53 protein-coding genes and 1 tRNA gene (2 of these 54 cut by a window edge) are annotated in these 57,671 nt (G+C 32.7%); 27 read left to right on the top strand and 27 right to left on the bottom strand.

Going from position 1 to position 57,671, the window contains the following annotated elements:
* Both LG649_RS13450 and LG649_RS13445 read left to right on the top strand, forming a co-directional pair.
* Positions 1–643: the 3' portion of an N-acetylmuramoyl-L-alanine amidase gene (locus LG649_RS13450; RefSeq protein WP_226544339.1), read on the top strand. 158 nt of this gene lie to the left of the window's left edge; the window shows 643 of its 801 coding nt (coding positions 159–801); the start codon falls outside the window, past its left edge; its stop codon occupies positions 641–643.
* Between the two features lie 83 nt (positions 644–726).
* A complete protein-coding gene (locus LG649_RS13445) occupies positions 727–1,680 on the top strand; it encodes a bile acid:sodium symporter family protein (protein ID WP_226544338.1) in 954 nt (317 codons plus the stop codon).
* Positions 1,681–1,730: 50 nt separating this feature from the next.
* Here the strand turns inward: LG649_RS13445 and LG649_RS13440 are convergent, their stop codons facing one another.
* Together LG649_RS13440 and LG649_RS13435 are read right to left on the bottom strand one after the other, a co-directional pair.
* A complete protein-coding gene (locus LG649_RS13440; protein ID WP_226544337.1) occupies positions 1,731–2,291 on the bottom strand; it encodes a type 1 glutamine amidotransferase domain-containing protein in 561 nt (186 codons plus the stop codon).
* 133 nt (positions 2,292–2,424) lie between these two features.
* The gene (locus LG649_RS13435; protein ID WP_226544336.1) at positions 2,425–4,377 is read right to left on the bottom strand and encodes a YgiQ family radical SAM protein; all 1,953 of its coding nucleotides are present in this window, start codon (positions 4,375–4,377) and stop codon (positions 2,425–2,427) included.
* Between the two features lie 226 nt (positions 4,378–4,603).
* On the opposite strand from LG649_RS13435, the gene rplM reads away from it, so the two are divergent.
* The 7 genes from rplM (at position 4,604) to LG649_RS13400 (ending at position 10,268) form a co-directional block, all read left to right on the top strand.
* Positions 4,604–5,059 (top strand): 50S ribosomal protein L13, encoded by a 456-nt coding sequence (rplM, locus tag LG649_RS13430; protein WP_226544335.1) that lies wholly within the window; start codon positions 4,604–4,606, stop codon positions 5,057–5,059.
* Positions 5,059–5,445 (top strand): 30S ribosomal protein S9, encoded by a 387-nt coding sequence (gene rpsI / locus LG649_RS13425; RefSeq protein WP_044632961.1) that lies wholly within the window; start codon positions 5,059–5,061, stop codon positions 5,443–5,445. The genes rplM and rpsI overlap by 1 nt, the downstream gene beginning before the upstream one ends.
* A gap of 226 nt (positions 5,446–5,671) precedes the next feature.
* Positions 5,672–6,448, top strand: coding sequence for a 30S ribosomal protein S2 (rpsB, locus tag LG649_RS13420; RefSeq protein ID WP_226544334.1), 777 nt, complete (start codon positions 5,672–5,674; stop codon positions 6,446–6,448).
* An 85-nt stretch (positions 6,449–6,533) separates the two neighbouring features.
* Positions 6,534–7,505 carry a translation elongation factor Ts gene (tsf, locus tag LG649_RS13415; RefSeq protein ID WP_226544333.1) on the top strand — a complete coding sequence of 324 codons (972 nt, stop codon included), beginning with the start codon at positions 6,534–6,536 and terminating at the stop codon, positions 7,503–7,505.
* A 129-nt stretch (positions 7,506–7,634) separates the two neighbouring features.
* A complete protein-coding gene (pyrH, locus tag LG649_RS13410) occupies positions 7,635–8,342 on the top strand; it encodes a UMP kinase (protein WP_226544332.1) in 708 nt (235 codons plus the stop codon).
* 55 nt (positions 8,343–8,397) lie between these two features.
* Positions 8,398–8,955, top strand: coding sequence for a ribosome recycling factor (frr, locus tag LG649_RS13405; protein WP_226544331.1), 558 nt, complete (start codon positions 8,398–8,400; stop codon positions 8,953–8,955).
* Positions 8,956–9,032: 77 nt separating this feature from the next.
* On the top strand, positions 9,033–10,268 hold the full coding sequence (locus LG649_RS13400; RefSeq protein ID WP_226544330.1) for a hypothetical protein: 1,236 nt from the start codon (positions 9,033–9,035) through the stop codon (positions 10,266–10,268).
* Positions 10,269–10,288: 20 nt separating this feature from the next.
* Here LG649_RS13400 and LG649_RS13395 read toward each other — a convergent pair whose 3' ends face one another.
* The gene (locus LG649_RS13395) at positions 10,289–10,732 is read right to left on the bottom strand and encodes a hypothetical protein (protein WP_226544329.1); all 444 of its coding nucleotides are present in this window, start codon (positions 10,730–10,732) and stop codon (positions 10,289–10,291) included.
* 220 nt (positions 10,733–10,952) lie between these two features.
* Here LG649_RS13395 and LG649_RS13390 point away from each other — a divergent pair, with 220 nt between their 5' ends.
* The 5 genes from LG649_RS13390 (at position 10,953) to LG649_RS13370 (ending at position 17,391) form a co-directional block, all read left to right on the top strand.
* On the top strand, positions 10,953–11,288 hold the full coding sequence (locus LG649_RS13390) for a hypothetical protein (RefSeq protein ID WP_226544328.1): 336 nt from the start codon (positions 10,953–10,955) through the stop codon (positions 11,286–11,288).
* 94 nt (positions 11,289–11,382) lie between these two features.
* Positions 11,383–13,770: an efflux RND transporter permease subunit gene (locus LG649_RS13385; RefSeq protein ID WP_226544327.1), complete on the top strand. Its 2,388-nt coding sequence runs from the start codon at positions 11,383–11,385 to the stop codon at positions 13,768–13,770.
* Positions 13,771–13,827: 57 nt separating this feature from the next.
* On the top strand, positions 13,828–15,261 hold the full coding sequence (asnS, locus tag LG649_RS13380) for an asparagine--tRNA ligase (protein WP_226544326.1): 1,434 nt from the start codon (positions 13,828–13,830) through the stop codon (positions 15,259–15,261).
* A gap of 67 nt (positions 15,262–15,328) precedes the next feature.
* Complete coding sequence (rpoN, locus tag LG649_RS13375) at positions 15,329–16,786, top strand: RNA polymerase factor sigma-54 (protein ID WP_226544325.1); 1,458 nt, start codon at positions 15,329–15,331, stop codon at positions 16,784–16,786.
* 209 nt (positions 16,787–16,995) lie between these two features.
* Positions 16,996–17,391: a hypothetical protein gene (locus tag LG649_RS13370; RefSeq protein WP_226544324.1), complete on the top strand. Its 396-nt coding sequence runs from the start codon at positions 16,996–16,998 to the stop codon at positions 17,389–17,391.
* Here LG649_RS13370 and LG649_RS13365 read toward each other — a convergent pair.
* From LG649_RS13365 to LG649_RS13330, 8 genes are all read right to left on the bottom strand, one after another.
* Positions 17,386–18,069 (bottom strand): porin family protein, encoded by a 684-nt coding sequence (locus tag LG649_RS13365; RefSeq protein WP_226544323.1) that lies wholly within the window; start codon positions 18,067–18,069, stop codon positions 17,386–17,388. The genes LG649_RS13370 and LG649_RS13365 overlap by 6 nt on opposite strands.
* A 322-nt stretch (positions 18,070–18,391) precedes the next feature.
* A complete protein-coding gene (locus tag LG649_RS13360) occupies positions 18,392–18,865 on the bottom strand; it encodes an ExbD/TolR family protein (protein WP_226544322.1) in 474 nt (157 codons plus the stop codon).
* 20 nt (positions 18,866–18,885) lie between these two features.
* The gene (locus LG649_RS13355; RefSeq protein ID WP_226544321.1) at positions 18,886–19,470 is read right to left on the bottom strand and encodes an ExbD/TolR family protein; all 585 of its coding nucleotides are present in this window, start codon (positions 19,468–19,470) and stop codon (positions 18,886–18,888) included.
* A 2-nt stretch (positions 19,471–19,472) separates the two neighbouring features.
* Positions 19,473–19,904, bottom strand: a complete 432-nt coding sequence (locus tag LG649_RS13350; protein WP_226544320.1) for a hypothetical protein — start codon at positions 19,902–19,904, stop codon at positions 19,473–19,475.
* Between the two features lie 26 nt (positions 19,905–19,930).
* The gene (locus LG649_RS13345) at positions 19,931–20,704 is read right to left on the bottom strand and encodes a MotA/TolQ/ExbB proton channel family protein (protein ID WP_226544319.1); all 774 of its coding nucleotides are present in this window, start codon (positions 20,702–20,704) and stop codon (positions 19,931–19,933) included.
* Between the two features lie 74 nt (positions 20,705–20,778).
* Positions 20,779–20,866: transfer RNA gene (locus tag LG649_RS13340), tRNA-Ser, on the bottom strand.
* A gap of 80 nt (positions 20,867–20,946) precedes the next feature.
* Positions 20,947–21,975: an asparaginase gene (locus LG649_RS13335; protein WP_226544318.1), complete on the bottom strand. Its 1,029-nt coding sequence runs from the start codon at positions 21,973–21,975 to the stop codon at positions 20,947–20,949.
* A 9-nt stretch (positions 21,976–21,984) separates the two neighbouring features.
* Positions 21,985–22,752 carry a TatD family hydrolase gene (locus tag LG649_RS13330; protein WP_226544317.1) on the bottom strand — a complete coding sequence of 256 codons (768 nt, stop codon included), beginning with the start codon at positions 22,750–22,752 and terminating at the stop codon, positions 21,985–21,987.
* Between the two features lie 78 nt (positions 22,753–22,830).
* Here LG649_RS13330 and LG649_RS13325 point away from each other — a divergent pair, with 78 nt between their 5' ends.
* Together LG649_RS13325 and LG649_RS13320 are read left to right on the top strand one after the other, a co-directional pair.
* Positions 22,831–23,271: a retropepsin-like aspartic protease gene (locus LG649_RS13325; protein WP_226544316.1), complete on the top strand. Its 441-nt coding sequence runs from the start codon at positions 22,831–22,833 to the stop codon at positions 23,269–23,271.
* A gap of 31 nt (positions 23,272–23,302) precedes the next feature.
* The gene (locus LG649_RS13320) at positions 23,303–23,932 is read left to right on the top strand and encodes a response regulator transcription factor (protein ID WP_226544315.1); all 630 of its coding nucleotides are present in this window, start codon (positions 23,303–23,305) and stop codon (positions 23,930–23,932) included.
* Between the two features lie 209 nt (positions 23,933–24,141).
* Here the strand turns inward: LG649_RS13320 and LG649_RS13315 are convergent, their stop codons facing one another.
* Both LG649_RS13315 and LG649_RS13310 read right to left on the bottom strand, forming a co-directional pair.
* Positions 24,142–25,002 (bottom strand): OmpA/MotB family protein, encoded by an 861-nt coding sequence (locus LG649_RS13315; protein ID WP_226544314.1) that lies wholly within the window; start codon positions 25,000–25,002, stop codon positions 24,142–24,144.
* Positions 25,003–25,090: 88 nt separating this feature from the next.
* On the bottom strand, positions 25,091–27,358 hold the full coding sequence (locus LG649_RS13310; RefSeq protein WP_226544313.1) for an inorganic phosphate transporter: 2,268 nt from the start codon (positions 27,356–27,358) through the stop codon (positions 25,091–25,093).
* A 279-nt stretch (positions 27,359–27,637) separates the two neighbouring features.
* Here LG649_RS13310 and LG649_RS13305 point away from each other — a divergent pair, with 279 nt between their 5' ends.
* Complete coding sequence (locus LG649_RS13305; protein WP_226544312.1) at positions 27,638–27,952, top strand: toxin-antitoxin system YwqK family antitoxin; 315 nt, start codon at positions 27,638–27,640, stop codon at positions 27,950–27,952.
* A 79-nt stretch (positions 27,953–28,031) separates the two neighbouring features.
* On the opposite strand, the gene LG649_RS13300 is transcribed toward LG649_RS13305, so the two are convergent.
* The 3 genes from LG649_RS13300 to LG649_RS13290 all read right to left on the bottom strand — a co-directional run bounded on the left by LG649_RS13300 (position 28,032) and on the right by LG649_RS13290 (position 32,900).
* The gene (locus tag LG649_RS13300; RefSeq protein WP_226544311.1) at positions 28,032–30,920 is read right to left on the bottom strand and encodes a TonB-dependent receptor; all 2,889 of its coding nucleotides are present in this window, start codon (positions 30,918–30,920) and stop codon (positions 28,032–28,034) included.
* Positions 30,921–30,990: 70 nt separating this feature from the next.
* Positions 30,991–32,283 carry an autotransporter outer membrane beta-barrel domain-containing protein gene (locus LG649_RS13295; RefSeq protein WP_226544310.1) on the bottom strand — a complete coding sequence of 431 codons (1,293 nt, stop codon included), beginning with the start codon at positions 32,281–32,283 and terminating at the stop codon, positions 30,991–30,993.
* Between the two features lie 257 nt (positions 32,284–32,540).
* Complete coding sequence (locus LG649_RS13290) at positions 32,541–32,900, bottom strand: carboxypeptidase-like regulatory domain-containing protein (RefSeq protein WP_226544309.1); 360 nt, start codon at positions 32,898–32,900, stop codon at positions 32,541–32,543.
* A gap of 160 nt (positions 32,901–33,060) precedes the next feature.
* On the opposite strand from LG649_RS13290, the gene LG649_RS13285 reads away from it, so the two are divergent.
* On the top strand, positions 33,061–34,401 hold the full coding sequence (locus LG649_RS13285; RefSeq protein ID WP_226544308.1) for a deoxyguanosinetriphosphate triphosphohydrolase: 1,341 nt from the start codon (positions 33,061–33,063) through the stop codon (positions 34,399–34,401).
* A gap of 108 nt (positions 34,402–34,509) precedes the next feature.
* Here LG649_RS13285 and LG649_RS13280 read toward each other — a convergent pair whose 3' ends face one another.
* Both LG649_RS13280 and dxs read right to left on the bottom strand, forming a co-directional pair.
* Positions 34,510–36,087, bottom strand: coding sequence for a glycoside hydrolase family 30 protein (locus tag LG649_RS13280; protein ID WP_226544307.1), 1,578 nt, complete (start codon positions 36,085–36,087; stop codon positions 34,510–34,512).
* Positions 36,088–36,211: 124 nt separating this feature from the next.
* Positions 36,212–37,963 carry a 1-deoxy-D-xylulose-5-phosphate synthase gene (gene dxs, locus LG649_RS13275; protein ID WP_226544306.1) on the bottom strand — a complete coding sequence of 584 codons (1,752 nt, stop codon included), beginning with the start codon at positions 37,961–37,963 and terminating at the stop codon, positions 36,212–36,214.
* Positions 37,964–38,002: 39 nt separating this feature from the next.
* Between dxs and LG649_RS13270 the strand changes: the two genes are divergently transcribed.
* Positions 38,003–38,452 carry a nucleoside deaminase gene (locus tag LG649_RS13270; protein ID WP_226544305.1) on the top strand — a complete coding sequence of 150 codons (450 nt, stop codon included), beginning with the start codon at positions 38,003–38,005 and terminating at the stop codon, positions 38,450–38,452.
* A 256-nt stretch (positions 38,453–38,708) separates the two neighbouring features.
* On the opposite strand, the gene LG649_RS13265 is transcribed toward LG649_RS13270, so the two are convergent.
* The 4 genes from LG649_RS13265 to aspS form a co-directional block, all read right to left on the bottom strand.
* Positions 38,709–38,948 (bottom strand): hypothetical protein, encoded by a 240-nt coding sequence (locus LG649_RS13265; RefSeq protein ID WP_226544304.1) that lies wholly within the window; start codon positions 38,946–38,948, stop codon positions 38,709–38,711.
* 8 nt (positions 38,949–38,956) lie between these two features.
* Entirely contained in the window at positions 38,957–40,741 is a 1,785-nt protein-coding gene (locus LG649_RS13260) for a chloride channel protein (protein WP_226544303.1), read from the bottom strand.
* 11 nt (positions 40,742–40,752) lie between these two features.
* Entirely contained in the window at positions 40,753–41,454 is a 702-nt protein-coding gene (locus tag LG649_RS13255; protein WP_226544302.1) for a DUF6503 family protein, read from the bottom strand.
* Between the two features lie 80 nt (positions 41,455–41,534).
* Entirely contained in the window at positions 41,535–43,289 is a 1,755-nt protein-coding gene (gene aspS / locus LG649_RS13250) for an aspartate--tRNA ligase (protein WP_226544301.1), read from the bottom strand.
* A gap of 284 nt (positions 43,290–43,573) precedes the next feature.
* Here aspS and LG649_RS13245 point away from each other — a divergent pair, with 284 nt between their 5' ends.
* Positions 43,574–46,459 (top strand): TonB-dependent receptor, encoded by a 2,886-nt coding sequence (locus LG649_RS13245; protein ID WP_226544300.1) that lies wholly within the window; start codon positions 43,574–43,576, stop codon positions 46,457–46,459.
* A 73-nt stretch (positions 46,460–46,532) separates the two neighbouring features.
* Here LG649_RS13245 and LG649_RS13240 read toward each other — a convergent pair whose 3' ends face one another.
* The 4 genes from LG649_RS13240 to LG649_RS13225 form a co-directional block, all read right to left on the bottom strand.
* Entirely contained in the window at positions 46,533–47,246 is a 714-nt protein-coding gene (locus tag LG649_RS13240) for a zinc metallopeptidase (RefSeq protein WP_226544299.1), read from the bottom strand.
* A gap of 146 nt (positions 47,247–47,392) precedes the next feature.
* Complete coding sequence (ald, locus tag LG649_RS13235) at positions 47,393–48,493, bottom strand: alanine dehydrogenase (protein WP_226544298.1); 1,101 nt, start codon at positions 48,491–48,493, stop codon at positions 47,393–47,395.
* A 170-nt stretch (positions 48,494–48,663) separates the two neighbouring features.
* Positions 48,664–48,915 (bottom strand): SemiSWEET family sugar transporter, encoded by a 252-nt coding sequence (locus tag LG649_RS13230; protein ID WP_226544297.1) that lies wholly within the window; start codon positions 48,913–48,915, stop codon positions 48,664–48,666.
* Positions 48,916–49,083: 168 nt separating this feature from the next.
* Complete coding sequence (locus tag LG649_RS13225) at positions 49,084–52,101, bottom strand: leucine--tRNA ligase (protein WP_226544296.1); 3,018 nt, start codon at positions 52,099–52,101, stop codon at positions 49,084–49,086.
* Positions 52,102–52,258: 157 nt separating this feature from the next.
* Here LG649_RS13225 and LG649_RS13220 point away from each other — a divergent pair, with 157 nt between their 5' ends.
* From LG649_RS13220 to LG649_RS13195, 6 genes are all read left to right on the top strand, one after another.
* Positions 52,259–53,185, top strand: a complete 927-nt coding sequence (locus tag LG649_RS13220; protein WP_226544295.1) for a DMT family transporter — start codon at positions 52,259–52,261, stop codon at positions 53,183–53,185.
* A gap of 88 nt (positions 53,186–53,273) precedes the next feature.
* The gene (locus LG649_RS13215; RefSeq protein WP_226544294.1) at positions 53,274–54,152 is read left to right on the top strand and encodes a cell division protein FtsX; all 879 of its coding nucleotides are present in this window, start codon (positions 53,274–53,276) and stop codon (positions 54,150–54,152) included.
* 36 nt (positions 54,153–54,188) lie between these two features.
* The gene (locus tag LG649_RS13210) at positions 54,189–54,443 is read left to right on the top strand and encodes a DUF3098 domain-containing protein (protein WP_226544293.1); all 255 of its coding nucleotides are present in this window, start codon (positions 54,189–54,191) and stop codon (positions 54,441–54,443) included.
* Positions 54,443–55,237, top strand: coding sequence for an undecaprenyl-diphosphate phosphatase (locus LG649_RS13205; protein WP_226544292.1), 795 nt, complete (start codon positions 54,443–54,445; stop codon positions 55,235–55,237). The genes LG649_RS13210 and LG649_RS13205 overlap by 1 nt, the downstream gene beginning before the upstream one ends.
* Position 55,238: 1 nt before the next feature.
* A complete protein-coding gene (truB, locus tag LG649_RS13200) occupies positions 55,239–55,931 on the top strand; it encodes a tRNA pseudouridine(55) synthase TruB (RefSeq protein WP_226544291.1) in 693 nt (230 codons plus the stop codon).
* Between the two features lie 63 nt (positions 55,932–55,994).
* Complete coding sequence (locus tag LG649_RS13195) at positions 55,995–56,711, top strand: hypothetical protein (RefSeq protein WP_226544290.1); 717 nt, start codon at positions 55,995–55,997, stop codon at positions 56,709–56,711.
* On the opposite strand, the gene LG649_RS13190 is transcribed toward LG649_RS13195, so the two are convergent.
* A complete protein-coding gene (locus LG649_RS13190; RefSeq protein WP_226544289.1) occupies positions 56,698–57,321 on the bottom strand; it encodes a thioredoxin family protein in 624 nt (207 codons plus the stop codon). The two genes, LG649_RS13195 and LG649_RS13190, sit on opposite strands and share 14 nt — an antisense overlap.
* A gap of 99 nt (positions 57,322–57,420) precedes the next feature.
* Here LG649_RS13190 and LG649_RS13185 point away from each other — a divergent pair, with 99 nt between their 5' ends.
* Positions 57,421–57,671 carry the 5' end (the start) of a DNA-3-methyladenine glycosylase I gene (locus LG649_RS13185; RefSeq protein ID WP_226544288.1) on the top strand. 316 nt of this gene lie beyond the right edge of the window, so 251 of the gene's 567 nt are visible here — the first part of the coding sequence; it begins with the start codon at positions 57,421–57,423; its stop codon lies beyond the right edge, outside the window.

Genomic DNA, 57,671 nt, shown 5'->3' with positions numbered 1-57,671 from the left:
CTTTAGTTTACGCAAGCCTAATTTTATTATAATTCATCACACCGACCAAGAAAGCTGCGAACAAACCTACCGAACCTTTGCTTTACAACGCACACAAGTTAGCTCGCACTATGTAATTTGTGATGATGGCACCATTACCCAAATGCTTAACGATTTACTTCGTGGTTGGCACGCTGGAAATTCTACCTGGGGAAATGTAACCGATTTAAACAGCGTTTCTATTGGTATTGAACTAGATAATGATGGCGAAGAACCGTTTTCGTACGCACAAATAAACAATTTAACTAGGCTACTAAAAAACCTAACCGAAAAGTATAAAATACCAAAACAAAACATAATTGGTCATGCCGATATTGCTCCAGGGCGTAAAGTAGACCCAAGCGCTTTATTCCCTTGGAAAACCCTTGCCGAAAGTGGTTATGGCATTTGGTACGACGAAACCAAACTAGACTCAGTAGTTATCGACAGTACCTTTAACCCAAAAAAAGCATTAAAATTTATTGGCTACAATATTAGTAATCTTGAAAATGCTATTTATTCGTTTAAGCTTCATTTTAACCCTAGTGATGTATCGAAAACGCTTTCCGAGAAGGATAAAAAAATATTGATTTTACTTGAAGATGAAATTTTAAAACTTAAATAAATATTAAATTAAAGCTGATTTAATTAAAATAATTATTGCTTTGTACTTACTTTAATTAAGAATATAACTGAAGCTTAATTTTTATGAATTTTAAGATTGATAAATTTGTTGTTGCCATAATAATTGTGGTTTTATTTGCTTATTTATTTCCCAATGCAGCAGGAGATTTGCCATTAAACACTATTGGAAGCATAGGTGTTTCGTTAATTTTCTTTTTTTACGGACTTAAATTGAGTCCAGAAAAAATAAAGGCAGGTTTAAAAAACTGGAAATTGCATGTTTTAGTTCAGGCTACAACATTTTTAATTTTCCCTTTAATTGTTTTGTGTTTTTACCCTTGGGTTAATGAAACCAACAAAACATTGTGGTTAGGCTTTTTATTTTTAGCTGCTTTACCATCAACCGTTTCTTCGTCTGTAGTTATGGTTTCTATAGCCAAAGGTAACATAACCGCTGCTATTTTTAACGCTAGTATTTCCGGTTTAATTGGGGTTTTAGTTACACCCATTTGGATGGGATTATTTTTAAACTCTAATACTGCTGATTACAGTTTAGTTGCTGTTTATAAAAACTTATTTTTAGAAATTTTAGCTCCGGTAATTTTAGGCTTATTACTACACAGGTTTTTAGGAAGCTTTGCCATAAAACACAAAAACTACTTAACACTGTTTGACAAAAGCGTTATACTAATTATTATCTATAAAAGTTTTTCAAAATCCTTTTCCGATGGTATTTTTAATGGTTTAGGCTTACCAATGTTGGCCGGTGTATTTATAGTAGCTGTTCTACTATTTTTTACAATTTACTTCTTAATTGGTTTTATTAGCAAGCAACTTCAATTTAATGAAGAAGATAAAATTACCGCCCAGTTTTGCGGAACAAAAAAATCTTTAGTTCACGGTACCGTGTTCTCTAAAATTCTGTTTCAAAACGCATCGTTTTTAGGCATTATTTTGCTTCCTGTAATGTTATTTCACGCTTTTCAAATTTTAACCATAAGCGTTATTGCCGCCAAAAAAGCAAAACATAAAATATAAAAAAAGCAGGAACTAAGTTCCTGCTTTTTTATTTGAGTGTTTAATTAGTATTATGCAGTTTGCATGTCGTGCTTACCTTCGTAAACCTCTTCTACTAATTTTTTATTAAATGCTGGTAAATCCTCTGGAGAACGACTTGTTACTAAACCTTCGTCTACAACTACTTCTTGATTTACCCATTGGGCACCTGCGTTTTCGATATCTGTTTTAATAGAACTAAACGAGGTTACTTTACGACCTTTTAAAACATCGGCTTCAGCCAACAACCATGGTGCATGACAAATTGCTGCAACTGGTTTTTTATTTTCAAAAAACGATTTTACAAAACCAATGGCTTTATCGTTTCGTCTTAATAAATCAGGATTAATAAGTCCGCCTGGTAACATTAACGCATTGTAGTTGCTCTGCGAAACTTCATCTAAAGTTTTATCTACTTTATAAGAATTACTCCAATTACCATTTTTCCAACCTTTAATTTCGCCAGATTCTAAAGACACGATATGCACTTCGGCACCGGCTTCTTCAAGGGCTTTTTTAGGTTCGCTTAATTCACTTTCTTCAAATCCGTTGGTTGCTAAAATTGCAACGGTTTTTTTCTCTAAATTTTCCATTTTCATTTGTGATTTTTTGGGTTAATATTTCTCCATTCAAACTAATGGATATATTCACCGAAACCAAATATAACGAACGGATTAACCTAGACTTAACAAGATTTGTTAAAGAATATTAAAGTTAAAAAAACAGTTAGCGCCTTTTTTTCTTGCTTTTATACTTCACCTTATTTTTTCGCTGATTAAATGGCACAGCATCATTAAAAGTATTTTTAGTTTTACCTGGCTTATTTTTACGCCATTTTTCTTCCTTTTTAGGTAGTAAAACATCAAGCAAATCTTGGCGTCCTAGTTTATTAAGCGTGTTTTTTATCCACGCCTTGTTTTCATCTTTATACCAAAAGAAAAAACGATGTTGCTCATCTTTTTCTTTTCTAGTTTTTGGGGTATTTACTTTTTTAAGCGTGTACGGATGATAACCACTGTAATAAATTACCGTAGCTACCGTCATCGGTGTTGGTGTAAACCCTTGTACTTGCTCAAGCTGAAAACCCATATCTTTAGTTTCGGCAGCAAGATTTGCCATATCTTCAGCTTCGCAAGCAGGATGGTTGGAAATAAAATATGGAATTAACTGAAGCTTTAAACCTTTCTTCATATTAATCTTATCGAAACGTTCTTTAAACTTATGGAAGTAACTAAACGATGGTTTTCGCATTAATTTTAAAACCGGATCGCTCGTATGTTCTGGCGCTACTTTTAGTCTACCAGAAACATGCTTTGTCATTACTTCTTCGGTATAATCATCTAACTCTTTTGGGTCTGCGTTTTTATTAAATTCAGGCACTAACATATCGTGACGAATACCAGAGCCTATAAACGATTTTTTTACCTTTGGATGACTATCAACCGCTTGATATAATTCGGTTAACGGTTTATGCGATGTATCTAAGTTGCTACAAATTACTGGTGAAATACAACTAGGGGCAACACATTTATCGCAGATAGATTGCACTTTACCTTTCATTTGGTACATGTTTGCACTTGGCCCACCAATGTCTGATAAATACCCTTTAAAATCGGGCATGTTAGCCACTTTATCAACTTCCTTTAAAATAGATTCTTTACTTCGACTCGCTATAAATTTTCCTTGATGTGCCGAAATAGTACAAAAACTACATCCACCAAAACAACCACGATGTATATTTATAGATGTTTTTATCATCTCGTAAGCAGGAATTGGCCCACGCTTATTGTATTTTGGGTGTGGTAAACGCGTGTATGGCAAATCGAAAGACGCATCAATTTCGGCTTCCGTCATTGTAGGATACGGCGGATTTATCATCAGTATCTTATCTCCTACCTTTTGAAAAATACGTCTTGCAGCTAATTTATTCGACTCTTGCTCGATAACCTTAAAGTTAGATGCGTAAGCCTTTTTATCTTTTAAACAAGTTTCGTGTGAAGCGATTTCAACATCTTCCCAATTTTTATTTTTAGGAATATCGTTATAATCATTAATAAGTATCGCGGTTTGGTTTACGGTATTTATATTACTAAACGGAACACCACGCTCTAATAATCGCACAATCTCGCGTAATGGTTGCTCACCCATACCATACACCAACATATCTGCTTTTGAAGTTTGTAAAATAGTTGGCATAAGTTGATCACTCCAATAATCGTAATGTGTAACTCTTCGCAAAGAGCCTTCAATTCCTCCAATTAAAACTGGAGTATCTGGCCATTTTTCTTTTAAAATTTTACTATAAACGGTTGATGCGTAATCTGGTCTGAACCCTATTTCGCCATTTGGCGTGTAGGCATCCTTATCACGCCGCTTTTTATTGGCATTATAATTACTAATCATAGGGTCCATACAACCGCCAGTTACACCAAAAAACAAACGAGGCTTTCCTAATTTTACAAAATCCTGAAGATTATCATTAACATTAGGCTGTGGTACAATGGCTACTTTTAGCCCAAAACTTTCTAATAAACGCCCAATTACTGCAGGCCCAAAGGTTGGATGGTCTACATAAGCATCACCACTAAATAGGATAACGTCGAGTTCTTCCCATCCGCGTATTTTTACCTCTTTATTTGTGGTAGGTAACCAACTAGAAAGTCTTAATTCTTCATGCATAACGCTGCAAAATTAATCAAAAATTAAATGCTTCAGCAGTTTATTACTGTTATAATTAAAGATTGTTGCAATTCAATCTTATTAAAACTTAAAGAAAATCAATCAATTAAAGAGAAATACAGACCTTAAAAATAACTTTACATACTATTTGGTAATCAAATAATTAATCGTAAATTTGCAAACTCTTTTTGAGAGAGGAATGTTTAATAATTAAAAATCAATTAGTGTGGATACATTAAGCTACAAAACGATTTCAGCCAACAAAGCTACTGTAAATAAAGAGTGGGTTTTAGTTGACGCTGAAGGACAGCCGCTTGGTCGTTTAGCTTCTAAAGTAGCGAAGCTACTAAGAGGTAAGCACAAGCCAAACTTCACACCTCATGTTGATTGCGGAGATAATGTTATTATTATCAATGCAGAAAAAATCACGTTATCTGGTAACAAATGGAACGACAAAACGTACATTCGTCACACTGGATATCCAGGAGGTCAAAGAAGTTTAACAGCTACAGAGTTGTATGGTAAAAACCCAACTCGTGTTGTTGAAAAATCAGTAAAAGGAATGTTACCTAAAAACAAATTAGGCGCAAATTTATTCCGTAATTTAACAGTTGTTGTTGGTACAGAGCACAAACACGAAGCTCAAAAGCCAAAAACAATTAACTTAAACGAATTTATTTAATGGAAGTAATTCACAAAATCGGCCGTAGAAAGACGGCTGTTGCTCGTGTATATGTTGCTGCTGGTAGCGGAAACATAACGATTAACAAAAAAGACTTAACTAATTACTTTACTACGGCTCCTTTGCAGTACAAAGTAAAGCAACCTTTAGTTTTGACTAACAATGATGGCAACTTTGATATTACAGTAAATGTATATGGAGGTGGTATTACTGGACAAGCAGAAGCTGTTCGTTTAGCAATTTCTCGCGCAATGTGCGAATTAGATGCTGAAAACAGATTAACGCTTAAACCAGAAGGATTATTAACTAGAGACCCAAGAATGGTTGAACGTAAGAAATTCGGTCAGAAGAAAGCACGTAAGAAATTCCAATTCTCTAAACGTTAATATTACCCTGAACTTGTTACAGTACCTGTTTACCAGTTACTCCAACATTTTCAAAACATTAAAACACATAAATTCTTAAGTTTTGAAGTTTATCTTCAAAACTTAAGATTAATTAAAAACAGTTATTGTTGTTACCTAGCTTGAAAAAGCAGGTTTAGTTTAGCATCTAAATGAAGCCAATAATATTGGAACATTGCTAATCAACAGAACGTAAACTATTACAAACATGGCAGTAGAAGTAAAAGAATTACTTGAAGCAGGTGTACATTTTGGACACCTTACACGTAAGTGGGACCCTAACATGGCACCTTACGTTTATATGGAGCGTAACGGCATCCATATTATAAACCTTTACAAAACAGCGGCTAAAATTGATGAAGCCGGAGCAGCTCTTGCTAAAATTGCAGCTTCTGGACGTAAAATTTTATTCGTTGCAACTAAAAAGCAAGCAAAAGATGTTGTTGCTGAAAAAGCTGGCGGAATTAACATGCCTTACATTACTGAGCGTTGGCCAGGTGGTATGTTAACTAACTTCGTTACTATTAGAAAAGCCGTTAAAAAAATGGCTTCTATTGATAGAATGAAGAAAGACGGTACTTTCATGACACTTTCTAAAAAAGAACGTTTACAAGTAGATCGTTTAAGAGCTAAGTTAGAGAAAAACTTAGGTTCTATTAGCGACATGACTCGTTTACCAGGTGCGCTTTTTGTTGTAGATATTAAACGTGAGCACATCGCGATTAAAGAAGCTCAAAAATTAAACATTCCAATCTTTGCAATGGTTGATACAAACTCAGATCCACGTCAAGTAGATTATGTTATCCCTGCAAACGATGATGCTTCTAAATCTATCGATAAAATTTTAACTTACGTTTCATCTGCAATTGCAGGAGGTTTAGCAGAACGTAAAGCTGAAAAAGAAGCAACTGCAGCTGCAAAAGCTGACGCTGCAAAACCTAAAGCTGAAGCTAAAAAAGCGGTAGCCGCTAACGAAGAAGAATAATATAACATTAACAAAACATAAATAAGTCGTTTAGTTCTTTTCTTTGTGAAATAAATTGAACGACTTTTTTAAATTATAAATTACTATGAGTACAGTAAAAGTTTCTGCAGCAGAGGTAAACAAGTTAAGAAAAGCTACCGGTGCTGGTATGATGGACTGCAAAAAAGCTTTGGTTGAAGCCGAAGGCGATTTCGATAAAGCTATAGAAGTATTACGTAAAAAAGGACAAAAAGTAGCAGAAAAAAGAGCCGACAGAGAATCTTCTGAAGGTGCTGCTGTTGCTAAAGTAAACAACGAACAAACTGCAGGTGTAGCAATTGTATTAGGTTGTGAAACTGACTTTGTTGGTAAAAACGAAAATTTCTTAGCATTAGCTAATCAATTAGGAGATATCGCTTTAAACACTTCAACTAAAGAAGAATTTTTAGCTGCAGATTTTGATGGTATGACTGTTGCCGACAAATTAGTTGAGCAAACTGGTGTAATTGGTGAAAAGCTAGACATCACTTCTTTCGAAAAGTTAGAAGCTGCTTACGTTGGTTCTTACGTTCACATTAACAAAATTGCTGCTTTAGTTGGCTTAACTGCAAAAGTTGATAACGCCGATGTTTTAGTAAAAGACGTAGCTATGCAAGTCGCTTCAATGGGAGCAACTTCTTTATCTTACAAAGATTTCGATCCTGCATATGTAGCTAGCGAAACGGAAGCTAGAATTGCGGTTATTGAAAAAGATAATGAAGAGTTAGCTAGATTAGGAAAAACTTTAAAAAATGTTCCTAAATACATCTCTATGGCTCAATTAACTCCAGAAGTTTTAGCTCAAGCTGAAGAAGATGCCAAAGCAGAATTACAAGCCGAAGGTAAACCAGAAAAAATCTGGGATAGAATTTTACCAGGTAAAATGGAGCGTTTTATTTCTGATAACACAACTTTAGACCAAGAACAATGTCTATTAGATCAAAAATTCATTAAAGACGAAAAGAAAACTGTAGCAGAGTATGTTTCATCTTATGGTGAAGTAGCTATTGCAGGGTTTAAACGTGCTTCAGTAGGTTAATACTTTTTGTTTCTAGAATTCTAGAAATTAAAATCATATATAAACCACTACTTATTTTTTAGGTAGTGGTTTTTTTGTACAAAAAATAAAAATTTTATGTAGTTTTGCTCAACTTTCAGAAAGCTACAAATGAAATACAAAAGAATCCTTTTAAAACTATCTGGCGAAGCCTTAATGGGAAACCGCCAATACGGAATTGATCCAGACCGCTTAGCCGAATATGCAAACGACATTAAAACAATAACCGACAAAGGTGTTGAAGTTGCCATAGTAATTGGTGGTGGTAATATTTTTAGAGGTGTTGCCGGGGCAAGTAATGGTATGGATCGTGTACAAGGCGATCATATGGGCATGCTAGCAACCGTAATTAATGGCTTAGCGTTACAAAGTGCTTTAGAAGATGCCGATATACCTACAAGACTACAAACAGCTATTAAAATAAATGAAGTAGCAGAACCTTTTATTCGCAGAAAAGCTATGCGCCACCTTGAGAAAGGCCGTGTTGTAATTTTTGGTGGAGGAACAGGAAACCCATACTTCACAACAGATTCCGCAGCTGTCTTAAGAGCAATAGAAATTGAAGCTGACGTAATTTTAAAAGGAACAAGAGTTGATGGTATATACAATGCCGATCCAGAAAAAGATAAAAAAGCCGTTAAATTTAACAACATTACCTTTGATGATGTTTTAAGAAAAGGCTTAAAAGTAATGGATACTACCGCTTTCACCTTAAGCCAGGAAAACAAACTACCAATTATTGTTTTTGATATGAATAAAAAAGGTAATTTACTAAAGGTTGTATCTGGTGAAAAAGTAGGAACTGAAGTTAATTTATAATTTTGGCTTAATTTTTGACAAAACATTTTTATTAAAATAACAGAATTTAATAGCTATGAACGAAGACATACAATTTATACTAGATAGCACAAAAGAATCCATGGATAATGCGATTAAACATCTAGAAAAACAATTTGTAAACATTAGGGCAGGAAAAGCTACACCAGCTATGTTAGGCAGTGTTATGGTAGAATATTATGGTTCACAAACACCGCTTAGTCAAGTAGCCAATGTTAACACCCCTGACGGTAGAACTATTACTGTACAACCTTGGGAAAAAGGCATGCTACAAGAAATCGAAAAGGGAATTATGTACGCTAATCTAGGTTTTAACCCAATGAACAATGGAGAAACTATTATAATTAACGTACCTCCTTTAACAGAAGAACGTCGTCGTGATTTAGCTAAACAAGCCAAAGCTGAAGCTGAAGACGCTAAAGTAAGTATACGTGCTGCTAGAAAAGATGCTAACAACGATATAAAGAAAACAGAAGATGTTTCTGAAGATGTTAAAAGCAACACCGAAATTGATGTACAACAAATGACGGATACTTTCGTTAAAAAAGTAGATGAACTTTTCGACAAAAAAGAAAAAGAAATTATGACTGTTTAAAAAAAGCGACCTTAAGTCGCTTTTTTTAACGACATCAATATAATTTAATGCTTAAACGTTGTATTTTTTTGTTTTTTATGCTTTTTGCTCTTTTTGCTCAAAGCCAATATGAAACTGATAATGTTGTAATAAAAAAAGATTCGTTAAAAAGAAAAGCATTTTTACAACACCTTGGTCAAGGTTACTTTCCTACTAAATACTTAAACTTAGACTTAAGATATCTTATAAAATACAATCAATACGAAGGGATTAGAACTGGCTTAGGCTTTTTAACAAACGATGATTTTTCTGAAAAATACCGCGTAAATAGCTACATTGTTTATGGTTTTAGAGATCACAGATTTAAATATAGCATTGGTGGAGGTTTTCGAGTTTTAGAAAGTACAAATACGTGGATTAATTTAGCTTACACAGACGATTTACAAGAAACTGGTAGTACTAAATTCATTACAGATGGAAGACATTTTCAATTTTTTGAACCCCGTTTATTAAATATTACTCTTTTTCACAAACACATAACAAAATCTGTTTCTTTAGAGCATGAATTACACAATAAACTATTATTGGAAACACAGTTTGCTGTTAGTAAAATTGAACCTACATACAATTATAACTTTAATGTAAATGGAAATAGCTATAGCAATTTTGATATAACTACTGCAAAAGCATCGCTAGCTTGGAGTCCTTTTGATATTTGGAAAACCACTAACGAAAATATAACACACAAACATGGTTACCCTAAATTTTCTTTGCAATACACTAAAAGTATAAAAAACGCTTTTGGAGGCGATTTTAACTTCTCGAAAATAGATTTTAAAACCAATATAAAAATTGGTGATGAGGATAATGCTTTTTCAGAAATCACTCTGGTTTCAGGATTAACAAATGGTAATGCTCCATTAACTCATTTATATCATGCCTATCCGAATAACATTAATAAAGAAACTATACTTCAACGGTTTTCTGTAGCTGGTTTAACTAGCTTTGAAACCATGTATTTCAATGAATTTTTCTCTGATAAGTTTGCTACTATACAATTTAAGCATTTTTTAAAACCTTTTTATATTTCGCAGCGCTTTAAACCACAACTAGTTTTAATAAGTAGATACGCTGTTGGAGATATAAGCAAACCTGAACAACATGAAAATATCAGTTTTAGTTCATTAAATAAGGGCTATACAGAATCTGGTATAGAATTAAACAAATTATTTTTTGGCTTCGGTTTAAGTTTAACATATCGATATGGAGGATATCATTTAGAAAATCTTGATGATAACATAGCATTAAAATTTACTTTTAATATTTCATTGTAATAACCTACTGCTAGGTATTATCAATTAAAATCTTCATAATTGTGAATAGATTTCATAACTTCTTCGTAAAAAAGAACTGCCGCCACAAGTCTATTAGTATCAGAATATGGTAAAATTTCTTTATGAAATTCCTTCGTGTCTTCTAAATACTCTGTTGTAGTTTCTCGTTGTTGGGTAAATTTTTTAACATTTGCACTACTAGTTGGTATACCTAGATTTCCCATATCAATACCAGGCTTTGAAGCAAAAGCTAAATAAGGAATAAGATGTGTAAGTGCTTCTACACGTTCGCTATATAGATTTAACAATTCTCCTTTTGGTAATGCATTTAGTTCCTTTTTGTTATGGTATTTTTTAATAATGGCATTTCTACTAATAATACTTTCTGATCCGTTTTTTTGTGCAAAAGCACTAAATGTAAGTACAAAAAAACAAAAACTTAAAAATGTAATTTTATTATTCATGGGATTGGGGTTTTAATTTGAGCCTACTCTATTTGCTTTTCGGCATACGCATTAAGTATTAAACAAAATGCTTGCCAAACTTTAAAATGCGAGAATAAAATTTATAGATTAACTGTTTTATAACCTTATTTTTAATTTTTGATAAACCCCATTTTTAGTGTTGATTTTATTGTGTTATTATTTTTGACAAACCAAAATAACTTAACCTAAAATCTTATTTATGCATAAATTATTTTTAATTATTTGTTTCCTTACAGTTACTTTACCTTCAAACAAAAACACTACAAATAATATAGATCCTGAATTTATATTACGGTCAAAAATTGCTTCACTATTAAGTGTTCCAGATATACATTTTAAAAAGGACACCAAGGTTACCATAAAGTTTGAACTAAATGAAAAAAATAAAATTAATGTACAATACGTTTTACCAAAAGATGAAAAAATAGTGAAATATGTTAATACTAGATTAAACAATAAAAAACTAAAAACAAGTTTAGACAGAAGAATATTTACTGTATCGATACTCCTCAAAAAAACAGAAGATAACTGGTAATTAGCTTTTGGTAAAAAAACCTTGTTAATTAGCTTCTTAATACTATTAGTAATACTTTGTTTTTTATACCTTTGCGCAGCTTTCAAAAAAAGGTATGTTAAAACTCTTTACAAACGATTTCTGGGATGTAACTGCTAGATTAATTTTACGCAATAAAATTGTTATTCTGGTAAGCATTGTTTTAGTAACAATTCTTTTCAGCCTCAATTGGAAAAACATGCGTTTTAGCAATACAGAAGCTAATTTATTACCAGACGATCATGCTGTAAATATTACATACAACAATTTCTTGAAAATTTTCGGAGAAGAAGGTAACCTAATTATTCTAGGTGTTAAAGACAGTACTTTATTCACTCCAGAAAAATTAAATGCTTGGAATACACTTGCTAATAGTTTTAAAAGCTATAATGAAGTTGAAACTGTTGTTTCTATTAAAGACTTAAAAAAACTTGTAAAAGATTCTGATGAACAAAAATTTAAACTTGAATCGTTTATCAAGGATTCTGTATTAACAGTTAACCAAATAAATAAATTACAAGAGGAGTTATTTAAAAAATACCCGTTTTACGATAATTTTTTATTTAATAGCAAAACAAAAACTGTTAGAACTGCTATTTACTTAAAAAAGGAAATAGTAAATACTTCAGCTAGAAAAAACTTTGTTTTAAATAACCTAGTTAAAAAAATTGAAACCTTTGAAAGTGAGAATAATTTAGATGTTCGTGTATCTGGTATGCCCTATATACGCTCTTTAAATGCTCAAAATATCGTTGACGAAATTGGTAAATTTGTAGGAGCTGCATTACTAGTTACCTCACTTATTTTCTTTTTCTTTTTCAGATCATTTAGAGCTACTTTTATTTCGCTAATAGTTGTGTCTATTGGCGTTATGTGGACATTAGGTATTATTGGCGCTTTAAATTATGAAATTACTGTTTTAACCGCTTTAATCCCACCACTAATTATCGTTATTGGTATACCTAATTGTATTTTCTTAATTAATAAATACCAACATGAAGTACAATTACATGGTAATAAAGTAAAATCATTACAACGTGTAATTACCAAAATTGGTAATGCCACATTAATGACAAACGTTACCACAGCATCTGGTTTTGCTACTTTTATTTTAACAGAAAGTAAACTTTTAAAAGAATTTGGTATTGTTGCATCGCTTAGTATTCTTGCTATTTTTATTCTTTGCTTACTTATTATTCCTATAATTTACACCTTTTTACCTTACCCAAAAGAACGCCATTTAGAACATTTAAACAAACGCTGGATTGGTGGTTTTGTTAACTGGATGGAATGTATGGTAAAACAACGCCGAATTACAATTTACATGATTGCAGTTATACTTTTAATTGTGAGCATGATAGGTATTTACCAAATAAAAATCTCAGGCAGTTTAATTGAAGATATGCCACAAGGATCGGAGTTTGTAAACGATATTCGATTTTTTGAACGAGAATTCAATGGTATTATGCCACTTGAGTTTGTTATTGATACTAAACGCAAAAAAGGTGTTTTAAAACTATCAACATTAAAACGAATGGATGAACTGGAAGATTTAATTAACGAAATTCCAGAACTTTCAAGACCGATATCTGTAGTTAGCTTAGTAAAATACTCTAAACAAGCTTATTACAATGGTAATCCTAAGTTTTACCAATTACCAACTTCGCAAGAAAATAGCTTTATTTTATCTTATGCAAAAAATTCTTCATCTAAAGTAAATTTACTTGAAAATTTTGTTGATAGTACTGGTCAATATGCTAGAATAACAACTTTCATGAAGGATATTGGAACCGACAAAATGGAACGTATTGAAGAAGATATACAAACTAAAATAAATAAAGTTTTCCCTAAAGAACGTTACAATGTTACCATAACAGGTAAAGCCCTTGTATTTCAAAAAGGCACCAAGTATCTAGTAAAAAACCTAGCAATTTCACTATCGTTAGCTATAATATTGATAGCCTTATTTATGGCCTACATGTTTCGTTCGTTTAGAATGATTGTGGTATCATTAATACCTAACTTGTTACCATTACTGGTAACTGCGGGTTTAATGGGTTACTTAGGCGTACCAATAAAACCATCTACTATTTTAGTTTTTAGCATTGCATTTGGTATTTCTGTAGATGATACTATACACTTTTTAGCAAAATACCGCCAAGAATTGCAAGCTAATCACTGGAAAATTAAACCATCGGTTTACGGTGCGTTACGCGAAACCGGAGTTAGCATGTTTTACACATCAATAGTTTTATTTTTTGGTTTTTCTGTGTTTACCATTTCAAATTTTGGAGGCACAGTGGCACTAGGCGCATTAGTTTCTGCAACTTTGCTTTTTGCAATGCTTTCCAACCTATTATTATTGCCATCACTTTTATTATCATTGGAACGAAGTATTGCAAATAAAGAAGTTTTACGCGAGCCTTCCTTAAAAATTATTCCAGAAGAAGACGAAGAAGCTTAAAAGCTATTGGTTTTAAATATATGCTTTTTTTATATTTACACTTTAAATTTAAAATATATGCAGTCAAAAACAGTTTCAGAATTACTAAACCAAGACATTTTATTTCAAGAAGTGGAAGTTAAAGGTTGGGTTAGAACCTTTAGAGCCAATAGGTTTATTGCATTAAACGATGGTTCCACAATAAATAATATTCAATGTGTTGTAGATTTTGAAAATTTTGACGAAGCATTATTAAAACGCATTACAACCGGAGCTGCCATTCAAATTAAAGGCGATTTAGTAGAAAGTCAAGGCAAAGGTCAGAATATAGAAATACAGGTTAAAGAACTTGAAGTTTTAGGAGATTCAGATCCAGAAACCTATCCTATTCAACCTAAAAAACATTCATTCGAGTTTTTACGTGAAAACGCACACTTACGAACAAGAACCAATACTTTTAGTGCTGTAATGCGCTTACGCTCCTCTCTATCGTTTGCTATTCATAAATACTTTAACGAAAACGGATTTTATTACATGCATGCACCAATAATTACAGGTAGCGATGCAGAAGGTGCAGGCGAAATGTTTCAAGTAACCAATTTAAATGTTGCCAATACACCTAAAACAGAAGATGGTAAGGTTGATTATTCTCAAGACTTTTTTGGTAAAGAAACTAACCTGACTGTTTCCGGACAATTAGAAGCCGAAACCTATGCTATGTCTCTTGGTAAGGTTTATACTTTTGGACCAACTTTTAGGGCTGAAAACTCAAATACCTCACGCCATTTAGCCGAATTTTGGATGATTGAACCCGAAGTAGCCTTTATGGATTTAGCAGGAAATATGGATTTAGCTGAAGACTTCATGAAATCCGTTATAAACTATGTACTAGAGCATAATAAAGAAGATTTAGATTTTTTAGATAAACGTTTAGCAGATGAAGACAAGAAAAAACCGCAAGCCGAACGTAGCCCAATGAGTTTAATTGAAAAGTTAAATTTTGTTACAGAAAACAACTTTAAGCGTGTAAGTTATACAGAAGCCATAGATATTCTTCGAAACTCAAAACCAAATAAAAAGAAAAAATTTAAATACATAATTGACGAATGGGGCGCAGATTTACAAAGTGAACACGAACGTTTTTTAGTTGAAAAACACTTTAAATGCCCTGTTATTTTATTTGATTACCCAGCAAATATAAAGGCATTTTACATGCGTTTAAATGATGACGGAAAAACAGTTCGAGCCATGGATATTTTATTTCCTGGAATTGGAGAAATAGTTGGTGGCGCACAACGTGAAGAACGTTTAGATATATTAAAAGAAAAAATGGCCGCTATAGATATTCCTGAAGAAGATCTTTGGTGGTATTTAGATTTACGTAAATTTGGTACAGCAGTGCATTCTGGCTTTGGTCTGGGCTTTGAGCGCTTGGTAATGTTCGCTACTGGAATGAGTAATATTCGCGATGTAATACCATTTCCTAGAACACCACAAAATGCCGAATTTTAAAGGTTCATCAATACTTTGTTAAGCTACCGCTTTTTTATATATTTGAGTAATTACCTTAAATCTAGTCATGCTTAAACAACATTTACAATTTAAATTATCGCAAAAGCTATCGCCGCAGCAAATTCAATTAATGAAATTGATTCAATTGCCTACACAAGCTTTTGAACAGCGTTTAAAGCAAGAGCTTGAAGAAAACCCAGCTCTAGAAGGAGGCAAAGACAAAAATGATGATTTAGATACAGATTTCGATAATTCTTCCGATGATTTTAACGATAGTGAAACTATTGGTAACGACGAAATAAATGTTGATGAATATTTAAGCGATGATGAAATTCCTGATTATCGCACCCAAGCTAATAATTACAGCAGCGACGACGAAGAAAAAACCATGCCATACGCAGCAGGAACATCGTTTACCCAACATTTAAAAAATCAATTAAATACCTATCGCCTTAACGAAGAAGAACGTGATATTGCTGAATTTTTAGTTGGTAGTGTAGATGAAAGTGGTTACATACGCCGTAATTTAAGCGACATTATGGACGATTTAGCCTTTACACAAAATGTTTATACCACCGAAGAAAACATTGAAAAGGTTTTAAAAATAGTACATCAATTAGATCCTGCAGGTGTAGGTGCACGTAATTTACAAGAATGCTTAAGCATACAACTACACCGAAAAAACAAAACTGCTCAAGTAGAATTAGCTATAAATATAATAGATAATGCCTTTGAGCAATTCACGAAGAAACATTACAAAAAATTACTTCAAAAATTTAGTATAACTGAAGAACAACTAAAGGACGCTATTTCGGAAATAGAACATTTAAACCCAAAACCAGGTGGTTCATATGCTGGAAACAATAAAATTGTTGAACACATAGTGCCCGATTTTGCCATTAAAATTGTTGATGGGGAATTAGAACTAACCCTTAATGGAAGAAATGCGCCAGAACTGCATGTATCACGTGAATACAACAACATGCTTAAGGGTTATAAAGACTCTAAAGACAAATCGAAATCGCAAAAAGATGCTATTGTTTTTATTAAACAAAAATTAGATGCTGCAAAATGGTTTATAGAAGCCATTAAACAACGTCAGCAAACACTTTTTGTAACTATGAGTGCAATTATGCACTACCAAAAAGATTATTTTCTAACAGGCGACGAACGTAATTTAAAACCTATGATTTTAAAAGATATTGCCGACGAAATTAATATGGATGTTTCAACGGTATCCAGAGTTGCCAATAGCAAATATGTTGATACTCCTTATGGTACGAAATTAATAAAAGAATTCTTTTCCGAATCCATGAAAAATGATCAAGGAGAGGATGTATCAACTCGAGAGATTAAAAAAATACTAGAAACAGTTATTGAAGAAGAAGATAAAAAGAAACCTTTAACAGATGAAACTTTAGCTTCAATACTAAAAGAAAAAGGTTATCCTATTGCCAGGAGAACTGTAGCTAAATATAGAGAGCAATTAGATATTCCTGTTGCCAGACTCCGAAAAAAAATATAATGGATAAGCTATTAAAAAGCATCTCATATATTTTCCACCCTTTATTTATGCCAATAGCTGGGGTAATTTTTTATTTTTCTAAGTCTCCAAGGTATTTTCAATATAACGTTGTAAAAGGTAAGCTAATAGCATTGTTTATATTAACAATATTATTACCAATTTTAATTTATTTTATTTTAAAAATTTTAAACAAAGTAAACACAATAAAATTGGAAACAGCCAGAGAGCGTGTTTATCCTTTAATAGCAAATGGTGTTATTATATTAATGATATTAAAGCATATTCTATCTCCTTCGCAAGATTTAGAGTTGTATTTCTTCTTTTTAGGCATACTTATATCAACAATGGTGTGTATAGTGCTTGCAATTGTTAACTTTAAGGCTAGCATACACATGTTAGCTATATCTGGGCTATGTATGTTTTTTATTGCTTTGAGTATACATTATAGCATAAATATAAATGCTACTATAGCTCTTATGTTTTTGTTAATAGGTGTTATTGCTACATCTAGACTTCATGAAAAAGCTCATAACTACATAGAGTTAATTATTGGTTTATTTATCGGTTTTATACCACAACTTATATTAATAAATTATTGGTTATAATATATAAAATATCAAACCGAGTTTAATATCACTCATATCAAGCTTATTTTCATCAATTGTAGCGTTTTTAAAAACAGATTTTAGACCATAATAAGCATAAAAATTCCAAGTACTATATCCAGTACTTAAATATAATCCATATCTAAATTTATTAAATTCTGATATATTAGAGTATTTAATTTCCCCTAAGTCTCCCTTGTATTTAGTGTTATTTAAAAGCATATAGCCAACTTTAAAACCTGCATATATACGCCAAAAATTGTAGTCTGTAGCTGTAGAGGTTCGCCACCTAAATTCAATAGGTAATTCAATTAAATGGTTAGAAAACTTATTTTTAATAAAATCATCTTCATCTATAATCTCATAAACAAAGTTATCCACTTCTTTATTTATCAATAAGTTTTGATTAAATGAATTAGTAGAATAACCCAAACCCAAACCTAAAGCCAGATTACGACGCTTATTTATTGGCATATCTTTTATAAAACCAATATGAAAACCAATAGAGAAACCAGATTGAGATAAATCATCCGGGACATTATTCAACACATTATATGTAATGGCAGCATAAAACTGATCTTCTTTATATAAAGAATCTATAACTTTATTTGAATTGTCTTCTTGAGACAATCCTTCAAAAAATAACAGAGAAGATATAAAGGCAAAAAAATACTTCATTTATAAACTAAAAGTATATCATTAAGTTGTTTTTTTATATGGAAATTTTAAACCGTTAAAAACAGCTGCCTGAAATTGGCTTTTCTATACAATTTCCGGCACCATAGCATACTGTTTCTGTTTCACATTCAACATTCTCTTCTTCGCAGCATAATAAATTCAAAAAAAGTATAACCACAAAAGTATATTTTAATGTAATAAGTAGTACTCTCATAATTTTACGTATAAATTAATACTTTAAATAAATAGATAGTTAATTAAAAAATTAAAAGGCGTTTTGAAACATACAAAACGCCTTTTAAATAAAATTAAGAATGTAAAATTATTGGTTAAGCACACTACCTTTTTTAGTAGTATAATTAATTTTTAAAGCATTAACTTTACGTAGTTCTTGTTTAATATCACCAACAATACCCATGTTGGTTTCGCCATCTACTTTTAACGCTGTGGTTAAAAATGGCACTAATTCTTCACGTTTTGATGCACGCTCTGCTGCTATAAATGATGCAATTTCACTAACGCTAGCAAAGTCATCATTTAATTGTATTCTTGCTTGTGAACCGTATTGCTTGTAGTTAGCACTTGGTTTACCTGCATAAATATACATTACCAAATCTTTTTTATCTAACTTTTCTACTTGATCTGCAAAAGGTAAATTATTTTCAATCTTTAAGGTATTTTGCCTCATTACAGTGGCAACCATAAAGAAGAATAAAAGCATGAATACAATATCGGGTAACGATGCTGTAGAAATTGCTGGCAAATCGCCTCCTTTTTTCTTTTTAAATTTAGACATATTTATGTTAAATTTTAATGTTATTGAACTTCAGAAAGTTTTTGTGGATACTCTTCCTTAATTTGGTCGATTTGATCCTTTAACTTCGCTTTATTACCAGGCCAATTTACATCGTTAGCATTTGCTTCCATTTCTGTAAATGACATACCATAAAGAGCTTCAGCTCTTTTATTTCTTAAAACATTATATGCCGCAACAAGCTCATTTTGTACAGAGATATACTGCTTATAAGAAGTCTCACGTTCGTTTTTTAAAGAAATAATAGCTTTTGTTGGATTATCAGAAGAATCAGGATTTCTTTTACCTTTACAGTAACTACAAGATCCATCTCCTCCATTATCTAAAAAATCTATGGCTGCTTGTCTTAAGTCTTTAATTTCCATTATTTCATCTTCAACAAGTAATTGATCATTACCATTTAATAAAACAGTAAAGATATTTTTTTGTTTGATGACTGGTGGTTCAGTTTCCTCTATTGGAGGTAATTTTCTGTTTAAACCAGAATCCACCTCAATAGTTGTTGTTACCAAGAAGAAAATTAATAATAAGAAAGCAATATCGGCCATAGAGCCTGCATTTACTTCTGGTGCTGCTCTTTTTGCCATAATTATTTATTTAATATTTTTTTTGCTCCACCTACTAACATTGATCCAATTGCTAAAACTGCTAAAATGTAAAAAGCAATTAAACCTGCTCCAACAGTTTTAGATGTAGATTCTGTTACATCTGATCCTTTTTGAATAAAAGGTTGTAGGTCTAAATCTGATCCTGATGACACTCCAAACGAGATAGCTATAATAACTAAAAATGCACCTACCGTTAGTAAAGTTTTTTTAATATCGCCAGAGAAAAGCCCTTTAATTACAAAGACTAACACAAGCGCAATAACTATTGCTAATACGGCATAAGCTACATATAGTATATTACCGCTAAGACCTTTCGCAGCATCCTCGTCTGAGCCAATTATCATTAGTGCAAAAATGGCACCAATAATGGCTAGAGCGAAAGCTACTATTTTTAATACTTTATGTAAATTCATAACTTGTTTTCGTTTTAATTATATTATTATTTTTTGTGTCTAATTAATAGATCCATTAACGTAATAGAAGCATCTTCCATATCGTTAACAATGCTATCAATTTTAGCAATAATATAATTGTAGAAAATTTGAAGAATAATAGCCACAACAAGACCAAATACAGTTGTTAAAAGTGCTACTTTAATACCACCAGCTACTAAAGATGGTTGCATATCACCTGCTGCTTCAATTTTATCGAATGCTTGAATCATACCAATTACCGTACCCATGAAACCTAACATTGGTGCAAGAGCGATAAATAATGAAATCCAAGACACGTTTTTCTCTAATTGCCCCATTTGAACGCCACCGTAAGCTACAACAGCTTTTTCTGCAGCTTCTATACCTTCGTCAGTTCTATCTAAACCTTGGTAATAAATTGATGCGATAGGTCCTTTTGTGTTTCTACAAACTTCCTTAGCTGCTTCAACTCCACCTGATGCTAAAGCATCTTCAACTTTTTGAGTTAATTTTTTTGTGTTTGTAGTAGAAAGATTTAAAAAGATAATTCTTTCAATTGCAATTGCTAACCCTAAGATTAAACATAACAATACAATTCCCATAAATTCTGGCCCACCTTCAATAAAACGCTTTTTTAATTCTTGGTGAAATGTTAAGCTTTCTTCGGCAGGAGCTTCATCTTCTTGTGTTGCCGTTACTACAGTGGTTGTAGCGGCTGTTGTGTTTGCAATTGTAGTTGCATTTGCAGTTCCGAATACCATCATTCCTGTAATGGCAAGGATAGAAAATAATCTTTTCATGTTCTAGTTTCTTAATTTTATTAGTTAAAGTGTTAAAGATAAAAAAAATAAAGTAATAAAAAATAAAAAATCAGCAGAGAGGAAGGGATTCGAACCCTCGATACCCTTTTGAGGTATACACACTTTCCAGGCGTGCGCCTTCGACCACTCGGCCACCTCTCTTTATTATTTTAAGTTACCTTAATTTTTGGAGGCTCAAATAACGAAAAAATCTTTTAACTCTAAAATTTTAAGAGTTAATTTTAAGTGATTTCTCCTCGTAAACTAGTTTCGTATATGGTTTTGAAGCTTTTACCTGAAATATTTTGTCCTAACAAGTACATTGTTTTTGCTATAGCTGCTTCGGTAGTAATATCTTTGCCAGAAATTACACCTGCTTTTATTAACTCTCTACTTGTTTCGTAATGCCCCATAATTACACTTCCACCACTACATTGCGTTATATTAATAATATGTATACCTTTTTTAATGGTTTGGGTAATTAAATTAATAAACCATGCTTCTGTTGTACAATTTCCTGCTCCGTAGGTTTCTATAATTACTGCTTTTAGGTTTTTAATATTAAAAATACTTTGAAAAACCTGAGGAGAAATGCCTGGGAAAATTTTAATTATGGCAATATTGCTATCTAGGTTTTTTCGAACTATAAGATTTTTGTTTAAACTAGACCGAAACAAATATTCTTTATTTATTTTTAAGTGCACACCAGACTCTGCCAAATCAGGATAATTTAATGAAGCAAAGGCCTGAAAATGTTCTGCATTAATTTTGGTAGTTCTATTACCTCGATACAATTTGTATTCAAAATATAAACAAACCTCTTTTATTAATGGTTTGTGGTTTTCTTGTTTTGATGCTATTTGAATAGATGTTATTAAATTTTCTTTAGCATCGGTTCTTAAATCTCCTATTGGTAATTGAGATCCTGTGAATATTACTGGTTTTGCTAAATTTTCTAGCATAAAACTTAATGCAGATGCAGAATAACTCATGGTGTCGCTACCGTGTAAAATAACAAAACCATCAAAAAGCGTGTAATTATCCTCGATAATTTCGGCCATTTGCACCCAATACTCTGGCTTCATGTTACTGGAGTCTATAGGCTCATTAAAGGATACTGTATCTATATTACAATCTAATAGTTGTAACTCAGGTATTTTTTCAAGTAGATTTTTAAAATCGAATGCTTTTAACGCTCCTGTTTTAAAATCTCGAATCATACCAATAGTCCCTCCGGTATATATAAGTAGTATGTTTGGTTTTTTATTCATTTAGAGTTATTAAATACCAAAAACAGTCTTAGAGTTTTGCGTGGTTATATTTGCCAATTCCTCTGTAGATATATTATATATAGAAGTCAATTTTTCTAAAACCTTTAGTATATATGCGCTTTCGTTTCGTTTACCACGATATGGTGTGGGGGCTAAATATGGTGAATCGGTTTCTAAAACAATGTGTTTTAGATTAATTTTATTTAAAAATTTATCAATTTTTCCATTTTTAAAAGTGGAAACTCCACCAATACCCAACTTCATGTTATAAGATATAGCTTGTTGTGCTTGCTCAAAATTACCAGTGAAACAATGAAAAATACCGAATAAATCTGTGTCTTTTTCTTTTTCTAAAATATCAAAAACTTCATTAAAAGCTTCTCTGCAATGTATAACAATTGGTAATTTATGCTTTTTTGCTAACCAAATTTGATATTGAAAAGCTTCCTGTTGAATACCTAAAGTACTTTTATCCCAATACAAATCAATACCAATTTCTCCAACAGCATAAAATTTATGAGATTTTAACATATGTTCTACATGCTGCAATTCTTTTTTGTAATTATCTTTTACATGTGTAGGGTGTAAACCCATCATTAAAAAAACATTTTCTGGAAAATCTTTTTCAAGCTGAAGCATACTTGAAGTATAACTAGAGTCTATAGCTGGAATAAAAAACCTAGAAACACCATTATTAATGGCACGATTAATCATTTCTATTCTATCTTCGTCAAATGCTTCACTGTACAAATGAGTGTGCGTGTCGGTAATAATCAAATTAATATTTTAATAGTTATAAATACGTTAGTACAAAAATAAATGTTTTCATGTTTATATTTGTTTAAATTTTATTTAATGGTTTCACTTCAAAATTATCTCCTAGAAAAAGGTTACTCTAAGGTAAAATTACACCTTACTAAAACCAATCATTTTGAAATTAAAGCTTCTATTAATAATAAATCGGGTTTATTTATTTTAGATACTGGCGCCTCTAACTCTTGTGTTGGCTTTGAAGCAATAGACACTTTTAAACTAAAAGCTGAAGATTCCATTATTAAAGCCGCAGGTGCTGGGGCTACAAACATGAGCGCTAAAATGTCTAAAAAAAATAAGGTTAAGATAGGTAAATGGAGTAATAGCAAAATCGCACTTGTTTTATTTGATTTAACTCATGTAAACACAGCATTGAAAGATCACAATTCTAAACCTGTAGATGGTATAATTGGGGCAGATATCTTAAAAAAAGGTAAAGCCATAATAGATTATGAAAAGAAATATCTATATTTAAAACTGTAAATAATAGCACAACATATTCCCTCACTAATTAATGGCAAACTCTATTGTAATTGCAGACGATCATCCTTTGATGCTACGTGGACTTACCGAATTTTTAAATTCGAAAGGATTTAATATTATTGGTAGTGCTACAGATGGCAAAAGCGCATATAATCTAATAATTAAAGAAAAACCTGATATAGCTGTTCTAGATATTAGCATGCCTTTCATGACGGGATTAGAAATCGCTGAAAACTGCAAAAAAAACGACTTAGAAACTAAAATAATATTAATAACTTTTGATAAGGAAGAAGAGCTATACGACAAAGCAAAATCTTTTAATGTTTATGGATACATTTTAAAAGAGTTTGCCATTGAAGAAATTGAAGCTTGTATAAATAGTGTAATTAACAATGTACCTTATTTTAGTGAAGAAATCGCTTCATACCTGCAAAACAACCATAAAGAACAACCTAAAGAAATTAAAAACCTTACTAAAACTGAATTAAAAATAGTTAAACTAATTGCTTTAAATAATACAAGCCAAGATATAGCCTGTGAACTTTCTATTTCTGTAAGAACAGTAGATAAACACCGAAGCAATATTGTTGCAAAACTTGGCTTGGATAATAAACCTACGTCGTTATCTATTTGGGCTAATTTAAACAAATCGTTTTTATAAAAATACGTATATGTACGTATTTTTATAACCAATTAAACAACATATCTTTACATTGCTATTAATTAGTTCTTAGGGAGAATTATAAAAAGGTTCTAAACGGTTTCGTTTAGGCCTTTTTTATTTAGATATTTAAGCAGATATTACTAAAAATAAAAAAACATCTTCAAAAAAATATTTGAAGATGCTTTTTAATTAATGGATGTAACTAATTAATCTAGAATATTTTCTGCTAAAGAGTTATTATTCTCTGCCATTAAAGCAAAAAACTTATCAATATTTGGTAAAATTATAATGCGAGTTCTTCTATTTTTGGCTCTATCTTCAGCGTTGTCGTTACTTGCAATTGGCTGATAGCTACTTCTACCTGAAGCTATCATTTTTTCTGGGGATACGTTGTATTTATCTTGAAGCTTTCTAACCACCGATGTTGCCCTTAATACACTTAAATCCCAGTTGTCTGAAACTTTTGCTGTACTTATTGTTCTTGCATCTGTGTGCCCTTCAATCATTACATCTAAACTAGGCTCAGAATTTATAACGTCTGCTAATTTTTTTAGTACACCATCTGCTTTAGTACTTAATTTATAGCTTCCAGTATTAAAAAGCATATTATCTGCAATAGAAATCATAACTACTGTTTCGTTAATATCTACCGCAAAATCATCATCTTCATTTATATTACTATCGTTTATAGCTTTTTCAAGGTTATAAGCAACAGCTAAATTCATAGAATCTTTTAAAGTTTTTGCTTTGCTTAATTTTTCGGAGTCTACATTTCTTAAAGTTGCACGCATTTGAGTTTTAGCATCATTTGAAATAACTGTACCGCTTTCAGCTACTTCTAATTTTGAGTTGCTTTCTTCCTTAAGAGACATTATTTTATCGTTGTAATCGGCAACACGAGCTTCTATTTTAGCAAATTTAGATTCTAAATCTTCTTTAGCTACTTTAGTTTTTAGTAGTTCGCTTTTTATTTCACCATTTTCCTGCTCAAGTGCTATATATTTTTTCTTTGAAACGCATGACAATGTAAATATGGTTACAAGTAATAAAACTAAAATGTTTTTCATAATAATTTGTTGTTAATTGTTTTTTATTAGTTACGCAGAAAAAACAATTACAGATGTTCAAATTATTATTTTATGATTTTTTTAATAATTACTCTTTTATAGTTGCAGGCTCAACTGTAGCGTCGTGTGCTTTGTAATACTCTTCTAAAAGAGTCATCGTAGCCTTAAGTAAATCTTTAGTTTCCAACAAAATACTAAAATACAAGGTTGTGTTTTTTGGACTAGACTCTTCGGTACGTGTTCGCTCTACTTGTTTTTGTATTTTATCGTTTAGTATTTTAAAAACTTGTTGTTTTTTACTTAAAACCAAACCAATTTCTTCAAAAGAATGTGAATTAAAAGATACTTTTGTTTTCTCTAAAACTTCATTTAATACAATATCTACTTCTTTTAATTCTTTTATTTGAGTGAATTTTAATTTTTTATGATTGTTATTTACGTGCTTGTAGCTAACATTAGATATGTATTCTAAAGATTGTGTGAAATCCTGAAGCAAGCTTAAAATGGTTATGTAAAAGTTACTAGCATTAGCACTAGGCTCATCTAACTTTTTAATAAAATAGAAAATGTTATCACGTAATTCTTCAATTTCGTTAGAGAGCTTGTTAATGTTACTTTTATTCTTTTTTAATGATTTTAAATTATGAGTTGCCAAACCATCTATAGCACTATTGTATATTTTGTTTCCTCGTTTAACAACATTCGCTATGTTATGAGCACTCTCTACTATTACACCTTGAGTTGAACTACTTTCGGCCTTTTTAAGACTATCTTCAGCCTTTTGTTCTTTAGCTTTTTTACTATGCGATATTGAGTTTCTAACCAATAATATTGCGGCTATAGTTAAAAGCGCTGTTAACGCATAACCTCTACCATAATATAATATTAAAGCCATAATTGCTGCCGCTACAAAAGCACTTAAAGCTGTAAAAAACCAGCCTCCAATAACATTTAAAACACCTGCTACCCTATAAACTGCACTTTCGCTACCCCATGCTCTATCGGCTAAAGATGTACCCATAGCAACCATAAAAGTTACATAAGTTGTGGATAATGGTAACTTCATTGAAGTTGCAATAGATATTAAAACACTAGCTACCATTAAGTTTACTGCTGCTCGAACTAAATCGAAAGCTGGTAAATCTTCTTTTTTAACTAGTGGAGAGATAACCGCTTTTTTAAATTGACTTTCTATTTTTTGTTTATATGAATTTGGAAGTATGTTATTGAAACCATCTGATATTGCAATACTGTACCTTACTATGCTTCTTGACAAGAAATTGGGCTCGAATCGCTCCTGCCCTTCGTCCTGCCTAGATAAATCTACAGAAGTTTTTACTACCGAGCGTGCTTTACTTGAAAACCAAAGTGTTAAAACCATAATTATACCTGCAATCAATAATAAATACGGTTTTGTTTGCACAGGCTCTGTTAATGCTAACATTGGAAAATGTTGTGGTAATATATTTGTTACAGACCAAGCCTCATAAGAATTAAAAGCAGCAATTGGCACTCCAATAAAGTTAACTAAATCGTTACCAGCAAAGGCTACAGCTAAAGCAAAAGTTCCTACTATAATTATTATTTTATAAATGTTTGTTTTTAAAGTAACCATTACCAAAAGCGACAAACAGGTAAAAACAAAAAATCCAATTCCAATTATAGCCCATGGATTATGAGAAATAAAGTCTTTAACCACATCACTCATAAACGTAGCGTTTTTTATACCTTTTATTAAAATAAAATACATAATAGAGGTTATAGCAAAGCCACTAAAAACCGCACCATAAACTTTAGGTTTTTTATTAAAATTAAAAGACAACAACAACCTTGAAACAAATTGAATAATAGCACCAACACTAAACGCAACTACCACAGAAAGCAAAATACCTAATATTATTTCTATAGCCTTTTCGTTATTTATATAGTTTCCTAAATCTAATATAGACTGATTTTTATCTGCTGTAATTTTTATTATAGCAACACTTACAGAAGCTCCTAATAATTCAAAAACTATTGATACCGTTGTAGAGGTAGGTAAACCAAGTGTATTAAAAAAGTCGAGCAACAAAATATCGGTGAGCATAACTGCCATGAAAATAATCATAATTTCATCGAACATAAACTCACCAGGGTTAAATATACCTTTTCTTGCCACTTCCATCATTCCGCTAGAAGACAAAGCCCCAAGTGCAACTCCTAAACTAGCCACTATCATTATAGTTTTAAAAGAAACCGCTTTTGAACCTATTGCAGAATTAAGAAAATTAACTGCATCGTTACTAACTCCAACAACTAAATCGGCAGCTGCTAATACAGCTAAAGCCACTAACATATAGATGTAAATATCTCCCATAAATCATTAAAAATTATAAAGCAAATGTCTCATTTTAAATTGAACTCTATGTTAACCAAATGTTATGTTCTGCTAATAAAATAAATAAAAAACAACTATATTTACGACAACTTACCACAAATTATAGACTAACAGCGTATTACAAATTTAAAAACATTAAAAACCTAAAAATCAGCTAATTAAAAGGTTAATGTAAATTTAATGTTAACTAAATGTGTTTTTATTGTAAAATTTATATATATTTGTAAAAAATTCGTACAACAATTAAACCCCAATATTATGAAAGCATTATTAACATTTGCAATGGCAATGTTCGTTTCATTGACTTTTGCACAAAAAGAAAAAAAATTAACACTAAACGAAGAGACTAACTTAATTGATGTTGTTTATTACCATAATAATGGAGAAGTTAGCCAGACAGGTTCGTTTACCTTAGATGGAAAACTAGAAGGTAACTGGATTAGTTATGACAAAGAAGGTAACAAACTAGTATCTGCTTACTACAGCAATGGAAAAAAAGTTGGTAAATGGATACATTGGGTTAATGGTAAAAAGAAGTTTGTTAACTACAATAACAACGTAGCATCTTTATAATATTAGCTTAAATATTAGTGTAAAGAAAAGGCCTAAAGCATATAAACTTTAGGCCTTTTTTAATTTAACACTTTATTATTTAGAATTTTAATGAATATCCTAAAGAAAATTCTGTTCCTGGTTGTCTTAAAGAAAATGTTTGATTCTGTGCGTTATACGATTCGTAAGCACTCTCTCTTTCATCTCCTAAAATATTATTTACTTTAAAAGATATTGAAGATCTTTTCTTTTCTCCTAAAGTAACATTAGATGTAAAATTTAAACTATGAAATGGTTGTGTATAAACATCTGGGAAAAATCCTGTACCTACAATTTCCAAAGTTTTACCTTGCACATTATAGAATAATCCTGCTCTAAGATCTGTTTCTACAAAATCATAATCTAAACCTACATTAATTAAGTAAGGCGACATACCTTGTAAATCACGAATTCTGTCAACACTTTCACCGGTTTTAAGCACACCTTCGGCAGTACGTAATTGATATTCAAACTCAGACATTTCTAGTTCAGACTTTGTATAGGATGCGTTAGCTGTAAGTTTTAAATTAGACAAAGATTCTGATAGAAAACCAAAATTTTGACGAAACTCTAACTCTGCACCATAAACTTTAGAATCACCTAAATTAGCTACAGTAAATTGTGGTGAAGCCGAACTTGTGTTAGGCATAAATACAATTTCTATAGGGTCTTTAAATGATTTATAAAATCCACTTATGGCAATCATTTGCCCTTCTTCTCTAAAAATTTCATATCTTAAATCAAAGTTACTAATGTAACTTGGACTAATAGGATCGTAAATAACTCCACCATCAGAATCAAATTTACCAAATCCATTACCTAAAAAGGTGTCATTAGTAACAGGATCGTATATTTGAGCACTAGATGCTTCTTTAAAAGATGGTCTTGCTGTTGTACGAGAATATGATGCTCTTAAATTAGATTCTTCTGTTAAAGCATAAATTAAATTAGCCGAAGGATAAAAATCTAATTCATCAATAATATTTTCTCGAGTATAAGACGTTCCATCATTTTCTTCACCTGTATAGTATTGAGAATAATATTCTGTACGAACTCCTAAAACACTTTTAAGTTTTTCTGAAAAGTTAAATTCTGCAGAAACATAAGTAGCACTTACTTGCGATTCTCCTTCGTAAGAGTTTGATGGCTCGTAAACATTCTCTAAGTTTAAGTATGTACCTTCACCAGTATCTGGAGTCCAGATATTCTCTTCTAATAGTAATAAATTACTATCCCCATTTGGAACAATTAAGTCTGTTGAAGTAAAAGAGTAATTATCAATAGTAAAATCTCTAAACTTATAAGTATGAGCACCACCAAACTTAACTTTAGCAGGTCTATTAAAAATGTTTACTTTTTTAGTAAAATCTGCTTTACCTGTCCAGTTCTCCTCCGATAAATTTCTCCATAATTGTAACGGATAACTAGAAGCACTTGGTGAAATAAAATAATCACCATCATCACTAATTTGTAATGGTGTAATTCTATGATCTTTATCGTAAACACCAGTAAAGGTAGGGGCAAATTTCCAATCGAAAGTCCAATCATTTTCTGCTCCCATATTGTGAGAACCTGCAATTAACAAATTACTAATAGAACGTTGTGTATATAATAGACCATCTTTTACAACAGGCTCGAAGGCACCAACACCACCACTGGTATTAATTTGTTGCTCTAAGAAGTTTGAGGTTGTCTCTCCATTTTGAATATGTAAAAAGTTAACCTTGTATTTAGATCGGTTAGTTTTATATGCAACCCCAACTAAACCACTTAAAAGTACAGTATTTATACTTTCAGAACCGTTACTTAATCTATTTCCATCTAATTCAAAAATGTCTTCAGATCCAGAAGTAACACGTCTAGTATAACGACCATCAATTCTTTCGTCGTAAAAAGTAACATCGTTTTTGTATGAAACGGCAACTTGATAACCTATTTTATCATCGTTTTTTAAAGCATATTGATTACCTAAAGTAAAGCCTAAATCAAAATTAGCTCCATTAGTAAAATTATCTGCTTTAAGTTGTTTCTCAAAACGATTTGTTAAGCTTGTTAATAAAGTTCTATTTTCAAAAGTACCTGGAATTGGCTGGTATCGGTTTATTGGTAAACTTCTAGTTCCATCATCGTAACCAAAAATATCTGTATCACTTCCTTCATACTTAAGCGCATCGCTATTAAAGTGCATACTAGGGTTGTAAGCAGCACCTAAAGAAATTGAATATTCGGCTTTTGTAGGAAAATCTTTTGTAATTACATCTACAATACCACCTGTAAAATCTGCTGGATGCTCTGCTGCTGCAGATTTTACTACTACAATATTATCAATAATATTTGTAGGGAATACATCCATTTGTACGGTGTTTCTATCTGGATCTAAACCAGGAATATCTACACCATTTAAAATAGACTTGGAGTATCTATCTCCAAGACCTCTTACATAAACATACTTACCGCCTTGCACAGAAACACCTGGAACACTTTTAACAGCACTAGCTACATCGCCAGCTCCAGTTTTCTTTATACTTTGTGCCGACATAGCATCTAATAAAGTAACTGATTTTTTTTGAAGCGCTAAAGCTGCAGATTCAGTATTTCGCTGTACACTTGTTGTTATTACAATTTCATCTAAAGCATTAGAAGCTAATGAAATATCTAAATTAGTAACCTGACCTGCGTTTATTACAACACCACTAATTTCTTTAGTTTCGTAACCTACAAAAGAAAAGATAATGTTATAAGTACCCGCATCTAAATCCATTTGGTATTTGCCATCAAAATCTGAAGTGGTACCTGTTGTAGTTCCTTTAACCAATATATTAGCAAATGCAAGGGGCTCATCGTTATAGTCGCCATCAATAACCTTACCAGCTAAGACACCAGTTTGTCCGTAGGCTACATTAAATAATCCTATTACAAATAGAATAAGAACTATTGAAATATTTTTCATAAATGAGTTTTATAAACAACTGCTCACCTTGTGAGCAGTTGTACTTATTTTGTTAAATAATGGTTTTTTATTAGAAGTCTACATTTTCAGCTGTATAAGTCCAGCCTAAAACTGTAGTAGTAGCTCCAACTGTTTGACTTCCTTGAGTAACAGCAGTAGCTTCAGAACCTAAACCTGTTACAGTTACAGTTTCTGCGTTGTTTTTAAATATGCTTGTAACATCTGTAACGCCTGAAGGTAAAACAATTTCCCAGTTACTCATAGTAACTAAACCAGCGTTATAGTTTGTTGCAACACCATCATTATCTAACTCAACATCAGATGAATCTTTAAATCCGTATGCATAAACATTGTTTACATGTCCTTGAGCATTACTTCTCCAATCTGCATACTCACCGTTAGCAGTTGTAGTATTACCAATCATTGTTAGGTCATTAATAGTGAATTCACCATCTAAAGAACCTTCAGGACCATCAATTTCTAAACCGTGATCTGAAGCATCACCTAAAATAACAACAGCATTTGTAATAGTACCAGAGTAAGCTTGGTCGATATCTAAAGCATCATCACCTTGTGCCCACACTAATAAGTTTGAAGCATTAACAGTACCACCGAAAAACTCGATACCATCATCTACGTTAGCTACAACTTCTACATTATCTATAGTAGTTCCTGAACCAACACCACCAAGAGTTAAACCGTTAATTTCGTTTCCTTCTCCTAATAAAGCACCACCGTGACGGATAGAAACATATTGTAAAGTACCTGAGCTATCAGCATCATCAAAAGATTCACCAGCTTCTAAGTCAACACCGTATAAACCAAAGGTATCGTCAGCAGCAATTCCTTCAATGTTTGCAAGACCTGTATCACCTGCTACCGAAATTGTTGCTTTTCCTAACATGATGATTCCTCCCCAAAGACCTCTGTGACTCTCGTCTAAGTTTGGCCCTGAAGTTTCACCTGGCTCAATTTCATCACTTTCAGAAGTAAAAATAATTGGAGCATCAGCAGTACCAACAGCATTAATTTGAGCACCTCTTGCAATAATTAATGCAGAAGATAAAGAACCTGTACCAGCCCTACCTTTTATAATAGTTCCTGGCTCAATAGTTAAAGTTACACCTTCTTGAACTACAACTTTTCTATCTAAAACGTAAACGTTGTCAGCTGTCCAAGTATCATCTAAAGCAATACCTCCAGAAACCACAATTGTTTCATAATCAGTATCACCATCAGTATCACCGTCATTGTAATAGTTATTAGTAACCTCCTCGATAACAATAGGAGTATCATCATCTTGTAAACATCCAGTAAATATTAAAGCAGATGCGGTTAAAAAAGTTAAAAATGATTTTTTCATGAGTATTAAATTTTTTAGATATTTTTTGATTTTGTTGATTTAAAATTCTGCTGCAAAGAAACTACCACACACTTAATAATGTGTTACGACAAGATTAAAGAACAGTAATAAAAAGGTTAGTTTAATGTTACCTAATTAATAATAGTTGTTTTTTAGTAACATTAAATTAACATATAACTTCTACTATATATATTTAAATAAAAAGAAGCATCATAAAAATGATGCTTCTCGGTATATATTAAATTGATTGTAATTATCTAATTTTCTGCTTTCACTAAAGCGTTTGCTAAATCTTCAAATGAAATAGTTTTAGTTTGAAGCGATACTTTTATTATTTGCTTATTAAATGCTTTTTTATCCACTATTACCTCTTTATCTTCATAACCAGTAAAAGAAAAAACTAGTGTATAGATCTCCTCTCCTAAAGTCTCTATACTAAAAACACCTTCAGAATCTGTAAATGTTTTCACTCCAGTTTCTTTAATAAAAACCTCAGCAAATGCTAAAGGCTCAGTTTCAAAATCAGCATCAACCAAAGTACCTGATAACAAACTAGTTGTTTGCGCTTGTAAAAATGCAGTTATTGCAAAAAATAAAACGAAAATATATTGCTTCATAAGTTGAATTAATAATTCAACAACAAAGAAAAAGTAAGTTTCAGAACTCAATGTTACTAAATCATGAATAAAAGTTAATCATATCTTTACCTTAATGTTAAGAAGTTTTTAGCCGTGTTTTTCACGAATATGTTATCTTGCTTTTATTAAACACCAAAACATGAACTGGGAACAATTATTATCGTTAAAACGCTTTGGCGATACCGCAGAACGTTTACGTATAACACAGGACGAAACCCGATTGGGTTTTGAAGTTGATTATGACCGTATTATATTTTCTTCTGCCTTTAGAAGCTTACAAGACAAAACACAAGTAATACCTTTATCTGAAACCGATTTTGTTCACACAAGACTCACGCACAGTTTAGAAGTTAGTGTTGTTGGGCGTTCTTTAGGACGTTTAGCCGGAAAAAAAATATTAGAAAAATACCCAGAACTACAATACGAACTAGGCTATAAAGCCAACGATTTTGGAGCTATCGTGGCTGCAGCAGCTCTAGCCCACGACATTGGTAATCCACCTTTTGGACATTCTGGAGAAAAAGCTATTGGCGAATTTTTTATAAATGGTGAAGGCCAAAAATATAAAAATGAATTAACACCAAAAGAGTATCAAGATTTATGCGAGTTTGAAGGCAATGCTAACGGATTTAAAATTTTAACTGAAAGTCGCAAAGGTCGCGAAGGTGGATTAAGACTAAGTTATGCAACCTTAGGCGCTTTTACAAAATACCCAAAAGAGTCGCTTCCAAAAAAACCAACAGCGCATATTGCCGATAAAAAATATGGTTTTTTTCAAAGTGAAAAAGAAGCCTTTATCGATGTGGCCAATAGTTTAGGCTTACAAAAACGAAGCGAAACAGACATTAGTTTTTCAAGACACCCATTAACTTTTTTAGTTGAAGCCGCCGACGATATTTGCTATACTATAATAGATTTTGAAGACGGCATAAACCTAGGACTAATACCCGAAGAATTTGCTTTGGAATATTTATCTAAAATCACCCGACACAACATTAAACCCGAAAACTACTACAGCCTAACAACACCCGAAGATAGAATTGGCTACCTGCGTGCTTTAGCTATTGGAAGCCTAATTGACGATGCTGTAAATGTATTTATGGACAATGAGGACGCCATTCTAAAAGGAGAATTCAATTGTGCACTCTTAGACAAAAGTAAATACGACGCACAAATAAAAGATATAATTAAAATTAGCGTAGACAAAATATACCAATCAAAGGATGTAATTGACAAAGAAATCGTGGGCTACGGTGTTATAAAAACCTTGTTAAACGCTTACACGCACGCCGTAAACAACACTTTTAAAAGCCAAGCTTCAAATTACGATAAGCTTATTTTAAAAAGTTTGCCCACTAGTTTGCAAACCAACCAAACCAGTTTGTACAAGCGTTTGTTAAGTGTTTGCCATTACGTCGCATCCTTGTCCGACAGTAAAGCCATTTTAGAATATAAAAAAATAAAAGGGATTGGATTTTAAAATTGTTGGGCGTTACCACAAGGGTCGCGCTTTCGCTAGTCGCTTCCTCCTCCGTCGGCGAGCTCCAACAATAGCTCAATCCCTAACGCAAAACACCGTGTCTTAAAATTAAGGCTTTATACAAATAGTCTGCATAGCTCTGGGGCTAATTTGAACAGTTTCGGTAATAGCCTTCAATTTCAATTCTAAATTTTGCATCACAGTAGTTTTATTATAAACCACAATACAAATAGTGCCATCTGTGTTTTTTGCTGCAGTGTAAATAACACCATCAACTTTATCACCTTTAACCTCAATTCTTTTAGCACCAGGACGAATAAATTTACTAAAATGACTTAATAAATAATATAACGGTGTATAAATAACCTCATCTGTAACCGGATTTATTAAAACTGGTGCACTATTAAAATTATCATAAGGGTTTGGCTGCCCCTTATTACTTAATATCATACACCATTCAACATAACCCTGTACACCATGATTTAAATCTGTAATAATGTCGTAAGCATAAGTATCAAAAGGAACAAAAACACCTGCGTAATCAGTGCTTTCTCTCCAATATTGCCCAATCGGATCGTTTGCATCAATATCAATACTCGATTCTGAATGAATAATACCTTTACTTGGCCATTTCTCTGCTAATTTATCTAATTCATCAGCGAAATAATTATTGTCCTCTAATTCGGAATTTGCATACCAGTGAAAAGCTGTTCCCCAAACATATTTTGCGGCTTCAGGATCATTATATATTGTATTAACATAATCATTCATTGTAGATTTATTATGATCGTATATCAAAATACGTAAACCTTCATTTAAGTTTTCGAGGTTTACATGTGTGTCTTCAACCAGTTGAGGCCCTAGATAATAACGCAAAAAATCACGCCCTTGTTCTGCGGTAAACCCATTACTATCCCATCGTGCATCATGCGAATGTAAAGGCTCGTTTTGAGGTGTTAAAGCCCAAATATTAATACCTTGCTTCTTGTATTCTGAAATATATTTAGAAAGATACTTTGCCCAAACACTATAATACTCTGGCTTTAAAAAACCATTTGTCATTTCTGAAGTTTCATTTGTTTTCATCCATGACGGCGGACTCCAAGGAGATGCTATAATTTTAAAATTCGCTCCAGAAATATCTTGCGCTTCCTTAATCATGGGAATTAAATCATATTCAGGCGTTACAAGCTCTACACCTCGAACTTGATCATTTTCTTCTCCAGAAAACCCTTTTAAATCTTCATTAATACTGAATGCAGAAAGTGTTTCATCGCCATCATCAATATAGGTATAGTGGTTATTAGAATAGTCACTACTATTAATATGCGTTCGTGTTAACGAAAATCCAGCACCATCAGTTGGACTAAAAAGTTTGCTCAATACTTCCTTACGAAGTTCCACAGGAATTGTTGCTAAATTCCAAGCAGAAGACTCTGTAAACGAGGCTCCAAAACCATAATATTCTTGGTGTAATTCGTTTGTGTTTAACTCTAAGTGTATAGTCTGAAAGTTATTAGATACTTTAGTATTATTATAATTACAAATTAACTTTAAGTTATCTCCAGCTTGCGAAGTTTGATAAACTTTTATTGTGTAATCCTTTTTGTTAGAGCATCCAGAAAAAACAATTACAAAAGAAAAAAATATTACTAATGGAAAATTAAATGAAAGTTTAAACGTCATGTTATTTAGTTATTTAAAAATTGGTGGTTAGTTGGTAATAAATGTATCAGCTAAAAGTAAGCTAAAAAATAAACAAATTCAAGTTAGCGGAATTAATAGTTCTTCAAATTAAAAACAGAAAAAATCATAAAAACTTTAAAAAGAATGCTTTTAAACTATTAACATCTAAACCAACTAATCGCTGTAAATCATCAACACTACCATGTTCAATAAAATTATCGGGAATACCTTTAACTTTAATGGTGTTTTTGTAATTGTATTTTGCAGCAAAATCTATAATTGCAGATCCAAATCCTCCTTTTACACTATTATCTTCAACCGTAATTATGGTACTATATTTTTTAAAGATGTCATGTAGTAACTCCTCATCAAGCGGTTTTACAAAACGCATATCGTAATGCGAAACTTCTAAATTTTCAATCGTATTAGCAATGTTGTTAGCAATGGTTCCAACACTTAAAACAGCTAGGTTTTTCCCTTGTTTTAGCTGTTCGCCTTTTCCAATTTCAATAGGTTTAAACGGTAATTTCCAATTAAGCATGTTTCCAGTTCCGCGAGGATAACGAATAGCGATGGGTTTATTTAAACCCAATTGGGCAGTGTACATGATGTTACGCAACTCAACCTCGTTTCTTGGTGCAAAAACAATAAGGTTTGGTATGCAATTTAAATAGCTTAAATCGAAAACACCATGATGCGTAGCACCATCTTCACCAACCAAACCGGCACGATCTAAACAAAAAATTACAGGCAATTTTTGCAAAGCAACATCATGAATTATTTGGTCGTAAGCCCGTTGTAAAAAGGTCGAATAAATATTACAAAACGGAATTAAACCTTGAGTTGCCATTCCTGCAGCCAGAGTAACGGCATGTTGTTCGGCAATACCAACATCGAAGGCGCGTTCCGGCAATTCTTCCATCATGTATTTTAAAGAACTTCCAGTTGGCATTGCAGGCGTAATTCCAACAATATTTTCATTTAGCTTAGCCAATTCAACTATGGTTTCGCCAAAAACGTCTTGAAATTTAGTGTAGCCGGATTTAGTTTTTGGTATAATTTCACCTGTTATGGCATCAAATTTACCAGGCGCATGATATTTTACTTGGTCCTTTTCTGCTTGTTTTAAACCTTTGCCTTTAGTGGTAATTACATGTAAAAATTTAGGGCCTTTTATGGTTTTTAATCGGTTTAATTCAGAAATAAGTGCTTCTAAATTATGCCCATCAACAGGTCCTGAATAGTTAAAATTTAAGGCTTCAAAAATATTATCTTGCTTTTGTGTGCCTTTTTTAACATTGGTTAAGTACTGTTTTAACGCTCCAACACTTGGGTCTATACCAATAGCATTATCGTTTAAAATTACGAGTAAATTCGCATTGGTAACTCCGGCATGATTTAAACCTTCAAAAGCCATTCCGCTAGCAATACTGGCATCGCCTATTACAGCAATATGATGTTTATTATCGCCTTTTAACTGTGATGCAATAGCTATACCTAAAGCTGCAGAAATGGAGGTTGACGAATGCCCAACACCAAAAGCATCGTATTCACTTTCTTCTCGTTTTGGAAAACCGCTAATACCATTTATTTGCCTGTTGGTATGAAAAACTGCTTTTCGGCCAGTTAAAATTTTATGGCCGTAAGCTTGATGGCCAACATCCCAAATAAGTTCGTCTGTTGGTGTGTTAAACACATAATGCAAAGCAATTGTAAGTTCTACAACACCTAAACTCGCTCCTAAATGGCCTTGTTTTGTTGCTACAATGTTTATAATAAACTCACGTAACTCTTGGGCAAGTTGAGGCAAGTCCTTTTGATTCAAAAGACGTAGTTCTGTAGGTGATTGTATTTGATTTAAAATTGAATTTTGCACAACGCAAAAGTACAAGTTTGAATTTGTATTTTTGCTATCATGATAAAACCTTTTGACGACACCTATTTTATGAAAAAAGCTTTGCAGGAAGCCGAAGCTGCTTTTGATAAAGGTGAAATTCCTGTTGGTGCTGTTATTGTAATAGAAGATAGAATAATTGCCCGCTGCCATAATTTAACAGAAACCTTAAACGATGTTACGGCCCATGCCGAAATGCAAGCTATTACGGCTGCAGCAAATTTTTTAGGCGGAAAGTATCTTAAAAAATGTACACTTTATGTTACTTTAGAGCCTTGCCAAATGTGCGCTGGAGCTTTGTATTGGAGTCAAATTGGGAAAATTGTTTATGGCGCTCGCGATGAAGAACGCGGCTGTATAAATTTAAACACTAAATTACACCCAAAAACTAAAATGACTGGTGGCATTTTGGCCGAAGAAGCATCGAGATTATTAAAACGTTTTTTTGTAGAAAAGCGTAACCTTAATTAATATATTTTGTCAGATTGAGCTCAGTCGGGACCTAATTGATATTTTTGTTGCGAACCTTTCGACTGCGCTCAAGGTGACAATTACCTGTTTCATTGAGTTTTTAGCTGTTTTTTATGAGTTTTATATCGAACTTAGGTAATTAGTCTATTATAATGTTGGTGGCTGCGTTAGCGATGGAATGGCCTGTTTGAGCTCACCGACGTAGGAGGTAGCGAGTAATGACAGCGCGACCCTTGGGTAACGCCCAAAAAAATAATTAAAGTTTACGTTTGTCGCCTTCACGTTTTCGCATGGCTTCTAGATTTTCTTTGGTGAGCATATAATCTTTTACATCTTTATCTTTCCAGTGGCGATAAGAAAACATTGGGATGACTACAAAAAATAAGGCAACTACACCAAAACCTATGAGCTTTTCGGAGTAAGGGACTTGTAAAACGAAGCCACAAATAATGCTTGCTAATGCTGCAAAAAAGATGATGCCTATTAAATACTTCATGCTATTAATTAAGATTTTGTAAAATTAATTAATTCTCGGCGATATACCGTAAGTAGTTTGGATTTTGACACAAAGCCCATGTATTTATTGTCTTTTATTACGGGTAAATTCCAAGCGTTTGAGTCTTGAAATTTCGCCATAATTTTTTTCATGGAATCGTTATTGTAATCGATTATATCTGGCGGGTTGTGCATTAAATCGTCTACGAAAGTGGTATTATAAAGTGATTGATTAAACATGATGTCTCGAACATCGTCCAATAAAATAATACCGACTAAAGCATTATCATCGTCGACCACCGGAAATAAATTTCTAGTAGATTTTGAAACGCCTTGGTGAAGCATATCGCCTAAACTCATTTCTGGTTTTAAGGGTATAAAATTGGTTTCTATAACTTTATTTATATCTAAAACCATAAGCACGTTTTGGTCTTTATCGTGAGTCATTAACTCGCCACGCTGTGCTAGTTTTAAGGTGTAAATAGAATGTGAAATATAGTATTTTGTTATAGCAAACGATATGGCTGACACTAACATAAGCGGCACGAAAAGTTCGTAGCCACCGGTAATTTCAGCAATTAAAAATATAGCAGTAAGTGGCGCATGTAAAACCCCTGCCATTAACCCTGTCATACCAATTAATGTGAAATTAGATTCTGAAACATGAAAACCTAAACCTATATTATTTACAATTTTAGCAAAGGCATTACCTAAAGCGCTTCCCATAACTAGTGTAGGAATAAAAACTCCACCAACACCGCCAGCACCAAAAGTAGTTGTCATGGCTATAGCTTTAAAAATTGAAATACCTAAAAGCAGCGCTATAACTATCCAGATATTATTTAAATCTAACTCGAAAGGAGTTGTACCAATAGCAGCAAGATGATCGCCTTTAAGTAAGTTGTTCATTATACCATAACCTTCACCGTAAAGAGGTGGAATAAAATATAAGATGGTTCCGATAGCTAAACCGCCAATAAGTAATCGTTTTGCTCTGCTTTCAAATTGTTTGAAAAAATTGGTAATGGCGAAAAATACTTTTGAAAAATAAACCGATGCAAAAGCGGTTACTAAACCTAAAATGATATAGAAAGCAATATCGTTTATTTGAAATTTATCGGTTAACTCGAAACGCAATAAAAAATCGGTGCCTAAGAAAAAATATGAGGTTATTACCGCTGAAACCGATGCTAACAGCAACGGAATTAAAGATGCAAAAGCAACATCTAAACTAAATACTTCAACCGCAAAAATAATGGCGGCAATTGGTGCTTTAAACATACTTGCCATAGCTCCGGCGGCGGCGCAACTAATAAGCAACATGCGGGTATTCGCATTTACGTGTAATAAACGCCCTAAGTTAGAACCTAAAGCTGATCCTACACTTACGGCAGGACCTTGCAACCCTACCGAACCACCAAATCCTGCAGTTAGTGGTGCTGTAATTAATGAAGCATAAATATTATACCTAGGAATGATGCCTTTTAACTTTGAAATAGCATGTAATGTTGAAGAAATACCATGACCAATATGCTTTTTTAACCAAGTTTGTTTTATAATATAAACCAATAAAAGACCTATAATTGGAAAAATAAAATAGAGCGAGTTTTGGTAGTTTTTAAATAAATCGATTTCGAAAAGCAACCTAATGTAATGGGTGATGTTTCTTAAGGTTACAGTGCCTAATCCTGCTAAAAACCCAACGATTACACTAAGAATATATACAAAATTTCGTTCGGAAATATGTTTGTATTTCCAAATTAAAAAATTTCGTAATAGTTGGTTAAATTTCATGAAGCCTCAAACTAATTTAAAATATCGGTTCCTAAATGTTTGTCGTCTTTATTCATGTACCAAGCTCTTATTTTTGGCATTTTTATACTACTGATTACTTTCTCGTCAGATAACAAAATGTATTCACCATCATTTTTACTTTCATCATGATAAAACTGATACACTTCCATAGCATAAGTAACCTTATTAAAATAAAAATACCAAGTGTCCTTACCAACATTTTTATCGTAAGTGGCTTTTAAAACTAAGTATGATTTTCCTTTAAAGATTTTGTCTTCAACTTTTTCATGAATAATAGTGCCCTCATCTTTAAGCTTCATTGGTAAACCGTATAGGTAGCTGTAATAGTTTTTATAAAGCAATGCGCGCTTTTTACTTAATTTGTTTGCTTTTAAAATGGCTTCGGAAGGATTTTTTTCTCCATTAAATCCAATAATAACACTATCCTTATCAACTATATATTCTACAACCTTACCTTGTGCTTCAGCTTTTACTGAAAAATATTCGTTAGGTAAATCAATATAAATTTTACTTTCTCGATTAGGTTTTTCAGGAATGTCCATCGTTATTTTTAAGGAATCGGAAAAGGTTTCCCAGTTTCCTTCTGGATCGTGATACGCAATGGCTTTATCTAACAACTCGGTTCCTGTTATATCTTGAGAAAAAACAACTAATGAAAATAAAAGTGTAGCACAAAGTAAAAGTTGTTTCATGGTTTTAATTTTTTTCAGTTTGTTTTTTCTGTACCAATTAAAAGTAATAAAAAATCCTGCATTTGCAGGATTTTTTAAAATTATGATTTTAAATTAAGTTTTAAGCTTAATTCTGTGAGTTGCTCATCGTCAATTGGTGCAGGTGCATCAATCATAACATCGCGACCTGCGTTATTTTTAGGGAATGCAATATAATCGCGAATGGTTTCTTGGCCGCCAAGAATTGCTACCAATCTATCTAACCCAAAAGCTAAACCACCATGCGGAGGAGCGCCATATTGAAAAGCATCCATTAAAAAGCCAAATTGTGCTTTAGCTTCATCTTCTGTAAATCCTAAATAATCGAACATTAAGGCTTGCGTTTCTTTATCGTGAATACGAATAGAACCGCCACCAATTTCGTTACCATTTAAAACTAAATCGTAAGCATTTGCTTTAACCGCACCCGGATCTGTTTTTAATAATTCAATTTGGCCTGGCTTTGGCGATGTAAATGGGTGGTGCATGGCGTGGTAACGCTCGGTGTCTTCGTCCCATTCTAAAAGCGGGAAATCAATAACCCAAAGTGGCGCAAATTCGTTTGGTTTACGCAAACCTAAACGCTCTGCAAGTTCCATGCGTAAGGCACTTAATTGTGCACGTACTTTGTTTGTGTCGCCAGAAAGCACACAAATTAAATCGCCTGGTTTTGCACCTGTAACTTCGGCCCATTTAGCTAAATCGTCTTGATCGTAGAATTTATCTACAGACGATTTAAAGCTTCCATCATCATTATATCTACAATAAACCATACCTAAAGCTCCAACTTGCGGACGCTTTACCCAGCTTATTAATTTATCAATTTCTTTTCTGGTATAACTATTTCCACCAGGAACTGCAATACCAACAACTAATTCGGCATTATTAAAAACCCCAAAATCTTTATGCTGAGCTACTTGGTTTAACTCACCAAACTGCATACCAAAGCGAATGTCTGGTTTGTCGTTTCCGTATAAACGCATGGCATCATCGTAAAGCATTCTTGGAAATTTATCGACTTCAACACCATTAATTTCTTTAAGTAAATGGCGTGTTAAACCTTCAAAGGTATTTAAAATATCTTCTTGCTCAATAAAAGCCATTTCACAATCAATTTGTGTAAATTCTGGCTGTCTATCGGCTCGTAAATCTTCATCTCTAAAACATTTTACAATCTGGAAATATTTATCCATACCACCAACCATAAGCAATTGCTTAAATGTTTGTGGCGATTGTGGTAAGGCGTAAAATTGCCCTTCATTCATACGACTTGGTACTACGAAATCGCGAGCACCTTCTGGCGTAGATTTTATTAAATATGGCGTTTCAACCTCAATAAAACTGGCATTAGACAGGTAATTACGAACTTCTTGAGTTACTTTATGCCTAAAAATTAAGCTGTTTTTTACTGGATTTCTTCTAATATCTAAATAACGATATTTCATACGAATATCTTCGCCACCATCTGTTTTATCTTCAATAGTAAACGGTGGAAGTTTAGCTTTGTTTAAGATAGTAAGGTCCGAAACAAGCACCTCAATATCACCCGTTGGAATATTTGGATTTTTAGAAGCACGCTCTTGTACTTTTCCCTTAACTTGAATTACAAATTCACGTCCAAGCTTTTGGGCGGTTTCCAAAACTTTTTTATCGGTTTGCTCTTCATCAAAATATAATTGAGTTATCCCGTAACGGTCTCGCAAATCTACGTAAACCATAAACCCCTTATCTCTAACACCTTGCACCCAACCTGCTAAGGTTATTTCTGTATTTGTATGTGATGCTCTTAATTCACCACAGTTATGACTTCTGTACATATCGAAATTTTAATCGTGCAAATTTAATAAATACTAAATAGTATTAGTTTTATTAATTGTCTTTTTTGATAAAACATAAAAATTGCTTTAAGTTATTTTTATTAAACGTATAAAATACGTTTAATTTTTATATGAATATTTAAAATCACACCCATAAACCAATTAAAAAATTATGTATTTATCAATTAAAACTTAATAAGACTAAAAATTCAATTGTTGTATTTTCTTATTATATTTTTATAAATCATTATCTTAGAAGAAATTAACTTAAAATAAAACTAAACATGAAACAATTTTTACAATTAAAACCCATTATGGCGTTTCTATTTTTTCTAAGCACAAGTGCCATTATTGCTCAAGAGGTAACCGGAACTGTTAAGGATGAAACCGGACCATTACCTGGTGTATCGGTAGTTGTTAAAGGAACAACCACAGGAACAACTACAGATTTTGATGGAAATTATACTGTTACAGCCAATAATGGCGATGTACTTATATTTTCGTATGTTGGATACGATACTCTAGAAATTACAGTTACAGGAACAACATTAAATGTCTCTTTAAAATCTGGTGTTGCATTAGATGAAGTTATTCTAGTAGGTTCTAGAAACCCAGCAAGAACAGCAACAGACACACCTGTTCCTGTTGATGTTATTGACATTTCTGAATTAACTTCTGCTGGACCTCAAGTAAATTTAAATCAAATTTTAAACTTTGTAGCCCCTTCTTTCACATCAAATACACAAACCATTTCAGATGGCACAGACCACATTGACCCTGCTTCGCTAAGAGGCTTAGGTCCAGACCAAGTTTTAGTTTTAATTAATGGTAAAAGAAGACACAACTCATCACTTGTTAATGTTAATGGTACTTTTGGTAGAGGTAGTGTTGGTACCGATTTAAATGCTATTCCTTCTGGAGCAATAAAACGCTTAGAGGTTTTACGTGATGGTGCCGCAGCACAATACGGATCGGATGCTATTGCTGGTGTAATCAATATTGTATTAGATAGTAGTGTTAGCGAACTTACTTTAAACATGACTACCGGAGCCAACTTTTCAAAAAACGCCAACGGGCAAACTGGTGGTGTTGATGGCGAAACCATTAATATAAGCGCTAACTATGGTATTCCTCTTGGTAAAAATGGGGGTTTTATTAATCTAACTGGAGATTTCGATTTTAGAGATTCATACAACCGAATGAAAGAATGGGAAGGCGATGTGTTTAATTTATATAATACTGTGGAGCGTTTTGCAAATGCAGACGGATATGATATCGCAAATTTATTAGACGATGATGTTGATGATGTTATACAATACGGAAACGAAGCAGGATTAGGCTTAAGCCAAACCGCAACAAAAGAAGAATTACAAGCTATTTTAAGCGCAGATAATACCGAAGCAGAGTTAGCTGCTAGAGGTTTACAACGAAGTGATTTTAATATGCGTGTTGGACAAAGCGAAGTGAGGGGTGGCCGCTTTTTTGGTAACTTCTCTTTACCTGTAGACGACCAAGGTACAGAATTATACTCTTTTGCTGGTATTAGCTCAAGAAAAGGAAACTCAGCAGGATTCTATAGATTACCAAACCAAAGTAGAACCTACACCCCTGCATATATGAATGGTTTTTTGCCTGAAATAAACTCAACCATTACAGATCAGTCTTTTGCTTTTGGTATAAAGGGAAAAATAAATGATTGGAATGTAGATTTAAGTAATACTTGGGGTAAAAACGAATTTTTGTACGTTATTGGAAACACCTACAACGCTTCCATGCAAAACGCGTCGCCATTTACTTTTGATGCTGGCGGATTTAGTTTTGCACAAAACACCGTTAATTTAGATATTAATAAATTTCACGATGATGTATTAAACGGATTAAACATAGCTTTTGGTGCGGAATATAGATTAGAAACCTATGAAATTTATGCTGGTGAAGAAGCTTCTTATGGACAATATACTGCAGACGGCGAATTAATAACTACATCAACACAAGTGGCTGCTCAAGATTTCTTTGGTGAATCTAGACCTGGAGGCTCACAAGTATTTCCTGGATTTAGGCCTACTAACGAATTATCTAGAGACAGAAATAGTGTTGCCGGTTATTTTGATTTAGAAGCCGATTTTTCTGAAGCATTTTTAGCAAGTTTTGCTACACGCTACGAAAATTATTCAGATTTTGGATCGACTATCAACTTTAAGCTAGCTACTAGATATAAAGCAAGTGATAATGTAAACATTAGAGCCGCAGTAAACACTGGCTTTAGAGCACCTTCACTTCATCAATTAAACTACAACTCGGTTTCTACTATTTTTGTTGATGGTATTGCACAAGAAGTAGGCACCTTTTCAAACGACAGTAAAGTAGCAACATTATTAGGCATTCCTGCACTTAAAGAAGAAACCTCAAAAAGTGCTAGTGTAGGTATTACTGCAAAAATTCCAGATGCTAACTTAAGCATTACTGCAGATGCTTATTTTGTTGCTATAGATGATCGTGTTGTTTACACAGGAACTTTTGAACCACAAACTGATGATAACGGCGATTATATAGACGATGCTAACGAAGAATTAGCCAGCTTATTAACACAAGCTAACGCATCGGGAGCTGCGTTTTTTGCGAATGCCATCGATACAGAATCTAAAGGTTTAGATATCGTAATTACTCACAAAGCTAATATTGGCACAAACGGAAGATTGGTAACCGATTTATCTGGTACTTTTTCTAAAACCATACGTGTTGGTGACATAAAAGCTTCTGATGTATTAGAAGAGGCTGGTTTGGTAGAAACTTATTTTGACGAGTCTAGTAGAATTTATTTAGAAGAAGCTGTACCTAGAACAAAAGTAAATTTAACTAACAATTACACCGTTAATAAATTTAATATGTTTTTACGCAATGTGTATTTTGGCCCTGTTTCTGAAGCCACTAATACAGTAGCCAATCAGCAAGAGTTTTCATCTAAAATAGTAACCGATTTATCTTTTGGTTACCAAGCTACAGATGCCCTAACACTTACCATTGGAGCTAATAATTTATTTGACATCTATCCAGATAGAGCTATTGAAGCTAATAGAAGTAGTGGGCGTTTCGACTGGTCCAGAAGGTCTCAACAATTTGGCATTGGTGGACGTTTCTTATTTGCCAGACTAAGTTTTAAACTAAAATAAACACATTCAAAATACTATAAACAAAGCCAGAGCTATGCTCTGGCTTTGTTATTTTTTTATTGATATTTAATTACTAATCGCGACCTCCAAAAACTTGAAGCGCCCAGTATAATAACGAAGCAATAGCACCAATTGCAGCAACTAAATAAGTTCTTGCAGCCCATTTTAAAGCATCAGCAGAACCTACATACTCATCTGGTGTTACCATATTTTTATTTTTTAACCAAGCCAAAGCACGGTTACTTGCATCGTACTCTACAGGTAAAGTAATAACACTAAATAATGTTGCAAAAGCCATCATTACCAATCCAGCTATAGCTACCCACTGCCCTAATCCACCAATAGCGTTTGATGCCATTAAAGCAATACCACCAAAAACAACCCATTGCGACATGCTTGATGTAACCTGAACAACGGGCACTAATTTAGAACGCATTGTTAACCACTGATAAGCTTGCGCATGCTGAACAGCATGACCAACTTCGTGAGCTGCAACAGCAGCAGCAGCAGCATTTCGTTGATTATAAACAACCTCACTTAAATTAACCGTTTTATTTTTAGGGTTATAATGGTCTGTTAATTGCCCTCGTGTTGATATAACCTCAACATCTCTTATACCATGATCTGACAACATTTTTGTTGCAATTTCGGCACCACTCATACCGTTACGTAAATGAACCTGAGAGTATTTTTTAAATTTTCTTTTTAATTGATTACTAACCAACCAACTCACAAGAGAGATAGCCCCCATTAAAATGTAGTAACCCATATATCCTGTACCAATCATTATTTTAATATTTTTAGTTTAACGATTTAAATATAACAAAAATAAAGCCAATGTTGTTAAAATGATATTCTGTCAGTATATAAATAAAAAAAACGGAAAATAGCATTGTGTATTTTCCGTTTTTACATATCACTCTTAAGTAAAACCTAAGCTTTTTCAAACTCTAAGTCAAAAGCTTCAGCTATTTCTTTATAAACAATTTTTCCGTTTACAATATTTAATCCTTTTTGTAAGGCTTTATTATTTTCGCATGCCTTTTCCCAACCATCATTTGCCAATTTAATAACATAAGGTAATGTTACGTTAGTTAAAGCCATTGTAGAGGTATAAGGTACTGCTCCTGGCATATTGGCTACACTGTAATGTACAACCTCATCTATTACGTAAGTAGGATCTTGGTGAGTTGTAGGCTTGGTAGTTTCAAAACAACCACCTTGATCTACGGCCACATCAACCATTACAGCTCCTGGTTTCATTTCTTTAAGCATATCTCTAGTAATAAGCTTAGGTGCTTTTGCTCCTTTAATTAAAACCCCACCAATAATTAAATCGGCATCTTTAATATGCTTTCTTATATTGTATTCGCTAGAAAACTCACTAATAACATTATTTGGCATAGAATCACTTACATACCTAAGTGCTTTCATGTTAATATCCATAATAGTTACTTGCGCTCCTAAACCGGAAGCCATTTTAGCCGCTTGATACCCTACTATACCAGCTCCTAAAACTAGAACTTTTGCTGGCGGAACACCTGGTACGCCTCCCAACAAGATGCCACGACCTTTAATTGGTTTTTCTAAATATTTAGCCCCTTGTTGCACAGACATTCTTCCTGCAACTTCAGACATTGGAATTAACAACGGTAACGAGCCATCTTCCGCCTCAACAGTTTCGTAAGCAATACAAACTGCTTTACTTTCTATCATTGCATTTGTTAAAGGTTCGCTAGATGCGAAATGGAAATAAGTAAACACAGTGTGGTGTTCTTTTATTAAACCATATTCTTCGGCTATAGGTTCTTTAACCTTAACAATCATTTCTGCTGTAGCGTAAACATCTTCTATGGTATCTAGAATAGTTGCTCCGGCATCAATGTAATCTTCATCTAAAAAACCACTATTAAATCCTGCATTTTTTTGCACATAAACCGTATGGTTTCTTTTAGTTAGTTCAAAAACCCCAGAAGGCGTCATACCTACACGGTTTTCGTTGTTTTTAATTTCTATTGGAACACCAATTTTCATCAATAATTAATTTAGATTATTTTATTAAAGCAATTTACAACGAATTAATTATATATTGTAATGTAAAAAATGGAAAACCTCATTTTTATTAAAATAAAAAAAATAAAAACAGAATTTTAGTAACTTTAAAAATTACAATAATTAATACTAGAAAAATTTAAAAAAACAGGCTATTTTTTTGCGTATTTAATTTTGAAGTAAACTAACATAAACGCCGAAATTACCGTTATGCTATTAGCCACAATCATTGATGGGCTGTTTATACTAATACCATAAATTAGCCACAATATAATACCCACAAAAAACATGGTTAACATGGGCATAGATAAACTTGTAACATCTTTAGTTTTCCAAGTTTGATACACTTGTGGCAAAAAGGCAGCAGTAGTTAAAAATGCGGCAACAAAACCTACAATTTCCATAATAAAAATGGTATAATTTAAATAAAAATTTGGGCGTTACACCTCCTAAGGTCGGCGTCGGGCTTTACGCTATATCTTTTTTCTCATACTTCAAAAAAAGGATGCCGCTTCAATCCCTAACGCAACGTGCAACTCCCAAATAACATATAGTTTAAAAGAAAACTAAATTTAACCTACAATATTTACAATTTTTCCTGGCACTACAATCACTTTTTTAGGCGTTCTGCCTGCTAATTGTTCTTGTGTTTTTTCGTGCGCCATTACGGTTTTTTCAATGTCATCTTTACTCATATCCATTGGTAATTCTAGCGTAAAACGCATTTTACCGTTAAACGAAATAGGGTAATTTTTACTGCTTTCAATTAAATGACTTTCATCGAACACAGGAAACAGTACTGTAGAAATAGACTCGCTATTTCCTAACTGGCTCCAAAGCTCTTCGGCAATGTGTGGCGCATAAGGCGAAATTAAAACCAATAAAGGCTCTAAAATAGCTTTGCTTGTACATTTTTGTTGGGTTAACTCGTTAACAGCAATCATAAATGTAGACACCGAAGTATTAAAAGAGAAATTCTCAATATCTTCCTGTACCTTTTTTATGGTTTTATGTAACGTTTTTAAGTTGTCTTTGGTTGGTTCTGCGTCGGTAACTTTTAGTCCGTTATCGTCTGCATACAACTTCCAAAGTTTCTTTAAGAAATTGTGCACACCCGTAATACCAGCAGTATTCCAAGGTTTGTATTGCTCTAAAGGCCCTAAAAACATTTCGTATAAACGTAAACTATCGGCGCCGTAATCTTTTACAATATCGTCTGGGTTTACAACGTTGTATTTTGATTTCGACATTTTTTCGACTTCACGACCAACTTTGTAAATGCCATCTTCTAAAATAAATTCGGCATCTTTATATTCTGCGCGCCAGTTTTTAAAAGCTTCAACATCTAACTCATCAGAAGCATTTACAAAAGACACATCAGCATGTAACTTTTGCCATTCAATAACTAATGCTTCTAAATCTAGATTATCTGTATTATATTTTTCATATAAAGCCTTTAATTCTAAAAATTTATCATTAGAAAAATTAGATTTTTTTTCAATCGTAAAATATTTTTCAATTAAATCTTTTGAATGAAACGTACTTGGTAATCTGTTAATTAATTCTTCGTATTTTTCTTTGTTACTTTCTTGCTCCTCATTTGAAATAATAAAATGAGGAACTGCTCTATAAACAAAAGCACTAGTTCCCAAAATCATACCTTGGTTAATCAGTTTTTTTGCAAATTCAGCAACCGGCACAAATCCTTTATCAAATAAAAATTTCTGCCAAAAACGAGCGTATAATAAGTGGCCAGTGGCATGCTCGCTTCCGCCAATGTATAAATCAACTTCTTTCCAATAATTTAAGGCTTCTTTACTTGCAAAGGCTTCTATATTACCAGCATCCATGTATCGGTTAAAATACCATGAACTTCCTGCCCAACCTGGCATGGTATTAAGCTCTAAAGGAAACACCGTTGTATTATTTATTTTGCTATTTTCTACAACCGAATTGGTTTCTGTACACCAAGCCCAAACGTTGGCATTTCCTAATGGTGGCTCGCCTGTTTCGGTTGGTAAATATTTTTCAACTTCTGGTAATTGTATTGGTAAATGTTTGGCATCAATCATTTGCGGCATACCGTCTACATAATACACAGGGAATGGCTCACCCCAATAACGCTGACGACTAAATACAGCATCACGTAAACGGTAATTGGTTTTGCCTTGACCATGCCCAATTTGCTCTAATTCGTAAATGGCATGTTTTGTGGCTTTTTTATAGTTCATTCCGTTAAGGAAATCGCTATTGGCAATTTTTACATTGTCTTTTGATGCGTAAGCTTCTTCGCTAATATCTACACCATCAAAAATATTTATAATGTCAATATTAAAATGCTTTGCAAAATCGTAATCGCGTTGGTCGCCACAAGGCACTGCCATAACAGCTCCTGTACCGTAACCGGCAAGCACATAATCGCCAATCCAGATTGGAATAGGGGCTTTGGTAAACGGATGCTCTGCATAAGCACCAGTAAATGCACCCGAAATGGTTTTAACATCTGCCATACGTTCGCGCTCGCTACGTTTTGCGGTGGCTTCAATATAGGCTTCAACCTCAGCTTTTTGTTCTGGTGTTGTAATTTGTAATACTAAATCGTGTTCTGGTGCCAATGTCATGAAACTTACACCAAAAATGGTATCGGGACGCGTGGTGAATACTTCAATTTGAGGCTTCTCGACTACGCTCGAAATGACAGCATCATTAGGAATAACATTAAAAGTTACCGATGCACCAACCGATTTACCAATCCAGTTACGTTGGCTTTCTTTAAGCGAATCTGTCCAATCGATAGTTTCTAGACCTTGTAATAAACGTTCGGCATAAGCAGAAATACGCATGCTCCATTGGGTCATTTTTTTACGCACCACAGGATGCCCACCACGTTCTGAAACGCCATTTACAATTTCGTCGTTGGCTAAAACAGTTCCTAAAGCCGGACACCAGTTTACTTCGGTTTCGGCTAAATAGGTTAAACGATACCCAAGTAAAATTTCTTGTTGTTTTTTGCTTGAAAAAGCATTCCACTCTTCAGCAGAAAAAACAGTTATATCTTCATCGGCAACAGCGTTTACATTGGCGTTACCTTCGTTTTCAAAAACTTTAATTAATTCTGAAATGTCTTCAGCTTTATTAGCATCTACATTATACCATGAATTAAATAATTGTATAAAAATCCATTGTGTCCATTTGTAATATTCTGGATTACTCGTACGTACTTCTCTGCTCCAATCAAAAGAAAATCCTATTTGATCTAATTGACGGCGATATGTTTTTATGTTGGCTTCGGTAGTTAATGCCGGATGTTGGCCTGTTTGAATAGCATACTGTTCTGCTGGCAAACCAAACGAATCGTAACCTTGCGGATGTAAAACATTAAACCCTTGGTGACGTTTGTAACGTGCATAAATATCGGATGCAATATAACCCAACGGATGCCCAACATGTAAACCTGCACCACTTGGGTAAGGAAACATATCTAAAACATAATATTTTGGTTTATCGCTATTATTTTCAGCTTTAAACGTTTGGTTTTCGGCCCAATATTTTTGCCATTTGGCATCAATGTCGTTGAAATTGTATTTCATCCTGTTTATTTCTACATTTTTTGAAAGCGCAAATTTACGTTTTAAAACGAAAAAGAGCCAATTAATACGAACACATTTACATAAAGCAAATTTTAATGCTATAAAAACAAGGCTTTATTATAGCAATTTGTAATTTCGCTGCATAAAACGTAATATATTGTTTAATAAAAATACTCAAGCTCATTTAGCTGTTTTTGGTGCAAATGCCATTTATGGAGCTAATTACATTATTGCCAAAGGTGTTATGCCTGATAAAATTATGCCAACTGCATTTGTTTTTATTAGGCTAGCTAGTTGCACCTTTTTATTTTGGCTACTCAAACTATTATTTGTTAAAGAACGTGTTGAAAAAAAAGATTTTATAAAACTTTTTTTATGCAGTCTTTTTGGTGGTGCTTTAAACCAAATGCTGTTTTTTCATGGGATTAATTTAACATCTCCTATTGATGCTTCTATTATACAAACTGCAACCCCTGTTTTAGTTTTAGTTTTCAGTTTATTCATTTTAAAAGAAAAAATTACATTAAACAAAATATTAGGCATTACAATTGCCGGAATTGGAGCTGTTACCTTAATTCTTTATGGTAATAATGCACAAGGGAATAGTTCGTTTTTAGGTAATTTACTAATTTTTGGTAACGCGTGTAGTTATGGCTTATACTTGGTTATAGCAAAAACTGTGATGAAAAAATATCATGCCATTACCGTTTCAAGTTGGATATTTTTAATAGGCTTTATTATTTCGCTGCCATTTAATGTTAATGCTTTTTTAGAAACAAACTTTAGTGGTTTTACTACACATACCGTTTTAACCATTGGTTATGTCGTTTTATTTACTACGTTTTTTGCTTATTTATTTAACATATTTGCTTTAAAACATTTAGCACCTTCGGTTACAAGCAGCTATGTATATTTACAACCTGTAGTTAGCTTTATTATTGTTAGCATTTTGGCTTACGTTTTTATGCAAAGCGAATATGCGAAAGATATAAACCCTATTAAAATTTTTAGTTGTTTGTTAGTTGCTGCCGGAGTTTATATAGTTAGCAAACCTAAAAAAATAAAACAGGCTAAAACAAAATAACCGCATTATCGTTTTTATTGAAAAGCGTAATTTTAAACACTTTGTGTTGTTTAGTTTTATATTTTTACGTGATTAATTTATTCATTATATGAGTTCATCGTTTGAAAAACATCAAAAACGTCGTTTAATTTCATCTTACTTTTCGGTAGTATTAAGTATTGCCTTAGTTTTATTTTTAGTAGGATTGTTGGGCTTATTGGTGTTGAATGCTAAAAAAGTTTCCGACCATTTTAAGGAACAAGTGGTTGTTACTATTTATCTAAAAGACAATGCTAAAGAAGTTGAAACCAAACAACTTGAAAAAAGTTTGGCTATGGCCGAGTATGTTAAACACACAGAATACGTATCGAAAGAACAAGCGGCAGAATTTATGAAAGCCCAAAACGGCGAAGATTTTATGGATTTTGTTGGCTACAACCCATTACAAAACTCTATTGATGTTTATCTGAAAGCAGATTTTGTTACTACCGAACATCTTGAAAAAATATCAAACGAAGCCTTGACCAAAGATTTTGTTGATGAAGTAAGCTACGACAACGATTTGGTGAAACTTATGAATAACAACGTTAAAAAAATAAGCTTTTGGGTGCTTTTAATTAGTGGTATTTTTACTGTTATAGCGGTACTATTAATTAATAGTTCCATTCGCCTTTCTGTTTACTCAAAACGTTTCACCATAAAAACCATGCAAATGGTTGGTGCTACAAAACAATTTATTCGCAAACCTTTTGTTTGGAAAAGCATTCGTTTGGGAATGATTGGTGCTTTAATAGCATTAATAGGAATGGCTATAGTATTGTATTACCTTAACAAAACCTTTGCTGAGTTACAACTTTTAAGTAACTCCATTTTAATAGGTTTACTATTTCTATTTATTTTTGCCCTAGGTGTTGTTATTACTTGGATAAGCACCCATTTTGCAACACAACGTTTTTTAAACTTAAAAACCGACCAACTATACTACTAAAAAATAATTGCTTTTATTTGTAAAAAATTAAAAATTATGGGAGAACAAAAACGAAAAGAAAGCAAAAAACCAGCTTTTGTTTTTGGCAAAAAAAACTATAAATTTATGTTTATTGGTTTAGCTGTTATAGCTTTAGGTTTTATTTTAATGTCTGGCGGCGGCAGTGACGACCCTAATGTTTTTAACCCTGAAATTTTTAACTGGAGACGTATTCGTTTGGCACCTATGCTAGTTCTTATTGGTTTTGGTCTTGAGGTCTATGCTATTCTTTTAAATCCTGAGGAAAACTAATGAATATAATTGATGCTATAATTCTTGGAATTATTCAAGGGCTTACCGAATTTTTACCAGTATCATCTAGTGGCCATTTAGAATTAGGCAAAGCCATTTTAGGTGATAATTCTGTTCCAGAAGAAAGTTTACTATTTACTGTCGTTCTTCATTTTGCAACCGCATTAAGTACTATAGTTGTATTCAGAAAAGATATTTTAGATTTAATTAAAGGCGCCTTAAAGTTTAAATGGAACGACGATTTACAATTTATAGTTAAAATTGGAATTTCAATGATTCCAGCTGTTATAGTTGGATTATTTTTTGAAGAACAACTTGAAGCCTTATTTGGAGGAAACATTTTACTTGTTGGCTGTATGCTTATTGTTACTGCCTTATTATTATTTTTAGCTGACAAAGCTAAAGACACCAACAAAAAAGTAACGTTTGCAAATGCTTTTGTAATAGGTATTTCGCAAGCTATTGCCATGTTGCCTGGTATTTCACGTTCTGGATCAACTATTTCTACATCAGTTTTATTAGGAAACGATAAAACCAAAGCTGCGCGCTTTTCATTTTTAATGGTTGTACCTTTAATTTTTGGTAAAATGGCTAAAGATGTTTTAAGTGGCGATATTTCTTTAGAAAGTCAAAATTTCACTGCGCTTTCTATTGGCTTTGTTGCGGCATTTGTGGCAGGACTATTTGCTTGTACCTGGATGATTGCATTAGTTAAAAAAAGTAAACTATCTTACTTTGCTATTTACTGTGCTGTAGTTGGTGTTATTGCTATTGCAGTTGCCTTATTTAATTAATATGAAAACTGCAGAAGATTATCTAACTGGGCAAGTTTTACTTATAGATAAACCCTTAAACTGGACATCGTTTCAGGCTGTAAATAAACTACGCTGGGAAATACGTCAAGCCTTCAATATTAAAAAAATAAAAGTTGGGCATGCAGGTACGCTCGATCCTTTAGCCACTGGGCTTTTAATTATTTGTACGGGTAAAAAAACCAAAGAAATTAATACATTTCAGGCTCAAGTTAAAGAATACACAGGAACCATTGTTTTAGGGAGTACAACACCTTCTTTTGATTTAGAAACCGAAATAAATGAAACATTTCCAACAGATCATATTACAGAAGAATTAATACATCAAACCACTAAACAATTTATTGGAGATATTGAACAGTTTCCTCCAGTTTTTTCTGCAGTAAAAAAAGATGGCAAACGTTTATACGAATTTGCAAGAGCTGGTGAAGCCGTTGAAATTAAACCAAGAACCATCAATATTTCTGAATTTGAAATTACTTCCATCGAAAATTTAAATGTTAATTTTAGAGTTGTTTGTAGTAAAGGCACATACATACGTTCTTTAGCAAACGATTTTGGAAAAGCACTACAATCAGGCGCACATTTATCGGCTTTACGACGCACTAAAATTGGAGATTTTAATGTAACTAATGCATTAGGCATTGAAACCTTTATAAACACCCTAAAAGCCTGATATCGGCTAATTTCCATAATTTTACGTATATTGCGAGAACCTATTTATATTTTTAATTAAGATTTGACTCTCACAGATCAACATAAAGCCCTTATAATCACATTTTTACTTTCAGGAGTAGTTGTGTTCTGTACTTTTATTTTTGGTTTAAAACAACAAGAATTATATACTGCAGAAAGTTATTACGAACTAGAACCAGAGGAATACTTACCTGAAGATGTTAATCAAGAAATTAAAGCTTTAGAAGAATCTTCTAAAAACTCAGAAGCAGAAACTAATAACGCTTTTAACGAGGCAAAACAAAACGAACATTTCGCTCAAGCCTTTAAAACTATTGCTCCGCCAGAAGATTATGTTCCCGATCTTGAAGGTTTCGATGCAGGACCTAACACGTCAAAACTAAAGTATTCTCAAAAAGAAGCTAAATCATTAAATAAAGATGAATTAGATAAGTTTAGTAAAGTTAACGAGCTACTAAAAAAACAACAAGACAAGAATAATAATGCAAAAAGTACTATTAGCTTTTCATTAAAAGATAGATCGCGAGTTCACATACCTATACCTGTTTATTTATGTGAAGAAAATGGAAAAATAGTTGTTAATATTACGGTTAACGGCGAAGGCCATGTAACCGATACTTACATAAATAACTCATCTACCTCAGAAAATCAATGTCTAAAAGAAAAAGCTCTAGAATACGCAAAGCAATCTGTTTTTAGTGCAGATGCTAGTAAACAAACTCAAATAGGAACTATCACTTTTAATTTTATTGGGAAATAGTAGTAGATTCTGTTAATGATTTTAAAACGTCAATAAAATCATTAATTATATTTTGCCCTTTATTTTTATTGTACCAATATTGTAAATCTTCTTTAAATTCTGGCGTTAACTTACCATGTTCTGCTTTATAAGCTTCAACCATTTTAGTTGCTTCACTTGGCCTTGGGCCAAAAGTATTTAGCACTTCACCTGTTTCATCATCAATAAATAATATTTTAGGTATAGCACGTCCACCATTAGTTAAATACGCATCTATAAGCTCTAAATTTTCATCTCTTAAAACAAGTTTTAAATTAATTTTATCATTTAATTCTGCCACTTTATTTATAACTGGTAAAACATGAGCAGCATCGCCACACCAAGTTTCTGTTATAGCTAATAAAGTAATTGGCCTTTTACTAGATGCAATGATTTGTTGCTGTAAATCGTTTACTTTTATAGTTTTATCCCAACGTTTCATGCGCCTATCATTAAGCTTAGTGTAATTTATAAGCGCTTCGGTTTGTTGTGGTCCTGTGGTAGCATTATTTAAAACAAGGTTTTTTGATAAATCTCTGTAATCGCCGTAAGAAATACCTCGTTTTAAACTTTCTGATATAATAGAATTCATAATACTTTGGGTGTAAAATTCTTTTTCAAATTTAAGGCATCAATCTTTTTAATACCCTGATATTTGTCATAAATTTACTTAAAACCTTACAACTAAATTATGCAAACTAAACATAGATGTGGCTGGTGCGAAGGCGACACACTTTATGAAGCTTATCATGACAAAGAATGGGGTGTTCCTGTTTACGATGATGATACTTTATTTGAATTTTTAGTTTTAGAAACCTTTCAAGCAGGACTAAGTTGGATAACCATTTTAAAAAAACGTGAAAATTTTAGGGTTGCCTTCAATAATTTTAATTATGAAGAAATTGCAAAATATAAGCAGAATAAAATTGATGATTTACTACA

Origin of the sequence: Neotamlana laminarinivorans, assembly GCF_020523925.1 — a bacterium.
Classification (GTDB): domain Bacteria; phylum Bacteroidota; class Bacteroidia; order Flavobacteriales; family Flavobacteriaceae; genus Neotamlana; species Neotamlana laminarinivorans.
The sequence above is the reverse complement of the archived record's forward strand: the minus strand, read 5'-3'. Positions and strand labels throughout refer to the sequence as shown.

Excerpts from the sequence above, each read along its gene's own strand:
- LG649_RS13230 (WP_226544297.1), bottom strand. The coding sequence starts at position 48,915 with ATGGAAATTGTAGGTTTTGTTGCCGCATTTTTAACTACTGCTGCCTTT.
- rpsI (WP_044632961.1), top strand. The coding sequence starts at position 5,059 with ATGGAAGTAATTCACAAAATCGGCCGTAGAAAGACGGCTGTTGCTCGT.
- LG649_RS13335 (WP_226544318.1), bottom strand. The coding sequence starts at position 21,975 with ATGAATAAAAAACCAAACATACTACTTATATATACCGGAGGGACTATT.
- LG649_RS13225 (WP_226544296.1), bottom strand. The coding sequence starts at position 52,101 with ATGAAATACAATTTCAACGACATTGATGCCAAATGGCAAAAATATTGG.
- LG649_RS13245 (WP_226544300.1), top strand. The coding sequence starts at position 43,574 with ATGAAACAATTTTTACAATTAAAACCCATTATGGCGTTTCTATTTTTT.
- LG649_RS13395 (WP_226544329.1), bottom strand. The coding sequence starts at position 10,732 with ATGAATAATAAAATTACATTTTTAAGTTTTTGTTTTTTTGTACTTACA.
- LG649_RS13295 (WP_226544310.1), bottom strand. The coding sequence starts at position 32,283 with ATGAAAAAATCATTTTTAACTTTTTTAACCGCATCTGCTTTAATATTT.
- truB (WP_226544291.1), top strand. The coding sequence starts at position 55,239 with ATGAAAACTGCAGAAGATTATCTAACTGGGCAAGTTTTACTTATAGAT.
- LG649_RS13210 (WP_226544293.1), top strand. The coding sequence starts at position 54,189 with ATGGGAGAACAAAAACGAAAAGAAAGCAAAAAACCAGCTTTTGTTTTT.
- LG649_RS13385 (WP_226544327.1), top strand. The coding sequence starts at position 11,383 with ATGTTAAAACTCTTTACAAACGATTTCTGGGATGTAACTGCTAGATTA.
- frr (WP_226544331.1), top strand. The coding sequence starts at position 8,398 with ATGAACGAAGACATACAATTTATACTAGATAGCACAAAAGAATCCATG.
- rpoN (WP_226544325.1), top strand. The coding sequence starts at position 15,329 with ATGCTTAAACAACATTTACAATTTAAATTATCGCAAAAGCTATCGCCG.
- LG649_RS13240 (WP_226544299.1), bottom strand. The coding sequence starts at position 47,246 with ATGATTGGTACAGGATATATGGGTTACTACATTTTAATGGGGGCTATC.
- LG649_RS13285 (WP_226544308.1), top strand. The coding sequence starts at position 33,061 with ATGAACTGGGAACAATTATTATCGTTAAAACGCTTTGGCGATACCGCA.
- LG649_RS13255 (WP_226544302.1), bottom strand. The coding sequence starts at position 41,454 with ATGAAACAACTTTTACTTTGTGCTACACTTTTATTTTCATTAGTTGTT.
- LG649_RS13315 (WP_226544314.1), bottom strand. The coding sequence starts at position 25,002 with ATGAAAAACATTTTAGTTTTATTACTTGTAACCATATTTACATTGTCA.
- LG649_RS13265 (WP_226544304.1), bottom strand. The coding sequence starts at position 38,948 with ATGAAGTATTTAATAGGCATCATCTTTTTTGCAGCATTAGCAAGCATT.
- LG649_RS13400 (WP_226544330.1), top strand. The coding sequence starts at position 9,033 with ATGCTTTTTGCTCTTTTTGCTCAAAGCCAATATGAAACTGATAATGTT.
- LG649_RS13445 (WP_226544338.1), top strand. The coding sequence starts at position 727 with ATGAATTTTAAGATTGATAAATTTGTTGTTGCCATAATAATTGTGGTT.
- pyrH (WP_226544332.1), top strand. The coding sequence starts at position 7,635 with ATGAAATACAAAAGAATCCTTTTAAAACTATCTGGCGAAGCCTTAATG.
- LG649_RS13360 (WP_226544322.1), bottom strand. The coding sequence starts at position 18,865 with ATGTCTAAATTTAAAAAGAAAAAAGGAGGCGATTTGCCAGCAATTTCT.
- LG649_RS13310 (WP_226544313.1), bottom strand. The coding sequence starts at position 27,358 with ATGGGAGATATTTACATCTATATGTTAGTGGCTTTAGCTGTATTAGCA.
- LG649_RS13320 (WP_226544315.1), top strand. The coding sequence starts at position 23,303 with ATGGCAAACTCTATTGTAATTGCAGACGATCATCCTTTGATGCTACGT.
- LG649_RS13305 (WP_226544312.1), top strand. The coding sequence starts at position 27,638 with ATGAAAGCATTATTAACATTTGCAATGGCAATGTTCGTTTCATTGACT.
- LG649_RS13260 (WP_226544303.1), bottom strand. The coding sequence starts at position 40,741 with ATGAAATTTAACCAACTATTACGAAATTTTTTAATTTGGAAATACAAA.
- LG649_RS13270 (WP_226544305.1), top strand. The coding sequence starts at position 38,003 with ATGATAAAACCTTTTGACGACACCTATTTTATGAAAAAAGCTTTGCAG.
- LG649_RS13325 (WP_226544316.1), top strand. The coding sequence starts at position 22,831 with ATGGTTTCACTTCAAAATTATCTCCTAGAAAAAGGTTACTCTAAGGTA.
- LG649_RS13365 (WP_226544323.1), bottom strand. The coding sequence starts at position 18,069 with ATGAAGTATTTTTTTGCCTTTATATCTTCTCTGTTATTTTTTGAAGGA.
- LG649_RS13280 (WP_226544307.1), bottom strand. The coding sequence starts at position 36,087 with ATGACGTTTAAACTTTCATTTAATTTTCCATTAGTAATATTTTTTTCT.
- tsf (WP_226544333.1), top strand. The coding sequence starts at position 6,534 with ATGAGTACAGTAAAAGTTTCTGCAGCAGAGGTAAACAAGTTAAGAAAA.
- LG649_RS13440 (WP_226544337.1), bottom strand. The coding sequence starts at position 2,291 with ATGGAAAATTTAGAGAAAAAAACCGTTGCAATTTTAGCAACCAACGGA.
- asnS (WP_226544326.1), top strand. The coding sequence starts at position 13,828 with ATGCAGTCAAAAACAGTTTCAGAATTACTAAACCAAGACATTTTATTT.
- LG649_RS13345 (WP_226544319.1), bottom strand. The coding sequence starts at position 20,704 with ATGAAAAGATTATTTTCTATCCTTGCCATTACAGGAATGATGGTATTC.
- LG649_RS13350 (WP_226544320.1), bottom strand. The coding sequence starts at position 19,904 with ATGAATTTACATAAAGTATTAAAAATAGTAGCTTTCGCTCTAGCCATT.
- rpsB (WP_226544334.1), top strand. The coding sequence starts at position 5,672 with ATGGCAGTAGAAGTAAAAGAATTACTTGAAGCAGGTGTACATTTTGGA.
- LG649_RS13300 (WP_226544311.1), bottom strand. The coding sequence starts at position 30,920 with ATGAAAAATATTTCAATAGTTCTTATTCTATTTGTAATAGGATTATTT.
- ald (WP_226544298.1), bottom strand. The coding sequence starts at position 48,493 with ATGAAAATTGGTGTTCCAATAGAAATTAAAAACAACGAAAACCGTGTA.
- LG649_RS13390 (WP_226544328.1), top strand. The coding sequence starts at position 10,953 with ATGCATAAATTATTTTTAATTATTTGTTTCCTTACAGTTACTTTACCT.
- LG649_RS13205 (WP_226544292.1), top strand. The coding sequence starts at position 54,443 with ATGAATATAATTGATGCTATAATTCTTGGAATTATTCAAGGGCTTACC.
- LG649_RS13290 (WP_226544309.1), bottom strand. The coding sequence starts at position 32,900 with ATGAAGCAATATATTTTCGTTTTATTTTTTGCAATAACTGCATTTTTA.
- LG649_RS13190 (WP_226544289.1), bottom strand. The coding sequence starts at position 57,321 with ATGAATTCTATTATATCAGAAAGTTTAAAACGAGGTATTTCTTACGGC.
- LG649_RS13215 (WP_226544294.1), top strand. The coding sequence starts at position 53,274 with ATGAGTTCATCGTTTGAAAAACATCAAAAACGTCGTTTAATTTCATCT.
- aspS (WP_226544301.1), bottom strand. The coding sequence starts at position 43,289 with ATGTACAGAAGTCATAACTGTGGTGAATTAAGAGCATCACATACAAAT.
- LG649_RS13435 (WP_226544336.1), bottom strand. The coding sequence starts at position 4,377 with ATGCATGAAGAATTAAGACTTTCTAGTTGGTTACCTACCACAAATAAA.
- LG649_RS13355 (WP_226544321.1), bottom strand. The coding sequence starts at position 19,470 with ATGGCAAAAAGAGCAGCACCAGAAGTAAATGCAGGCTCTATGGCCGAT.